54 protein-coding genes (1 of these 54 cut by a window edge) are annotated in these 55,729 nt (G+C 73.3%); 30 read left to right on the top strand and 24 right to left on the bottom strand.

The window, feature by feature from the left end; all coding sequences use genetic code 11:
- The 3 genes from ftsH to ACIGW2_RS10830 all read left to right on the top strand — a co-directional run.
- A protein-coding gene (gene ftsH, locus ACIGW2_RS10840) for an ATP-dependent zinc metalloprotease FtsH (RefSeq protein ID WP_361589501.1) crosses the window boundary here: on the top strand, positions 1–918 show its 3' end. Its footprint begins 1,107 nt before the window's first position; only the last 918 of its 2,025 coding nucleotides appear in the window; the start codon falls outside the window, past its left edge; the stop codon is at positions 916–918.
- Between the two features lie 111 nt (positions 919–1,029).
- On the top strand, positions 1,030–1,635 hold the full coding sequence (gene folE, locus ACIGW2_RS10835; RefSeq protein WP_361589498.1) for a GTP cyclohydrolase I FolE: 606 nt from the start codon (positions 1,030–1,032) through the stop codon (positions 1,633–1,635).
- A gap of 71 nt (positions 1,636–1,706) precedes the next feature.
- Positions 1,707–2,696, top strand: a complete 990-nt coding sequence (locus ACIGW2_RS10830; protein ID WP_399842804.1) for a hypothetical protein — start codon at positions 1,707–1,709, stop codon at positions 2,694–2,696.
- 8 nt (positions 2,697–2,704) lie between these two features.
- Here ACIGW2_RS10830 and ACIGW2_RS10825 read toward each other — a convergent pair whose 3' ends face one another.
- From ACIGW2_RS10825 to ACIGW2_RS10800, 6 genes are all read right to left on the bottom strand, one after another.
- Positions 2,705–3,193 carry a DUF3180 domain-containing protein gene (locus tag ACIGW2_RS10825; protein WP_391654248.1) on the bottom strand — a complete coding sequence of 163 codons (489 nt, stop codon included), beginning with the start codon at positions 3,191–3,193 and terminating at the stop codon, positions 2,705–2,707.
- 55 nt (positions 3,194–3,248) lie between these two features.
- Positions 3,249–3,848 (bottom strand): 2-amino-4-hydroxy-6-hydroxymethyldihydropteridine diphosphokinase, encoded by a 600-nt coding sequence (gene folK / locus ACIGW2_RS10820; protein ID WP_361589490.1) that lies wholly within the window; start codon positions 3,846–3,848, stop codon positions 3,249–3,251.
- Positions 3,845–4,204 carry a dihydroneopterin aldolase gene (gene folB / locus ACIGW2_RS10815; protein WP_265865324.1) on the bottom strand — a complete coding sequence of 120 codons (360 nt, stop codon included), beginning with the start codon at positions 4,202–4,204 and terminating at the stop codon, positions 3,845–3,847. The genes folK and folB overlap by 4 nt, the downstream gene beginning before the upstream one ends.
- 121 nt (positions 4,205–4,325) lie before the next feature.
- A complete protein-coding gene (locus ACIGW2_RS10810) occupies positions 4,326–4,724 on the bottom strand; it encodes a nuclear transport factor 2 family protein (RefSeq protein WP_399843502.1) in 399 nt (132 codons plus the stop codon).
- Between the two features lie 68 nt (positions 4,725–4,792).
- The gene (gene folP, locus ACIGW2_RS10805) at positions 4,793–5,656 is read right to left on the bottom strand and encodes a dihydropteroate synthase (protein WP_391654249.1); all 864 of its coding nucleotides are present in this window, start codon (positions 5,654–5,656) and stop codon (positions 4,793–4,795) included.
- Between the two features lie 41 nt (positions 5,657–5,697).
- Positions 5,698–7,548 carry a phosphatidylglycerol lysyltransferase domain-containing protein gene (locus ACIGW2_RS10800; protein ID WP_399842801.1) on the bottom strand — a complete coding sequence of 617 codons (1,851 nt, stop codon included), beginning with the start codon at positions 7,546–7,548 and terminating at the stop codon, positions 5,698–5,700.
- 177 nt (positions 7,549–7,725) lie between these two features.
- On the opposite strand from ACIGW2_RS10800, the gene ACIGW2_RS10795 reads away from it, so the two are divergent.
- Positions 7,726–8,838, top strand: a complete 1,113-nt coding sequence (locus tag ACIGW2_RS10795; RefSeq protein ID WP_391654251.1) for an alpha/beta hydrolase — start codon at positions 7,726–7,728, stop codon at positions 8,836–8,838.
- Here the strand turns inward: ACIGW2_RS10795 and ACIGW2_RS10790 are convergent.
- Positions 8,825–9,826: an ABC transporter ATP-binding protein gene (locus ACIGW2_RS10790; protein ID WP_391654252.1), complete on the bottom strand. Its 1,002-nt coding sequence runs from the start codon at positions 9,824–9,826 to the stop codon at positions 8,825–8,827. The genes ACIGW2_RS10795 and ACIGW2_RS10790 overlap by 14 nt on opposite strands.
- A gap of 139 nt (positions 9,827–9,965) precedes the next feature.
- Between ACIGW2_RS10790 and ACIGW2_RS10785 the strand changes: the two genes are divergently transcribed.
- The 4 genes from ACIGW2_RS10785 to ACIGW2_RS10770 all read left to right on the top strand — a co-directional run bounded on the left by ACIGW2_RS10785 (position 9,966) and on the right by ACIGW2_RS10770 (position 13,483).
- On the top strand, positions 9,966–10,679 hold the full coding sequence (locus tag ACIGW2_RS10785) for an ABC transporter permease (RefSeq protein WP_399842798.1): 714 nt from the start codon (positions 9,966–9,968) through the stop codon (positions 10,677–10,679).
- Between the two features lies 1 nt (position 10,680).
- Positions 10,681–11,352, top strand: a complete 672-nt coding sequence (locus ACIGW2_RS10780; protein WP_391654254.1) for an ABC transporter permease — start codon at positions 10,681–10,683, stop codon at positions 11,350–11,352.
- A complete protein-coding gene (locus tag ACIGW2_RS10775; protein WP_391654255.1) occupies positions 11,349–12,338 on the top strand; it encodes an ABC transporter substrate-binding protein in 990 nt (329 codons plus the stop codon). The genes ACIGW2_RS10780 and ACIGW2_RS10775 overlap by 4 nt, the downstream gene beginning before the upstream one ends.
- Before the next feature lie 131 nt (positions 12,339–12,469).
- Entirely contained in the window at positions 12,470–13,483 is a 1,014-nt protein-coding gene (locus tag ACIGW2_RS10770; RefSeq protein WP_399842794.1) for a hypothetical protein, read from the top strand.
- A gap of 142 nt (positions 13,484–13,625) precedes the next feature.
- Here ACIGW2_RS10770 and ACIGW2_RS10765 read toward each other — a convergent pair whose 3' ends face one another.
- Both ACIGW2_RS10765 and ACIGW2_RS10760 read right to left on the bottom strand, forming a co-directional pair.
- Positions 13,626–14,768: an NADH-quinone oxidoreductase subunit D gene (locus ACIGW2_RS10765; protein WP_361589463.1), complete on the bottom strand. Its 1,143-nt coding sequence runs from the start codon at positions 14,766–14,768 to the stop codon at positions 13,626–13,628.
- A gap of 33 nt (positions 14,769–14,801) precedes the next feature.
- Complete coding sequence (locus tag ACIGW2_RS10760) at positions 14,802–15,749, bottom strand: SAM-dependent methyltransferase (protein ID WP_391656754.1); 948 nt, start codon at positions 15,747–15,749, stop codon at positions 14,802–14,804.
- A 148-nt stretch (positions 15,750–15,897) separates the two neighbouring features.
- Here ACIGW2_RS10760 and ACIGW2_RS10755 point away from each other — a divergent pair, with 148 nt between their 5' ends.
- Positions 15,898–17,106, top strand: a complete 1,209-nt coding sequence (locus ACIGW2_RS10755) for a sensor histidine kinase (protein ID WP_361589457.1) — start codon at positions 15,898–15,900, stop codon at positions 17,104–17,106.
- A 48-nt stretch (positions 17,107–17,154) separates the two neighbouring features.
- Positions 17,155–17,841, top strand: a complete 687-nt coding sequence (locus ACIGW2_RS10750; RefSeq protein ID WP_356066381.1) for a response regulator transcription factor — start codon at positions 17,155–17,157, stop codon at positions 17,839–17,841.
- Positions 17,842–17,856: 15 nt separating this feature from the next.
- On the opposite strand, the gene ACIGW2_RS10745 is transcribed toward ACIGW2_RS10750, so the two are convergent.
- Positions 17,857–18,951 carry a DUF5937 family protein gene (locus ACIGW2_RS10745; protein ID WP_391656753.1) on the bottom strand — a complete coding sequence of 365 codons (1,095 nt, stop codon included), beginning with the start codon at positions 18,949–18,951 and terminating at the stop codon, positions 17,857–17,859.
- 100 nt (positions 18,952–19,051) lie between these two features.
- Here ACIGW2_RS10745 and ACIGW2_RS10740 point away from each other — a divergent pair, with 100 nt between their 5' ends.
- Positions 19,052–19,207: a hypothetical protein gene (locus ACIGW2_RS10740; RefSeq protein WP_391656752.1), complete on the top strand. Its 156-nt coding sequence runs from the start codon at positions 19,052–19,054 to the stop codon at positions 19,205–19,207.
- 16 nt (positions 19,208–19,223) lie between these two features.
- On the opposite strand, the gene ACIGW2_RS10735 is transcribed toward ACIGW2_RS10740, so the two are convergent.
- The gene (locus tag ACIGW2_RS10735; RefSeq protein WP_391656751.1) at positions 19,224–20,405 is read right to left on the bottom strand and encodes a threonine aldolase family protein; all 1,182 of its coding nucleotides are present in this window, start codon (positions 20,403–20,405) and stop codon (positions 19,224–19,226) included.
- A gap of 127 nt (positions 20,406–20,532) precedes the next feature.
- Here ACIGW2_RS10735 and ACIGW2_RS10730 point away from each other — a divergent pair, with 127 nt between their 5' ends.
- The 10 genes from ACIGW2_RS10730 (at position 20,533) to ACIGW2_RS10685 (ending at position 28,675) form a co-directional block, all read left to right on the top strand.
- A complete protein-coding gene (locus ACIGW2_RS10730; protein WP_391656750.1) occupies positions 20,533–21,522 on the top strand; it encodes a Rossmann-like and DUF2520 domain-containing protein in 990 nt (329 codons plus the stop codon).
- Positions 21,519–22,583 (top strand): pantoate--beta-alanine ligase, encoded by a 1,065-nt coding sequence (gene panC / locus ACIGW2_RS10725; protein ID WP_391656749.1) that lies wholly within the window; start codon positions 21,519–21,521, stop codon positions 22,581–22,583. The genes ACIGW2_RS10730 and panC overlap by 4 nt, the downstream gene beginning before the upstream one ends.
- A gap of 14 nt (positions 22,584–22,597) precedes the next feature.
- The gene (locus ACIGW2_RS10720) at positions 22,598–24,304 is read left to right on the top strand and encodes an L-aspartate oxidase (protein WP_391656748.1); all 1,707 of its coding nucleotides are present in this window, start codon (positions 22,598–22,600) and stop codon (positions 24,302–24,304) included.
- Positions 24,301–25,317 carry a carboxylating nicotinate-nucleotide diphosphorylase gene (gene nadC, locus ACIGW2_RS10715; RefSeq protein ID WP_391656747.1) on the top strand — a complete coding sequence of 339 codons (1,017 nt, stop codon included), beginning with the start codon at positions 24,301–24,303 and terminating at the stop codon, positions 25,315–25,317. Before ACIGW2_RS10720 ends, nadC begins: the two co-directional genes overlap by 4 nt.
- The gene (locus tag ACIGW2_RS10710; RefSeq protein ID WP_391656746.1) at positions 25,317–26,123 is read left to right on the top strand and encodes a type III pantothenate kinase; all 807 of its coding nucleotides are present in this window, start codon (positions 25,317–25,319) and stop codon (positions 26,121–26,123) included. Before nadC ends, ACIGW2_RS10710 begins: the two co-directional genes overlap by 1 nt.
- A gap of 163 nt (positions 26,124–26,286) precedes the next feature.
- Positions 26,287–26,901: a hypothetical protein gene (locus ACIGW2_RS10705; protein WP_361589549.1), complete on the top strand. Its 615-nt coding sequence runs from the start codon at positions 26,287–26,289 to the stop codon at positions 26,899–26,901.
- A 14-nt stretch (positions 26,902–26,915) separates the two neighbouring features.
- On the top strand, positions 26,916–27,095 hold the full coding sequence (locus tag ACIGW2_RS10700) for a hypothetical protein (protein WP_356066355.1): 180 nt from the start codon (positions 26,916–26,918) through the stop codon (positions 27,093–27,095).
- 133 nt (positions 27,096–27,228) lie between these two features.
- Positions 27,229–27,630, top strand: coding sequence for a BlaI/MecI/CopY family transcriptional regulator (locus ACIGW2_RS10695; protein WP_356066352.1), 402 nt, complete (start codon positions 27,229–27,231; stop codon positions 27,628–27,630).
- Between the two features lie 9 nt (positions 27,631–27,639).
- Positions 27,640–28,182 carry an amino-acid N-acetyltransferase gene (locus tag ACIGW2_RS10690; RefSeq protein ID WP_356066350.1) on the top strand — a complete coding sequence of 181 codons (543 nt, stop codon included), beginning with the start codon at positions 27,640–27,642 and terminating at the stop codon, positions 28,180–28,182.
- A 154-nt stretch (positions 28,183–28,336) separates the two neighbouring features.
- A complete protein-coding gene (locus ACIGW2_RS10685; RefSeq protein WP_356066347.1) occupies positions 28,337–28,675 on the top strand; it encodes an Lsr2 family protein in 339 nt (112 codons plus the stop codon).
- Here ACIGW2_RS10685 and ACIGW2_RS10680 read toward each other — a convergent pair.
- On the bottom strand, positions 28,654–29,307 hold the full coding sequence (locus ACIGW2_RS10680) for an SCO3374 family protein (protein WP_391656745.1): 654 nt from the start codon (positions 29,305–29,307) through the stop codon (positions 28,654–28,656). The two genes, ACIGW2_RS10685 and ACIGW2_RS10680, sit on opposite strands and share 22 nt — an antisense overlap.
- 485 nt (positions 29,308–29,792) lie before the next feature.
- On the opposite strand from ACIGW2_RS10680, the gene ACIGW2_RS10675 reads away from it, so the two are divergent.
- On the top strand, positions 29,793–32,315 hold the full coding sequence (locus ACIGW2_RS10675) for an ATP-dependent Clp protease ATP-binding subunit (protein WP_356066342.1): 2,523 nt from the start codon (positions 29,793–29,795) through the stop codon (positions 32,313–32,315).
- 75 nt (positions 32,316–32,390) lie between these two features.
- Here ACIGW2_RS10675 and ACIGW2_RS10670 read toward each other — a convergent pair whose 3' ends face one another.
- Positions 32,391–35,201: an NACHT domain-containing protein gene (locus ACIGW2_RS10670; RefSeq protein WP_399842783.1), complete on the bottom strand. Its 2,811-nt coding sequence runs from the start codon at positions 35,199–35,201 to the stop codon at positions 32,391–32,393.
- Positions 35,198–35,551, bottom strand: coding sequence for a trypco2 family protein (locus ACIGW2_RS10665; RefSeq protein ID WP_399842780.1), 354 nt, complete (start codon positions 35,549–35,551; stop codon positions 35,198–35,200). The genes ACIGW2_RS10670 and ACIGW2_RS10665 overlap by 4 nt, the downstream gene beginning before the upstream one ends.
- A gap of 463 nt (positions 35,552–36,014) precedes the next feature.
- Here ACIGW2_RS10665 and ACIGW2_RS10660 point away from each other — a divergent pair, with 463 nt between their 5' ends.
- Positions 36,015–36,746, top strand: coding sequence for a M23 family metallopeptidase (locus ACIGW2_RS10660; protein ID WP_391656742.1), 732 nt, complete (start codon positions 36,015–36,017; stop codon positions 36,744–36,746).
- 10 nt (positions 36,747–36,756) lie between these two features.
- Here the strand turns inward: ACIGW2_RS10660 and ACIGW2_RS10655 are convergent, their stop codons facing one another.
- Positions 36,757–37,320: a helix-turn-helix domain-containing protein gene (locus ACIGW2_RS10655; protein ID WP_356066330.1), complete on the bottom strand. Its 564-nt coding sequence runs from the start codon at positions 37,318–37,320 to the stop codon at positions 36,757–36,759.
- A gap of 116 nt (positions 37,321–37,436) precedes the next feature.
- Here ACIGW2_RS10655 and ACIGW2_RS10650 point away from each other — a divergent pair, with 116 nt between their 5' ends.
- Positions 37,437–39,041 carry an MDR family MFS transporter gene (locus ACIGW2_RS10650; RefSeq protein ID WP_391656741.1) on the top strand — a complete coding sequence of 535 codons (1,605 nt, stop codon included), beginning with the start codon at positions 37,437–37,439 and terminating at the stop codon, positions 39,039–39,041.
- A 112-nt stretch (positions 39,042–39,153) separates the two neighbouring features.
- Here the strand turns inward: ACIGW2_RS10650 and cseC are convergent, their stop codons facing one another.
- From cseC to ACIGW2_RS10620, 6 genes are all read right to left on the bottom strand, one after another.
- A complete protein-coding gene (gene cseC / locus ACIGW2_RS10645; RefSeq protein WP_399842775.1) occupies positions 39,154–40,485 on the bottom strand; it encodes a two-component system sensor histidine kinase CseC in 1,332 nt (443 codons plus the stop codon).
- Positions 40,482–41,183: a two-component system response regulator CseB gene (cseB, locus tag ACIGW2_RS10640; protein WP_391656739.1), complete on the bottom strand. Its 702-nt coding sequence runs from the start codon at positions 41,181–41,183 to the stop codon at positions 40,482–40,484. Before cseB ends, cseC begins: the two co-directional genes overlap by 4 nt.
- Positions 41,184–41,223: 40 nt before the next feature.
- Complete coding sequence (locus ACIGW2_RS10635; protein WP_361589413.1) at positions 41,224–41,919, bottom strand: hypothetical protein; 696 nt, start codon at positions 41,917–41,919, stop codon at positions 41,224–41,226.
- On the bottom strand, positions 41,907–42,491 hold the full coding sequence (locus ACIGW2_RS10630) for a SigE family RNA polymerase sigma factor (RefSeq protein WP_391656738.1): 585 nt from the start codon (positions 42,489–42,491) through the stop codon (positions 41,907–41,909). Before ACIGW2_RS10630 ends, ACIGW2_RS10635 begins: the two co-directional genes overlap by 13 nt.
- Positions 42,492–42,756: 265 nt before the next feature.
- On the bottom strand, positions 42,757–43,725 hold the full coding sequence (locus ACIGW2_RS10625) for an A/G-specific adenine glycosylase (protein WP_361589408.1): 969 nt from the start codon (positions 43,723–43,725) through the stop codon (positions 42,757–42,759).
- A 33-nt stretch (positions 43,726–43,758) separates the two neighbouring features.
- Positions 43,759–44,421, bottom strand: a complete 663-nt coding sequence (locus tag ACIGW2_RS10620) for a phosphatase PAP2 family protein (RefSeq protein WP_391656737.1) — start codon at positions 44,419–44,421, stop codon at positions 43,759–43,761.
- Positions 44,422–44,606: 185 nt separating this feature from the next.
- On the opposite strand from ACIGW2_RS10620, the gene ACIGW2_RS10615 reads away from it, so the two are divergent.
- Positions 44,607–45,443: a hypothetical protein gene (locus ACIGW2_RS10615; RefSeq protein ID WP_391656736.1), complete on the top strand. Its 837-nt coding sequence runs from the start codon at positions 44,607–44,609 to the stop codon at positions 45,441–45,443.
- A 104-nt stretch (positions 45,444–45,547) separates the two neighbouring features.
- Here the strand turns inward: ACIGW2_RS10615 and disA are convergent, their stop codons facing one another.
- Together disA and radA are read right to left on the bottom strand one after the other, a co-directional pair.
- Positions 45,548–46,606 carry a DNA integrity scanning diadenylate cyclase DisA gene (disA, locus tag ACIGW2_RS10610; protein WP_361589546.1) on the bottom strand — a complete coding sequence of 353 codons (1,059 nt, stop codon included), beginning with the start codon at positions 46,604–46,606 and terminating at the stop codon, positions 45,548–45,550.
- Between the two features lie 180 nt (positions 46,607–46,786).
- Positions 46,787–48,190, bottom strand: coding sequence for a DNA repair protein RadA (gene radA / locus ACIGW2_RS10605; protein WP_361589399.1), 1,404 nt, complete (start codon positions 48,188–48,190; stop codon positions 46,787–46,789).
- 175 nt (positions 48,191–48,365) lie between these two features.
- On the opposite strand from radA, the gene ACIGW2_RS10600 reads away from it, so the two are divergent.
- On the top strand, positions 48,366–50,081 hold the full coding sequence (locus ACIGW2_RS10600) for a hypothetical protein (protein WP_391656735.1): 1,716 nt from the start codon (positions 48,366–48,368) through the stop codon (positions 50,079–50,081).
- A 24-nt stretch (positions 50,082–50,105) separates the two neighbouring features.
- Here ACIGW2_RS10600 and ACIGW2_RS10595 read toward each other — a convergent pair whose 3' ends face one another.
- Positions 50,106–50,903: a hypothetical protein gene (locus ACIGW2_RS10595; protein ID WP_391656755.1), complete on the bottom strand. Its 798-nt coding sequence runs from the start codon at positions 50,901–50,903 to the stop codon at positions 50,106–50,108.
- A 143-nt stretch (positions 50,904–51,046) separates the two neighbouring features.
- Between ACIGW2_RS10595 and ACIGW2_RS10590 the strand changes: the two genes are divergently transcribed.
- The 4 genes from ACIGW2_RS10590 (at position 51,047) to ilvD (ending at position 55,568) form a co-directional block, all read left to right on the top strand.
- A complete protein-coding gene (locus tag ACIGW2_RS10590; RefSeq protein WP_399842769.1) occupies positions 51,047–51,973 on the top strand; it encodes a Ppx/GppA family phosphatase in 927 nt (308 codons plus the stop codon).
- A gap of 138 nt (positions 51,974–52,111) precedes the next feature.
- Positions 52,112–52,936: a sugar phosphate isomerase/epimerase family protein gene (locus ACIGW2_RS10585; protein WP_399842766.1), complete on the top strand. Its 825-nt coding sequence runs from the start codon at positions 52,112–52,114 to the stop codon at positions 52,934–52,936.
- Positions 52,933–53,559, top strand: a complete 627-nt coding sequence (locus tag ACIGW2_RS10580) for a TetR family transcriptional regulator (protein WP_361589388.1) — start codon at positions 52,933–52,935, stop codon at positions 53,557–53,559. The genes ACIGW2_RS10585 and ACIGW2_RS10580 overlap by 4 nt, the downstream gene beginning before the upstream one ends.
- Positions 53,560–53,714: 155 nt before the next feature.
- Positions 53,715–55,568 carry a dihydroxy-acid dehydratase gene (gene ilvD, locus ACIGW2_RS10575; RefSeq protein WP_391656731.1) on the top strand — a complete coding sequence of 618 codons (1,854 nt, stop codon included), beginning with the start codon at positions 53,715–53,717 and terminating at the stop codon, positions 55,566–55,568.
- Positions 55,569–55,729 lie beyond the last annotated feature (161 nt).

Raw genomic sequence — 55,729 nt, 5'->3', positions numbered from 1 at the left:
CGCCGCACCCCCGGCTTCACCGGCGCCGACCTCTCCAACGTCCTCAACGAGGCGGCGCTCCTCACCGCCCGCTCGGACAAGAAGCTGATCGACAACAAGGCGCTCGACGAGGCGATCGACCGCGTGGTCGCGGGCCCGCAGAAGCGGACCCGCATCATGTCGGACAAGGAGAAGAAGATCACCGCGTACCACGAGGGCGGCCACGCCCTCGTCGCGGCGGCCTCGCCGAACTCCGACCCGGTCCACAAGATCACCATCCTGTCCCGCGGCCGGGCCCTGGGCTACACCATGGTCCTCCCGGACGAGGACAAGTACTCGACCACCCGCAACGAGATGCTCGACCAGCTCGCCTACATGCTGGGCGGACGCGCCGCCGAGGAACTGGTCTTCCACGACCCGACCACCGGCGCCGCCAACGACATCGAGAAGGCCACCGCCACGGCCCGCGCGATGGTCACCCAGTACGGCATGACCGAGCGGCTCGGCGCCATCAAGTTCGGCGGCGACAACACCGAGCCCTTCCTCGGACGTGAGATGGCCCACCAGCGCGACTACTCCGAAGAGGTCGCCGCGCTGGTCGACGAAGAGGTCAAGAAGCTCATCGAGACCGCCCACAACGAGGCCTGGGAGATCCTGGTCGAGAACCGCGACGTCCTCGACAACCTGGTCCTGGCGCTCCTTGAGAAGGAGACCCTGGGCAAGGAGGAGATCGCCGAGATCTTCGCCCCCATCGTCAAGCGCCCGGCCCGCCCGGCCTGGACGGGCTCGGCCCGCCGCACCCCGTCCACCCGCCCGCCGGTCCTCTCCCCGAAGGAGCTGGCCCTGACCAACAGCGCCAACGGCTCCTCGTCGGCGACGACGCCGGTCGACACCACCAAGTCGATCGACATCGCCCCGGAGGACACCCCGGAACCCTGAGTTCCGCCGGCCCGGACGATCCCGGAATGGAAGCCGCGCCCCCGCAGGTTTTAGCCTGTGGGGGCGCGGCCCTTTCCGCGCCATGTCAGGGACAGACGGAACGAGGCACAGATGACCGACCCGGTGACGCTGGACGGCGAGGGCCCGATCGGCGAGTTCGACGAGAAGCGCGCCGAGAACGCCGTGCGGGAGCTGCTGATCGCGGTCGGCGAGAATCCCGACCGAGAGGGTTTGCAAGAGACTCCTGCGCGCGTTGCACGTGCATATAGGGAATTGCTTGCCGGGATGAGGCAAGAGCCCGAAGACGTCCTGACCACGACTTTTGACATCGGTCACGATGAAATGGTCCTCGTTAAGGACATCGAGCTCGTTAGCTTCTGCGAACATCATTTGCTCCCGTTCCATGGTGTGGCCCATGTGGGCTACATCCCGGCGGAGAGCGGCAAGATCACGGGCCTGTCGAAGCTGGCGCGGCTGGTCGATGTCTTCGCTCGCCGTCCGCAGGTGCAGGAGCGCCTGACAACCCAGATAGCCGATTCGCTGATGAAGATCCTCGACGCGCGCGGGGCGATCGTCGTGATCGAGGCCGAGCACATGTGCATGTCGCTGCGCGGCATCCGCAAGCCGGGCGCGAAGACGACGACCTCGGCGGTGCGTGGCCAACTTCGTGACGCTACTACACGAGCTGAGGCTATGTCCCTGATATTGGCACGTTAGTAGCGGAGTGTCCGCCCTGCTCCATACCGTCCCCGATCAGTGGGATTGATCGCGGATCAAGGGGGATCGGTATGGGGTACGGCCTTTCCAGCAAGATGCTGGTGAACCTGGTGGACGGCTGTGTCCAGGCGAAGAACGTGGCGCCCGGCGGTGCGATGTGGACGCTGGACGGCGACCGGACGGTGCAGACCACGGTCATGGGTGTGACGGCGGTGAAGGGGCGTGAAGCCGTCGACGTGGTCACGGATCACATGACCTTCACCGCGAGCCCGGACTTGCTGCTCGCCACGCCGGACGGTTGGACGCACGCCCGGGACGCGGCGGGGGCGACGGTGGCCTGGACGCCGGCGCGGAAGCTCCGTCGGGAGCGGTTCGCCATCAGGCCGGGGTACGAGTTCGGGTACTTCGTCGGCGCAACCTGCGCTGACGGGACCGTCGGCAAGAACTATGTGTCGCTGGTCGTGAACGAGGAGGACTTCGCGACCCGGTATGCGGCCGCATTGACGGCCTGCACGGGGCTTCCTGCGCGTCTGGAGGCAGTATCCCGGCCGTCCGGCTATCTCAAGCGAGACCTGGCGGGCTTCAGGGTCCGTGTGGTCTCTTCGTACCTCTCTGACGCGCTGAGGCACTACGTGGGCGGGGACGCCCACCACATGCGGCAGCGCTTCCCGCGGGTGGTCCTGCGGGACATCTCCACTTTCCAGGGCTTCCTCGATGGGTACATCGACGGTGACGGCTGCGACAAGAGCCATGGATATGGGCGCGTCATCGCGAGTGCCAACGTGCCGTTCCTGATCGAGGTGGCAGAGATCATCGGAGCCCGGTTCACGCCCAAGCAGCAGCCTGCATCGCAGCTCTACGTGTCGAACCGCTGGCAGAGCCGCGGCACCTTCACCCCCGAGCACCACCGCCTCGACCCGCCCGAGTCCACCTGGGTCCAGGTCCACGAGGTCCGCCCCCGCCCCGCCCTCGGGGCCAAGCCCTTCACCTTCTACAGCTACCGGCTGGCCCCGCACCCCACCTTCCTGGTGAACGGGCATCTGGTGCGTGAGCCCTGGTAGGGGTGCGGTCAGGAGGCCCGGGCCTTGCCCGGGCCCTGGGGGTTCTCGTCGTCCGGGAGTTTGCAGACGCGTTCCAGGAAGAGGGCCGCGGCGATGACCGCGAAGCCGGTGAGGACCGAGGCGGCGGCGTAGATGGCCTGGTCGCGGCGGGCCGGGATGTCGAGGGAGCCGAGGAGGAAGACGCCCGTGCCGCCGTACATGCCGGCGACCAGGGCGGCGACCAGGGCGCTGGCCTGGCCGAAGACGACGGCGCGGGCGGCCATCAGGGGTTCGACGCCCTTGGCGCCGGGGCGGCGCTCGCGCTGGGCCTTGAGGCGGGCGCGCAGCGAGAGGGCCGTGGCGGTGAGGACGACCGCGATGGCGGCGAGGACGATGGGGGCCGCGAGCGGCACGCTGGGGAGCGTGCCGAGCGAGTCCCACAGGCGGGCGGCGCCCCAGGACAGGATGCCGGCGACGAGGAAGAGTCCGGCGAGCACCTTGAGCCGCAGTTGTTTCACCGGGTGTCCTTCGGGTCGTCCGTGTGCCTGTCCGTGTCTTCCTGGAGCGTAACGACTACTCGGGGAGTCGGAGTTCCAGGTCGGTGCGCGGCACGACGCCTTCGGTGCCGATGGCGGTGAGCAGCTGGGCGACGGGGCCGTGTCCGGGGAGCTGGGCCTCGGGGTCGACGTCGTGCCAGGGGGCGAGGACGAAGGCGCGCTGGTGGGCGCGGGGGTGCGGGAGGGTGAGGTGGGGGTCCTCGGAGAGGACGTCGGCGTAGGTGATGATGTCGACGTCGATGGTGCGGGCGCCCCAGCGTTCTTCGCGGACGCGGTGGAAGGCCTCCTCGACGGCGTGGGCGCGCTCCAGGAGCGAGGCCGGGGGGAGGGTGGTGCGGACGAGGACGACGGCGTTGAAGTACGAGGGCTGGCTGCCGGGCTCGACGCCCCAGGGTTCGGTCTCGTAGACGTGGGAGACGGCCTTCACGCGGAGGCCGGGGGTGTCTTCGAGGGCGTCGACGGCGCCCTGGAGGGTTTCCAGGCGGTTGCCGAGGTTGGCGCCGAGGGCGAGGACGGCCCATTTGGGGTTGGAGAGGGTGGTGTCGGCGGCGTCCACGGCGGCGGTGACGGCGGCGGGGACGGGCTGGACGGTGGGGTCGCTGTGCGGGGGCTTCATGCGCGGCTCCGGGTGATGGTGACGGTGACGTCGTCGAAGGGGACGGTGATGGGCGCGTCCGGCTTGTGGACGACGACCTCGACCTCCTGGACGCCGGCGTGCTTGAGGCACTGCTGGGCGATGCGCTCGGCGAGCGTTTCGATGAGGTCCACGGGCTCGCCCTGGACGACGTCGACGACCTCTTCGGCGACGACGCCGTAGTGGACGGTCTTCGTGAGGTCGTCGTCGGCGGCCGCGGCGCGGGTGTCGATGCCGAGGGTGAGGTCGACGATGAAGGTCTGTCCCTCTTCGCGTTCCTTGGGGAAGACGCCGTGGTGCCCTCGGGCCTTGAGGCCGCGCAGCGCGACACGATCCACGCGAATCACTCCTGCTGTCGTAGTTCCGGTGGCCACGCAGCCGGGTGCGGACGGCCGGGTGTCCACCATCGAATCTACCCGCGGGCACCGACAGCCGGACGGGGGGCTCCTGAACGACGGCTCAGTCGGTTGTGGCGTCGGTCTCGTCGGGTTCGGTCTCGGGGATGACGGGCGAGCCGTGGTGGGACCACACCTTCCACCCGTCCGACGTGCGGCGGAAGACGTTGGTGGCGACGACGAGCTGGCCGACGAGGGGTCCGAGTTCGGCGCCGTCCTCGGCGGGTCCGCCGCTGAGGATGTTCTCGGTGCACGTGACGATGGCCACGTCGTCGGCGAGGGAGATCTCGACGTCGGTGAGGAAGAACTGGATGTAGTCGGTGTTGGCCATGATCAGCGCGTACGAGCGGAGGACCTCGCCGCGGCCGGTGAGGACGGGCCAGCCGGGGTGGACGCAGGAGATGGTGGTGGCGCCGTCGTCGAGCCAGAGGTCGGTGACGGTGTCGAAGTCGCCTTGTTCCATCGCTTCGTAGAAGGCGGTGTTGGCGGCTTCGACGGCGGCCCGGTCGGCTTCGCGGGGGCGGGCGTGGGTCACCGGGCTCCTTCGACGGCTCTGGCGACGCGTACGGCGTCGGCGGTGGCGCGGACCTCGTGGACGCGGACGGCCCAGGCGCCTTCGTGGGCGGCGATGGCGGAGACGGCGGCGGTGGCGGCGTCGCGTTCGCGGGCGGGGGGCGGGGCGGCGCCGGGTTCGCGGGTGAGGACGTGGCCGAGGAAGCGCTTGCGGGAGGCGGCGACGAGGAGGGGGCGGCCGAGGGCGCGCAGCTCGGGGAGGTGGGCGACGAGGGCGAGGTCGTGGGGGGCGAGTTTGGCGAAGCCGAGGCCGGGGTCGAGGACGATGCGTTCGGGGGCGATGCCGCCGTCGACGACGGCTTCCATGCGGGTGCGGAGTTCGTTGACGACCTCGGTGACGACGTCGTCGTAGACGGCGAGGCTGTTCATGTTCTCGCTGAAGCCGCGCCAGTGCATGACGACGAAGGGGACGTCGGTGGCGGCGACGGTGGGGATCATGGCGGGGTCGGCGAGGCCGCCGCTGACGTCGTTGACGAGGCGGGCGCCGGCGTCGACGGCGGCGGCGGCGACGCTGGCGCGCATGGTGTCGACGGAGACGGTGACGCCTTCGGTGGCGAGGCCGCGGACGACGGGTATGACGCGGCGGAGTTCTTCGTCCTCGTCGACGCGGGTGGCGCCGGGGCGGGTGGACTCGCCGCCGACGTCGACGAGGTCGGCGCCCTCGGCGACGAGGTCGAGGCCGTGTTTGACGGCGGCCGTGGTGTCGAACCAGCGGCCGCCGTCGGAGAAGGAGTCGGGGGTCACGTTGACCACGCCCATGACCGCGCAGCGGTCCCACTCCGGCAGGCCGTGTGCCGTGCCCCGGTCGGTCGTCGTACTCATGTCTCCAGCGTAGGGCCCGGCGGTGCGGAGGGGCGGTCCGGTCAGGCGGCGCGGACCTCGTGCTCGGCCTGGGAGGGGACGATGTGGGCGCAGGGCCGGGGGGTGGGGGTGGGTCGGCGGCGGGTGAAGGGGCGGGGGAGGGAGAGGTTCACGAAGCCTTCGGCCTGCATGGCGGCGAAGCCGATGCGGGGGAGGTCGCCGCTTTTGCGGTAGACGACGAAGCGGGGTTCCCAGCGGGGCTGGAACTTGGCGTTGAACTTGTAGAGGGACTCGATCTGGAACCAGCGGGAGAGGAAGACGAGGAGGCCGCGCCAGAGCCGGAGGACGGGGCCGGCGCCGATCTTCTCGCCGCGGGCGAGGGCGGCGCGGAACATGGCGAAGTTGAGGGAGACGCGGGTGATGCCGAGGCGGGGGGCCTGCTGGAGGGCGGCGACGATGAGGAGCTCGTTCATGCCGGGGTCGGCGGCGCGGTCGCGGCGCATGAGTTCCAGGGACATGCCGTCGGGGCCCCAGGGGACGAAGTGGATGATGGCTTTCAGGTCGCCGTGGGGGGAGTGGGCGCCGTCGGTGCCTTCGGGGTCGTCTTTGTGGGCGGTCGCTATGACCGCCTCGCCGTCGCCGGGGCCGCCGATGCGGCCGAGGGCCATGGAGAAGCCGCGTTCGGTGTCGGTGCCGCGCCAGGCTTCGGCGGCGCGGCGGATCTGGTCGAGTTCGGTCTCGGTGAGTTCGGAGACGCGGCGGACCTTGGTGGTGTAGCCGTTGCGTTCGATGCGCTTGACCATTTGGCGGACGTTGCGCATGGCGCGGCCGGAGAGGGAGAAGTCGGCGACGTCGACGACGGCCTCGTCGCCGAGTTCGAGGGCGTCGAGTCCGGTTTCGCGGGTCCAGACCTGGCCGCCGGTCTCGGAGCAGCCCATGACGGCGGGGGTCCAGGAGTGGGCCTTGGCCTCGTCCATGAAGCGTTCGATGGCGCCGGGCCAGGCTTCGACGTCGCCGATGGGGTCGCCGCTGGCGAGCATGACGCCGGAGACGACGCGGTAGCAGACGGCGGCCTTGCCGCTGGGGGAGAAGACGACGCCCTTGTCGCGGCGGAGGGCGAAGTGGCCGAGGGAGTCGCGGGCGCCGTGCTTGTCGAGGAGGGCGCGGAGGCGTGCTTCGTCGTCCTCGGTGAGCCGGGCGGCGGGGTGCTCGGGGCGGAAGGCGAGGTAGATGGTGGTGAGGGCGGTGAGCATGCCGAGGGCGCCGAGGGAGTAGCCGACGGTCCAGCCGGTGTTGCCGGCGTAGTCGACGGGGCCTTCGACGCCGAACAGGCCGTAGAGCACGTGTTCGAGGCGGTCGGTGAGGCTGGGGCTGCCGATGACGCGGCGCGGGTGGGCGCTGACGATCACGAGGCCGAGGGCGAGGGAGCCGGCGCCCATGAGGACGAAGTTGGCCAGGGCGCGCCAGCGGCTGCGCGGGTCGGGCAGGGCGGCGAACTGGTCGCGGTGCACGCCGAGCAGGGTGAGCAGGGCGAGGGAGAGGACGGCGCCGGTGATGGAGTGGCGCCAGACGAGCTGGGCGGCGGCGCCGAGGGGCAGCAGGATGACGGCGGCGCGCCAGGCGCGGCGCTTGTGGCGCTTGAGGCCGTGGGCGAGCAGGAGCAGGAGGACGCCGGCGCTGAGTGAGAGGGCGGCGGAGAGCGGCCCCAGGGTGCCGGGCAGGACCTCGGCGGCGGCGTGCATGCGGCTGGCGCGGAACCGCGGGAGGACTCCCGCGGCGATGTCGATCAGGCCGATGAGCGTGCAGGCCGTGCCGACGAGCGCCGGGACCTTCTCCGGTCGGGGGCCGCGTACGATCCGCCGCACCCGATCCGGAACCGATCCGGATTTGTCCCCATCTACCGTGACAGACATCGCTTCCCGTACTTCCCGTGGTTCCGCGAGAGATCGTTGATGATCCGGCGGGCCGCGGCGCTGGGGCGGGCCGTGCCGGAGGGTTTTGCGCCTTCTAGGACGGAGCAGCGATGGGGCGGGTTCACTCGCTCTACCGGAAATCTCAGGGAAAAATCAGGAAGAAAGCTCGGACGTCACATGGGTCTCACCAGCAACAAAGTCCTCGCGCTGGCGGTCGTGCTGGCCGTGGTGTTCTTCGTCGCCACGGTCTGGCTCTGGCCTCGGCTCGCGCGCGGCGGCTGGAAGGCCGTCGTGGGGCGGATCGGCCTGCTGCTCGCCACCCAGCTGGCCCTGTTCGCCTCGCTCGGGCTGGCGGCGAACAAGTCCTTCCTCTTCTACGGCTCCTGGGCCGACCTGTTCGGCCAGGAGCAGGAGCTCGGGGTGGTCGTGGACCACTCGGCGGGCTCCCGGGACGTGCAGGTGGTCGGCACCCAGGCGCTGGACGTGCCGGGCGGCGGGCGGCCCTCGGTCGGCGGGCAGATACAGAAGGTGGTCATAGCGGGCGCGAAGTCGGGGATCGACTCGCCGGCGTACGTGTACCTGCCGCCGGAGTACTTCCAGAGCCGGTACGCGAAGTCGACGTTCCCGGCCTCGGTGGTGCTCACCGGCTATCCGGGCACGGCGGAGAACCTGATCAAGGGCCTGAAGTACCCCCGGACGGCCTATCAGCAGGCCAAGGAGGGGAAGATGCAGCCGATGATCCTGGTGATGCTGCGTCCGACGGTGGCGCCGCCCCGGGACACCGAGTGCGTGGACGTGCCGGGCGGGCCGCAGACGGAGACCTTCTTCGCCGAGGACCTGCCGCGGGCGATCTCGCAGACCTACCGGGTCGGGACGCACGCCCGGAACTGGGGTTTCATGGGCAACTCGACCGGCGGCTACTGCGCCCTGAAGATCGTGCTGCACCACCCGGACCGGTTCGCGGCGGGCGCCGGCCTCTCCGCGTACTACAAGGCGGCGGACGACGTGACGACCGGCGATCTGTTCCACGGGAACAAGGCCGCGAAGAACCGGGCCGACCTGCTGTGGAGCCTGGACCACACGCCCCGGCGGAACACCTCGTTCCTGGTGACCTCCTCGAAGCGGGGCGAGGGCAACCTGAAGGCGACGAAGGAGTTCATCCGCAAGGTGAAGGCCCCGGCCCGGGTCTCGTCGATCATCCTCGACAGCGGCGGCCACAACTTCAACACCTGGAACCGGGAGATCCCGCCCGGCCTGGTGTGGATGGCCGGCCGGCTCAGCGCGAGCTGACCGCCTCGGCGGTACGGCGCAGGGCGCGGTGGACCCCGGCCGTGGTGAGGGAGCCCAGCACCCGGTCGGGCGCGCCGGGCGCGTGCACGGCGACCCGGCCGGCGTCGTGCTGGAGCAGCACGGCGAGGGCGTCCTTCAGGGAGGCGCCGAGCGGGACGGCGGGGTGCGCGGCCGGGGCCGGGCCGTCGGCCGGGGACTCCGGGCGGGCCTCCGGGGCCTCCAGGTCGGCCTCGGTGAGCGGGGTGACGGCGAGCCGTTTCAGGGCCCGGTCCGCGCCGACGAAGTCGGCGACGTACGGGGTGGCGGGGGCGCCGAGGACGGTGGCGGGGGCGGCGAACTGCTCGATGCGGCCCTGTCCGTAGACGGCGATCCGGTCGCCGAGCCGGACCGCCTCCTCCAGGTCGTGGGTGACCAGCAGCACGGTCTTGCGGACGGTGGCCTGGAGCCGGAGGAACTCGTTCTGCAGGTGCTCGCGCACCACCGGGTCGACCGCGCCGAAGGGCTCGTCCATGAGCAGCACCGGCGGGTCGGCGGCGAGCGCGCGGGCCACGCCGACCCGCTGGCGCTGCCCGCCGGACAGCTGCTCGGGGTAGCGGCCGCCGTAGGTGCCGGGGTCGAGGCCGACCAGGTCGAGGAGTTCGGCGGCCCGTTCGCGGGCCCTGGCCTTCTTCCAGCCGAGCAGGGCGGGGACGGTGGCGGTGTTGTCGAGGACGGTGCGGTGCGGGAAGAGGCCGACCTGCTGGATGACGTAGCCGATGGTGCGGCGCAGGGCGACCGGGTCGACGGCGGCGACGTCCTTCCCGCCGAGCAGGATCCGGCCGGAACTGGGCTCGACGAGCCGGTTGACCATCTTCATGGTGGTGGTCTTGCCGCAGCCGGACGGGCCGACGAGCGTGACCAGTTCACCCTCGGCGACCTCGAAGGACAGGTCGTCGACGGCCGTCGTGCCGTCCTCGTACCGCTTGGTCACGTGCTCGAACCGGATCATGGTTCCCCATTCTGACCCGTCCCGGCCGGAGTTGTGTGAAGGAAGTATTTCCACACTGTGGCGTTCCCCGGTGAGGGTCGGTGGCGGGGGTTAGGGTCGCCAGACGGATGTTCGAGGGCGGGTGAGGGGAGGGGTGCGCATGGCCGGGGCGAACTGCCTGGTGACGAACGACTGGATCTGCGGGGAGTATCTGCGCAGCCGCGCCCGGGAGTTGACGGACGCTACGCTCCAGCATGTGGGAATCACCGTGGCGTCGGTGCTGATCGGCCTCGCCGTCGCCGTCCCGCTCGCCCTCCTGGTGCGCGCCCGGCCCCGCTGGGCCGGCCCGGTCCTCGGCCTCACCACCCTGCTCTACACGGTCCCTTCGCTCGCGATGTTCTCGCTGCTGCTCCCCTTCCTCGGCCTGTCGACCGCGCTCGTCGTCACCGGTCTCGTGCTCTACTCCCTCACCATCCTGGTCCGCGGCGTCCTGGCCGGCCTCGCCGCCGTGCCCGCCGAGACCCGGGAGGCCGCCCGCGGCATGGGGTACGGGCCGGGCCGGCTGCTCTGGGAGGTCGAACTGCCCCTGGCGCTCCCGGCCCTGATGGCCGGCATACGGATGGCGACGGTCTCCACGATCGCGCTCACCACCGTCGGGGCCGTCGTCGGCCGCGGCGGCCTGGGCAATCTGATCGAGGACGCGCTGCCCACCTTCTTCAAGGCCCAGGTGCTCGCCGCCGCCGTGCTGTGCGTGCTCCTCGCGGTCGCCGCCGACCTGCTGCTGCTCGGCCTCCAGCGGCTCCTCACGCCCTGGACGAGGACCGGGACCAGGACCGCGACCCGGGCCGGGGCGCGCCGCGCGGGAGGTGTGTGACGTGGCGGTGGTCGCGGACACCTGGAGCTGGCTCACCACCGGCGCCCACTGGACCGGCGAGAGCGGCGTGGGGCACCGGCTCGCCGAGCACCTGTACGTGAGCGCGACGGCCCTGCTCCTCGCCTGCGCCGTCGCCCTGCCGCTCGGCCTCTGGCTCGGCCACCTCGGCCGGGGCGGCGCGCTCGCGGTCAACGTCTCCAACGCGGGCCGGGCCGTCCCGGTCTTCGCGGTCCTCGCCCTCTTCATGGTCTCGCCGCTGCGCAACGCGGGCTACGTGCCGACGGTCGTCGCGCTCGTCCTCTTCGCGATACCCCCACTGCTCACCCACGCCTACGTGGGCGTGCGGGAGGTGGACCGGGCCGTCGTGGAGGCCGCCCGCGGCATGGGCATGTCCGGCGGGCAGCTCTTCCGCGCGGTGGAGCTGCCGCTCGCCCGGCCCCTGCTGATGACCGGACTGCGCTCCGCCGCCGTCCAGGTGGTCGCCACCGCGACCATCGCCGCCATGGTCGGCCAGGGCGGCCTCGGCCGGGTCATCACCGCCGGGTTCAACACCTACAACACACCGCAGGTGGTCGCGGGCGCCGTGCTCGTGGCCCTGCTCGCCCTTCTCGTCGAGGGGCTGCTCGTGGCAGCGGACCGCTTGCTCGGCCGCGCCGCACGACCGAAGGGATGATCTTTGTGAGCAGGAGCTTGCGCCGCACGGGAGCGGTCCTGGGCGCGACGGCGCTGGCCGTCTCGCTCGCCGCCTGCGGGGGCGGCGACAGCCTGGAGCAGTCCAAGTCCGGTGGCGCGGACGGCGGGAGCGGCGGCGGCAAGGGCGCGGTCGTGGTCGGCGCCGCCGCGTTCACCGAGGCGAAGGTGCTCGCCGCGCTCTACGCCCAGGTGCTGGAGGACGCCGGATACTCCGCGAGCGTCACCACCGTGAAGAATCGCGAGCTGTACGAACCGGCCCTGGAGAAGGGCGAGATCGACGTCGTGCCGGAATACGCGGCCACGCTCGCGGAATTCCTCAACGCGAAGGTGAACGGTGCGGACGCGCCCACGGCGAAGCCGGTCGCCTCCGGTGACCCGGCCGCCACCGCACAGGCCCTGAAGGCGCTCGCCGAGCCGCGCGGACTGAAGGTCCTCCCGTACGGCGGGGCCGTCGACCAGAACGCCTTCGCGGTGAGCAAGGAATTCGCGGAGAAGAACAAGCTGACCACGCTTTCCGATCTCGGCCGCTCCGGGCTCAAGGTGAAGATCGCCGCCGGCGACGAATGCGAGATCCGCCCCTTCTGCGCGCCGGGCCTGAAGAAGACGTACGGCATCGACGTGACCGGCGTCGACCCCAAGGGAGTCGGCACCCCGCAGGCCAAGCAGGCCGTCAAGGACGGGGTGGACCAGCTGGTCCTCACCACCACCACGGACGCCACCCTGGGCTCCTTCGGACTCGTCCTCCTCAAGGACGACAAGAAGCTGCAGAACGCGGACAACGTGCTGCCGGTCGTCAACGCCCGGGACGCCGGAGCACCCGGCATAGCCGCCGCCCTGGAGAAGATCACCAAGGCCCTCACCACGGCGGATCTCGCCGAACTCAACCGCCGGGTCGACGCCGAGCGGCAGAAGCCCGAGGACGTCGCCCGCGCCTATCTGCAGTCGAAGGGGCTGCTCAAGAAGTAGACCCGGGACAAGGGGAGTCGGCCGGGCCTGTCCGGAAAGGCGGACGGGCCCGGCCGGCGACGGCGAGAACTCGCCAAGAGATTGCCGGGGTGGCCCCCCATACCGCGCCTACGCACGGTAAATTTCAGGCCATGCCACGTGGACGCCACCGCCATTCCCCGCCCCTGCACAAGCTCCTGCCGCCCTCGGCGGTCGCCGGGGCTTCGGTCGCCTGTGCCGCGGGCGCCTGGCTGCTCGGCGACCCGGTGGTGCTGCGGCTGCTCGTCGCGGCCGCGGCGGCCGCCGCCGTCACCGGCGCCGTCCTCATGCGCAGTTGGGACCGCGGCGCCGGCCGCCAGGTCGCCGAACTCACCCGGGCCCGCACCGCCGACCAGTGGAAGCACGAGGAGCGGATCGCCGAGCTGGAGTCCGACCTGGAGGAGTCGCGCGAGCTGCGCACCCGCCTGGACGCCAAGCTCCGCGCCAAGCGCGTCGAGCTGGCCGGCCTGCGCACCGAGCACGCCGACCTGCTCCGCCGCTACGCCACGGCGGAGACCGAGCGCGCCAGCGCCCTGGAGGGCCGCCGCGTGCTCGCCCTGGAGTCCTCCGCGGCGACCCCCGCCAAGGAGCTCCCGGTCGCCGGGAGCACGCCGACCCCCGAGGCCTACCGCCGGGCCGCCGAGGCCCTGCGCAGGCTCGCGGGCGAGCCGGAGCAGGCCGCTGAGCCCGAGCCCGAGCCGGAGACGGCACCCGAGGCCGCTCCCGAGCCCGCGAGCGCTTCCGAGGCCCCGGCGCCCGAGGGCCCGGCCGGCGGCGACACCCACACCAAGGCCCCCGCGATGCGCCACGTGCCCGCCGCGGCCGCGATCGTCCCGTACGCCCAGCGCCGCCCCGCCGCCCGCCCCTCCGGCGGCTTCGACTACTTCGGCACCCAGAGCACCCGGCCCGCGATCGGCGCCAAGAAGGCCGCCGCCGCGATCGAGGCCGTCCAGGACACCGACCTGGCCGACGTCGTCGGCGAGGAGGTGCTCGCCGCCGCCGCCGCGCCGCAGACCGCGGAGCCGCGCGCGACGGGCCAGGTCGTCGGCCAGGTCATCGACCTGACCGCGCACGACGAGACCGAGCAGCTCGACGTGGCGGAGCTGCGCGGCGCGGTCAGTTCGTAACGGCGGCACGGACGCGGCGGAACGCAAACGGCAGAAGCGGCGGGCGCCGGTGGGGGAATCCACCGGCGCCCGCCGCTTCGTCGCTGCCGCTGTTCGCCGACGCGCTCTTCGCCGAGGCCGCTACTTGTCGCTTACTTGTCGACTACTTGTCGATGTCGCCGACCACGAAGAACAGCGAGCCGAGGATCGCGACCATGTCAGCGACCAGTGTCCCCGGCAGCAGCTCCACCAGCGCCTGGATGTTGTTGTACGAGGCCGAGCGCAGCTTCAGCCGGTACGGGGTCTTCTCGCCCTTGGAGACGAGGTAGTAGCCGTTGATGCCGAGCGGGTTCTCGGTCCAGGCGTAGGTGTGCCCCTCCGGCGCCTTCAGGACCTTCGGCAGCCGCTGGTTGATCGGCCCCTGCGGCAGCTCGTCGAGCCGGTCCAGGCAGGCGTCGGCGAGTTCCAGCGCGTTGTGCGTCTGGTCCAGCAGGCACTCGAAGCGCGCCAGGCAGTCGCCCTCGGTCCGGGTCACCACCCGCAGCACGTCCCGGAGCTCCCCGTACGCGAGGTAGGGCTCGTCCCGGCGCAGGTCGAAGTCGACGCCCGAGGCCCGCGCGATCGGCCCCGACACCCCGTACGCGTGCACCGTCTCCGGGCTCAGCACCCCGACCCCGCGCGTGCGGCCGCGGAAGATCTCGTTGCCGAGGACCAGCCGGTCGTAGACGTCCATCCGGGAGCGCACGTCCGCGACGGCCTGCCGGGCCCGGCCCAGCCAGCCCGCCGGCAGGTCCTCCTTCAGGCCGCCGACCCGGTTGAACATGTAGTGCATCCGGCCGCCGGAGACCTCCTCCATGACCGTCTGGAGCTCCTCGCGCTCGCGGAAGGCGTGGAAGACGGGCGTGATGCCGCCCAGTTCGAGCGGGTACGAGCCGAGGAACATCAGGTGGTTGAGCACCCGGTTCAGCTCGGCGAGCAGGGTCCGCGTCCACACCGCCCGCTCGGGCACCTCCATGCCGAGCATCCGCTCCACGGCCATGACGACCCCGAGCTCGTTGGAGAAGGCCGACAGCCAGTCGTGACGGTTGGCCAGCATGATGATCTGGCGGTAGTCCCGGGCCTCGAAGAGCTTCTCCGCGCCGCGGTGCATGTAGCCGACCACCGGCTCGGCCTCGCGCACGACCTCGCCGTCGAGCACCAGGCGCAGCCGGAGCACGCCGTGCGTGGAGGGATGCTGCGGGCCGATGTTCAGCACCATGTCGGTGCTCTCCGCCGCGCCGCCGATGCCGACCGTGGTCTCCGTCATGCGGCCAGTATCTCGTGTGCCCGCGGGTCCCGGTCAGGCACCCGCCGGGCCGGGGACCCGCTGGACCAGCCACCGGAAACCGCCGAGCCCGCCGGGCGCCGTCAGCTCGGCGGCCTCGCCCGCCGCGGCGAGCGCGCGCACGTATCCGGCGGGGTCCGCCCCGGCGAGGGCGAGCGGCGGGCGGGTCCCGGTCACGCCCAGCTCGTGCAGCGCCTCGCGCTGGGTGAGCAGCCGGGTCGCGGCGGCGTCCGGCACGGCCGCCGCGCAGGCGTCCAGGGCGACGTGCGCGGTCAGGTCCCGGCTGCCGTCGGGCACCGGCGGCACCTCGCGGCCCTCCCGGAAGCCGGTGAGGGTGCCGAAGGGCGGCCGGGCGGGGGCCAGGTGCGCGTAGTCCACGGCCACCGCGGTGGAGCCCGGGCCGAGCGCGCCGACCGCCGCCGCCCAGGCCTCGTCGCGGCTCCGGCCGATCTCCGCCCGCTCGCCCGGCCCGCGCAGCGGCCACCAGCGCGCCAGCCAGTCCGCGTCCGCGCCGGTCACGGGCGCGCCGAGCCGCTCCGTGCCGGCCGCGTCCACCTCGACGTACCGGGCGGTGCCGTCCTCGTCGGCCTCGGCCACGTCCACCGGCACGTTGTCCAGCCACTCGTTCGCGAACAGCAGCCCGCGCGCGCCCGCGGGGACGCGGTCGGTCCAGGTGATCCGGGGGTCGAGTCCGGCCGGCCGGGCGGCGCGCTCCACTCCGTACGCCCGGATCCGCAGACCGGCCGGGGCGGCGGCGAGCACCCCGGTGAGCAGCTCGCCCCGGCCCGCGCCCACGTCCACGAGGGCCGGCTCGTCGGTGCCCAGCTCGTCGGCCACCCGGGCGAGCAGCCGGGCCACCGCGCCCGCGAAGAGCGGGGAGGCGTGCACCGAGGTGCGGAAGTGCCCGGCCGGGCCCTCGGGCCGCAGGAAGAAGCCTCCGGGGCCGTACAGCGCCCGCTCCATGGCCTCGCGCCACCCTCGCCAATCCGGCCACTGACACGTCTCGTCCGTCACGTGCCCCAGTCTCCACCTTGGGGAGTACGGGCCTCACGGGAAGGATCGCCCCCACGGTTGACCCCTGCACCTATCCGCTTTCCCTACGCTGGGTCACGTGCAGCGCCTCTACGACTTCCTCCGCAGACACCCGACGGGCGTCGACACCTTCTGGGCCGTCGTCCTCTTCGGGTTCTCGCTGCTGTGGGTGGCCTCGAAGCCCACCGGGACCGAGGGGGAGCCGCTCGCGTACGGCGTGGTCGCCGCGCTGTTCTCGCTGGTCGTCGCGGTGCGCCGGCGGATGCCGGAGAGGATGCTGCTGCTCGCGGTGGCGCTCGGCCTCGCGCAGCTCGCGCTGGGCCTGGTGCCCTTCATGGCCGACTTCGCCATGCTCGTGATCATCTACACGGTGGCCGCGCACGACGGGCCGCGCTGGGCCTCCCGGCTCGCGCTCGTCGGCGGGCTGAGCGCGGCGACCCTCTCCCAGCTGCGCTGGCCGCTGGAGGACGGCGTCGGGTCGTCCGCCGCCAAGGTCTTCTTCACGGTCATCATGACCGTGCCCTTCGCCCTCGCCTGGGTCCTCGGCGACTCGCTGCGCACCCGCCGCGCCTACTTCGCGCAGCTGGAGGAACGTGCCTCCCGCCTGGAGAAGGAGCGCGAGGCGCAGGCCAAGGTGGCCGTGGCCGCCGAGCGCGCCCGGATCGCCCGCGAGCTGCACGACGTCGTCGCCCACAACGTGTCCGTGATGGTGGTGCAGGCCGACGGCGCCGCGTACGTCATGGACTCCTCGCCCGAGACCGCCAAGCAGGCCCTGGAGACCATCTCCTCCACCGGCCGGCAGGCGCTCGCCGAGATGCGCCGGCTGCTCGGGATCCTGCGCACCGGCGAGCACCAGGAGGCCGGCGAGTACGTGCCGCAGCCGGACGTGCGGCAGATCGAGGACCTCGTGGAGCAGGTCCGGGGCGCCGGCCTCGCCGTCGACTTCAAGGTCGAGGGCACTCCGCGCCCGCTGCCCAGCGGCGTCGAGCTCACCGCGTACCGGATCGTCCAGGAAGCCCTCACCAACAGCCGCAAGCACGGCGGCCCCGACGTCGGCGCCAGCGTCCGGCTGGTCTACTTCGACGACGGCCTCGGCCTGCTCGTCGAGGACGACGGGCGCGGGGCGCCGCAGGAGATGTACGAGGACGGCGGCGCCGACGGGCGCGGCCACGGCCTGATCGGCATGCGCGAGCGGGTCGGCATGGTCGGCGGCACCCTGGACGCCGGCCCGCGCCCCGGCGGCGGCTTCCGCATCAGCGCCCTGCTGCCCCTCAAGCCCGCCCACTGACCGCCCGCGACCCGCCCCCTGCCCCGCTGACCCCTAAGGACCCCCTTCATGTCCATCCGCGTGATGCTCGTCGACGACCAGGTGCTGCTGCGCACCGGTTTCCGCATGGTGCTCGCCGCCCAGCCGGACATGGAGGTCGTGGCGGAGGCCGGTGACGGCGTCGAGGCGCTGGAGAACCTGCGGACCACCGAGGTCGACGTCGTCCTGATGGACGTGCGCATGCCGAAGCTGGACGGAGTGGAGACGACCCGCCGGATCTGCGCCGAGCCCGGCGCGCCGAAGGTGCTGATCCTCACCACCTTCGACCTCGACGAGTACGCGTTCTCCGGGCTCAAGGCGGGCGCCAGCGGCTTCATGCTGAAGGACGTGCCGCCGGGCGAGCTGCTCGGCGCGATCCGCTCCGTGCACAGCGGCGACGCCGTCGTCGCCCCGTCCACCACCCGCCGGCTGCTCGACCGCTTCTCGCCGATGCTGCCGTCCAGCGGCCGGGACACCGGCCCCGGCCACAAGGAGCTGGAGAAGCTCACCGACCGGGAGCGCGAGGTCATGCTGCTGGTCGCGCAGGGCCTGTCGAACGGCGAGATCGCCGCCCGGCTCGTGCTGTCCGAGGCCACCGTGAAGACCCACGTCGGGCGCATCCTCACCAAGCTCGGCCTGCGCGACCGGGTGCAGGTCGTGGTCCTCGCCTACGAGACGGGCCTGGTACGGGCCGGGGGCGGGGCGGCAGGCCGCTGAGGGCCCCGGCCCCGGTCAGCGGAGCACCGACTCCAGGAAGTCGCTGCCGAGCCGGGCGACCGCCGAGAAGTCCAGCTGGTGCAGCACGTACCGGCCGCGCCGCTGGGTGGTGAGCAGCCCCGCCTTCTTCAGGAGCGAGAGGTGCCGGGACACCTCGGGGGCGCTGATGCCGTACGCGTCGGCCAGCTCGCTCGTCGAGTACGCGCTGCGCGACAGGTTGCGGCACAGGCTCATCCGCATCGGGTGGGCGAGCGCCTCCAGGCGCAGCCGGACCGTCTCCACGGACTCGGTGCCGCCGACCTCCCGGCTGGCCACCGGGTACTGGATCACCGGCTGCCAGCCCGGCGCGTACAGGGCGAACAGGTGCGGCCAGCCGAAGACGCTGGGCAGCAGCGTCAGCGCGCCGCCCCGGGCCTCGGTGCGGCCCATGACCAGCTTGTCCACGACGATCCGGCGGCCGCCGGACTCGTCCTCCTCCAGGCTGAGCGCGGGCGACGCCGCCGTGAGCGCCTCCGCGAGGCCCTTGCGGCGCAGCAGCTCCGTCTTGTGCCGCGCGTCGGCGGCGAGCTGGACGCGGACCCGGCGCCAGGTGTCGCCGAAGAAGGCGTCCTCGCAGTCCTCCAGGAGCCGCCGGAACCACGCGCGCGTGGCGGTGGGGTCCTCGATCATCCGCTCCGCGAACGCCGCCTGGCGCGGCCCGCGCGCCGCCGCCAGGTCCAGCGCCCGGCGCCGCGACCACGGGTCGACCAGCGGGGACGGCAGGCCCTTCGGGTAGTGGCTGGTGCTGCACGAGATCTCCAGGGCCGCGCCCACGAAGGTCTCGTCGTCCATCCGGTCGAGGTCGTCCAGCTCCTCGGCCAGGGTCTCCCGGGGCCGCGCCGGCATCAGGAAGTCGGAGCGCGTCGACCGCCACATGAAGTCGGCCTCCAGGAGCCGGTCGGCCAGCTCCGGCTTCAGCGCGGCGGAGGTCGCCGTGGTCCACGCGTGCAGCCGCGCGTGGTGGGCGGGTTCGGCCAGCGCGTGCAGCGCGTTGGCGAGCTCGGCCAGGGGCGAGGGGGAGAAGGTGATCCGCTCGGGCGGCAGTCCGGTGATGTCGATGGTCACGCTCACCCCCCTATGGTGCGGGGTGCCCCTCGGGTGCTGTCCTCCCGTTTGACGAGGGACGTCAATCGGCGCGCGCGGCCCGGGCGGCCCGGCGCACGGTGGCCGCATGAACGCGATCCACCAGCACGCCCTGGACGCCCACCGCGCCGCCCGGCACGCCGTCCCCGCCCCGCCGTTCCCCGGCGCCCTGGACGCCGAGGTCTGGCGGGCGGTGCTGCGACGCCTGCGCGACCTGGCCCTCGGGCCCCACCTCCGGCCCTAGAGGACGTCCCTCGGGGTCACAGGCGGGACAGGAAGTCGCGGACCGCCTCCCGGACGTCCTGAGGGGTCCACGCGAGGCCGGGCCCCGACACCGTCAGCTCCGTGACCGCCACGCCCGGCGGGCCGCCCACCGGGGCGGGGAACCAGCGGCGGAAGAGGGTGGTGCCGGTCTCCTCCGCCTGCGCGAGGGCCGCGGCGGTCAGCACCTCGGGGTCGTACGGCAGCCACACCCGGAACTGGTGGGTGTGCGGGACCTCCGGGTCGACCCGCGACCAGCCCGGGCCGCCCGGCCCTGCGAGGGCCTCGCGCAGCGCGCCCGCCACCACGCGCGCGTGCGCCACGTACGAGGGCAGGCGCGGCAGCTCCTCGTCGAGGCCGCGCAGCGCGGACAGCGCCGCCGGGTACTGCTGGAAGACCTGGCCCCCGTACCGGTGCCGCCAGATCCGCGCCTCCTCGACCAGCTCCTCGGGGCCCGCGAGCGCCGCGCCCGACAGACCGCCGAGGGACTTGTAGAAGGACACGTACACGCTGTCCGCGAGCCCGGCGATCTCCGGCAGCGGGCGCCCGAAGTGCGTGGTGCAGTCCCACAGCCGCGCCCCGTCGAAGTGCACCACCGCGTCCCGCTCGCGCGCCGCGTCGACGACGTCCACCAGCTCCTCCCAGCCGGGCAGGACGAACCCGGCGTCGCGCAGCGGCAGCTCCAGCATCAGGGTGCCGAAGCGCTCCGGGTGCTCGCGCACCTCATCGGCCGTCGGCAGCCGCGGCTCCCGGGTCGGGTGGACCGTGCGCAGGCCGCTGACCGTGCCGAAGGCGTCGTTCTCGTGCACCTCGGGGTGGGCCAGCGGGTGCAGCGCGACGACCGGGTCGCCGGTGCGGGCGGCCCAGCAGCGCAGGGCGACCTGCTGGGCCATGGTCCCGGTGGGGAAGTAGGCCGCCGCGGGCATGCCGAGCTCCTCCGCGACCCGCCGCTCCAGCTCCTCCACGACCCCGTCGCCGTACATGTCGAGGGCCAGGTCCGCGCGGCCGGAGGCGTCCGCCCAGTCGGCGAGCCCGCGCAGCCGCGCGCCCACCGTGCCGTCCATCGGCGCGTTCCACAGCTTGCGCGCGGCGCCGCCCCACACCCGGGCGCGGTGTCCCGGGCCCGACTCCTCGTCCACCGGGCCGGGCGCGGCCCCGTCCGCCGTTTCGATCTGCTCCATGAGCAGATCATCACACCGCCGCCCACACCCTGTGGACAGCCACGGGCGAGCGCGAAACGCTGGCGTAGCATGACCAGAAATCGTCCGGTACCCCCCGAGGACTGGAACGGAAGGCCGACCCGAAACCGTGAACGCACCACCAGAGCCCCGGCACCCCCAGGCGGACCGCGCCGAGGACCGCCCCGCCCGCCTCACCGTCGGGGTCGTCGGCGCCGGCCGCGTGGGCCCCGCCCTCGCCGCCGCACTCCAGCTCGCCGGACACCGGCCCGTCGCCGTCTCCGCGGTCTCCGACGCCTCCCGCAGGCGCGCCGCGGCCATGCTGCCGGACGTCCCCGTCGTCGAGCCCGCCCGGGTGCTCGCGCTCGCCGACCTGGTCCTGCTCACCGTGCCCGACGACGCCCTGCCCGGCCTCGTCGAGGGCCTGGCCGAAACCGGTGCGGTGCGCCCGGGCCAGCTCCTCGTGCACACCTCCGGGCGGTACGGCGTCCGGGTGCTCGACCCGGCCCGCCGGGCCGGTGCGCTGCCGCTCGCGCTGCACCCCGCCATGACCTTCACCGGCACCTCGGTGGACGTGCAGCGGCTCGCCGGCTGCTCCTTCGGCGTCACCGCGCCCGAGGAGCTGCGGCTCGCCGCCGAGGCGCTGGTCATCGAGATGGGCGGCGAGCCGGAGTGGATCGAGGAGGCGAACCGCCCGCTCTACCACGCGGCCCTCGCCCTCGGCGCGAACCACCTGGTCACCCTGGTCGCCCAGGCGATGGAGCTGCTCCGCTCGGCCGGCGTGGCCGCCCCCGACCGGATGCTCGGCCCGCTGCTCGGCGCGGCCCTCGACAACGCGCTGCGGTCCGGCGACGCCGCCCTGACCGGCCCCGTCGCCCGCGGTGACGCCGGCACCGTCGCCGCGCACGTGGCGGAGCTGCACAAGCACGCCCCCGGCACCGTCGCCGGCTATCTCGCGATGGCCCGCGCGACCGCCGACCGCGCCCTCGCCCACGGCCTGCTCAAGCCCGAGCTGGCCGAGGACCTGCTTGGCGTGCTCGCCACCGACGTCCCGGCCGGCCCGGCCGGAACCACCGGCCCGACCGGACCCGCCGACGGGCCGCAAGGAGACGACCGATGAGCCTGTCCGCCCGCCACAGCACCGACGCGGCCACCCGCCACCGCCCGGGCGCCCTGGTCCCCACGGTCGAGGCCCTGCAGGACGCCCGCGCGCGCTTCGGCGCGCCCGGCCGCAGCGCCGTCGTCATGACGATGGGCGCCCTCCACGAGGGCCACGCCACCCTGGTCCGCGCCGCCCGCGAGCAGGTCGGCCCGGACGGCTTCGTCGTGGTCACCGTCTTCGTCAACCCGCTGCAGTTCGGCGCCGGCGAGGACCTGGACCGCTACCCGCGCACCCTCGACGCCGACCTGGAGCTGGCCTTCGCCGCGGGCGCGAGCGTCGTCTTCGCCCCCTCCGTCGACGAGGTCTACCCGGGCGGCGAGCCGCAGGTGCGGATCACCGCCGGACCCATGGGGGAGCGCCTGGAGGGCGCGTCCCGTCCCGGCCACTTCGACGGCATGCTCACGGTGGTCGCCAAGCTCCTCCACCTCACCTCGCCCGACCTGGCCTTCTTCGGCCAGAAGGACGCCCAGCAGCTGGCCCTGATCCGGCGCATGGTGCGCGACCTGAACTTCCCGGTCCGGATCGTCGGCGTGCCCACCGTCCGCGAGACCGACGGCCTCGCCCTGTCCAGCCGCAACCGCTATCTGTCGCCCGCCGAGCGCCGTACGGCCCTCGCGCTGTCCCGGGCGCTGTTCGCCGCCCGTGACCGGCTCGCCGCCCAGGCGGCGCTGCGCGCCCGCGCCGCCGCCCTGCCCGGCGTCCCGGCCCGGGCCGGGAACCGCGCGGAGGCCCTGTCCCGGCTCGGCGAGGCCCGCGCCGCCGCCGACGCCCACGCGGTCGCCCAGGCCGCCGAGGGCGGGGGCGCCGAGGCCGTGCGGGCCGCCGCCCGTGCCGTACTGGAGGAGGCGGCCAAGGCCCAGCCGCCGCTCGCCCTGGACTATCTGGCCCTGGTCGACCCGGCCGACTTCACCGAGGTCGAGGACGGGCACGACGGAGAGGCGATCCTCGCCGTCGCCGCGCGGGTGGGGACCACGCGGCTCATCGACAACATCCCCCTGACGTTCGGAGTCGTGAAGTGACCGGAAGCCGCGAAGTGACCGGAATACGGCTGCAGGCGCCCGCCCCCGGCTGGTCGATCGACGCCGACGTGGTCGTGGTCGGCTCCGGCGTCGCGGGCCTCACCGCGGCCCTGCGCTGCACCTCCGCCGGACTGCGCACGGTCGTCGTCACCAAGGCCCGGCTCGACGACGGCTCCACCCGCTGGGCGCAGGGCGGCATCGCCGCCGCTCTCGGCGACGGCGACAGCCCCGCCCAGCACCTGGACGACACCCTGGTGGCCGGCGCCGGCCTGTGCGACGAGCCGGCCGTGCGCGCCCTGGTCACCGAGGGCCCGGACGCGGTCCGCCGGCTGATCGAGACCGGCGCCCACTTCGACCGCTCCGCCGACGGCACGATCGCGCTGACCCGCGAGGGCGGCCACCACCGCCGCCGCATCGCGCACGCCGGCGGCGACGCCACCGGCGCCGAGATCTCCCGCGCCTTGGTCGAGGCGATACGGGACCGGGGCGTGCGCTTCATCGAGCACGCCCTGGTGCTCGACCTGCTCACGGACGAGCGGGGCCGCACCGCGGGCGTCACCCTGCACGTGATGGGCGAGGGCCAGCACGACGGCGTCGGCGCCGTCCACGCCCCCGCCGTGGTGCTCGCCACCGGCGGCATGGGCCAGGTCTTCTCCGCCACCACCAACCCCGCCGTCTCCACCGGCGACGGCGTCGCCCTCGCGCTGCGCGCCGGGGCCGAGGTCTCCGACCTGGAGTTCGTCCAGTTCCACCCGACGGTGCTCTTCCTCGGCGCCGGCTCCGAGGGCCAGCAGCCGCTGGTGTCCGAGGCGGTACGGGGCGAGGGCGCCCACCTCGTCGACGCCGACGGCGTCCGCTTCATGCTCGGGCAGCACGAGCTGGCCGAGCTGGCGCCCCGCGACATCGTCGCCAAGGCGATCACCCGGCGGATGCAGGAGCAGGGCACCGAGCACATGTACCTCGACGCCCGCCACTTCGGCGCCGAGATGTGGGAGCAGCGCTTCCCGACCATCCTGGCCGCCTGCCGCGCCCACGGCATCGACCCGGTCACCGAGCCGATCCCGGTCGCCCCGGCCGCCCACTACGCCTCCGGCGGCGTCCGCACCGACCTGCACGGCCGCACCACCGTCCCGGGCCTGTACGCGTGCGGCGAGGTCGCCTGCACCGGCGTGCACGGCGCGAACCGGCTCGCGTCCAACTCGCTCCTGGAGGGCCTGGTCTTCGCCGAGCGGATCGCCGCCGACATCACGGCCAACGGCCCGCACCGCGAGGGCCGGCCCGCCGCCGGCGGCCCGGCCGCCGTGCTCGGCCTGCTCGCCCCCGAGACCCGCCGCGAGATCCAGCGGATCATGACGGCCGGCGCGGGCGTGCTGCGCTCCGCCGAGAGCCTGGCGGCCGCCGCCGACGCGCTGGAGGCGCTGCGGCTCGACGCCGAGGAGGAGCGCAAGGCCGCCGAGCCGGGCGTCGAGGCCTGGGAGACCACCAACCTGCTGTGCGTGGCCCGGGTCCTGGTCGCCGCCGCCCGCGAGCGCGCGGAGACCCGCGGCTGCCACTGGCGCGAGGACTTCCCCGACCGCGACGACGCGGCCTGGCGCCGCCACCTCGTCGTCCGCCTGACGCCCGACCGCCGCCCGCTGGTGCGGCGCACCCCGGGCGCCGACTTTCCGCCCGTAACCCCCGACGCCGTAACCGTCGACGCACCCTGGGAGCCGCAGTCGTGACCACGCCCGAAGAAGCACGTCCGGAGCCCGTGGACGTCCCCCTCATCCAGATCAGCGCCCCGGCCGAGTCCGCGGGCGGCTGCGGCGACGGCTGCGGCTGCGGCGGGGACGACGAGTTCGAGTGCGGTCTCGACCCGGCGCTCGCCCAGCTGCTCGCCGACGCCGGTCTCGACCCGGTGCAGGTCGAGGACATCGCGCACCTCGCGATCGCCGAGGACCTCGACGGCGGCGTCGACGTGACGACCGTGGCGACCGTCCCCGAGGACGCCGTCGCCACCGCCGACTTCACCGCCCGCGAGGCCGGCGTGGTGGCGGGCCTGCGGGTCGCCGAGGCCGTGCTGTCGATCGTCTGCACCGACGAGTTCGAGGTCGAGCGGCACGTCGAGGACGGCGCCCGGGTCGCGGCCGGCGAGAAGCTGCTCAGCGTCACCGCCCGCACCCGCGACCTGCTCACCGGCGAGCGCAGCGCGCTGAACATCCTGTGCCGCCTCTCCGGCATCGCGACCGCCACGCGCGCGTGGGCGGACGCCCTGGAGGGCACCAAGGCCAAGGTCCGCGACACCCGCAAGACCACCCCGGGCCTGCGCGCCCTGGAGAAGTACGCGGTGCGCTGCGGCGGCGGCGTCAACCACCGCATGTCGCTCTCGGACGCGGCCCTGGTGAAGGACAACCACGTGGTGGCGGCCGGCGGCGTCGCCGAGGCCTTCAAGGCCGTGCGCGAGCAGTTCCCCGACCTGCCGATCGAGGTCGAGGTCGACACGATGCACCAGGTCCGCGAGGTCCTGGACGCGGGCGCCGACCTGATCCTGCTCGACAACTTCACGCCGATCGAGACGGAGGAGGCGGTGGCCCTGGTGGCCGGCCGCGCCGCCCTGGAGTCCTCCGGCCGCCTCACCCTCGACAACGCGGCGGCGTACGCGGCGACCGGCGTCGACTACCTCGCGGTGGGCGGACTGACGCACTCCTCGCCGATCCTCGACATCGGCCTGGACCTGCGCGAGGTCGGCGCCTGATGCTGCTCACGATCGACGTCGGCAACACGCAGACGGTCCTCGGTCTCTTCGACGGCGAGGAGATCGTGGAGCACTGGCGCATCTCCACCGACCCGCGCCGGACCGCCGACGAGTGGGCGGTCCTGCTCCAGGGCCTGATGGGCATGCACCCGCTGCTCGGCGTCGAGCTGAGCGACGGCATCGGCGGCATCGCGATCTGCGCGACCGTCCCCTCGGTGCTGCACGAGCTGCGCGAGGTCACCCGCCGCTACTACGGGGACGTCCCGGCGGTCCTGGTGGAGCCGGGCGTCAAGACCGGCGTCCCGGTCCTCACGGACAACCCGAAGGAGGTCGGCGCCGACCGCATCATCAACGCGGTGGCGGCGGTCGACATGTACGGGGGCCCGGCGATCGTGGTCGACTTCGGCACGGCGACGACGTACGACGCGATCACCGCGCGCGGCGAGTACGCGGGCGGCGCCATCGCCCCGGGCATCGAGATCTCGGTCGAGGCGCTCGGCGTGAAGGGCGCGATGCTCCGCAAGATCGAGCTGGCCCGGCCGCGCAGCGTGATCGGCAAGAACACCGTCGAGGCGATGCAGTCCGGCATCGTCTTCGGCTACGCGGGCCAGGTCGACGGGGTCGTCGCCCGCATGAAGCGCGAGCTCGCCGGCCCTGCCGGCGACCCCTCCGCGGTCACGGTGATCGCCACGGGCGGCCTCGCCCCCATGGTGCTCGCCGACTCCCGGGAGATAGACGCCCACGAGCCCTGGCTGACCCTGATCGGCCTCCGGCTCGTCTACGAGCGCAACGCCTCGCGGATGTAGCCCGCCGGGCCGGGCGGCGCCCCCGCCCCGCCCGGCCCGGCGGGGCCGCCCGCGTTGCGCCGTACGGCTTCATCTGCCCGCCGCGAAGATCGAGAAGAGGCAGATTTGTCCGATTAGCGCGTATCGTCGGTCCATGCCCACGCCCTACGGATCCCGCGGCGGCATGGCGTTCAGCGCGGACGAGCTCCGAGTGCTCCGACGCGCCCTCGCCACCGCGCTCAACCCCGCCCCCCTTCAGGACGACGACGTGCAGGACTGCCTGCGGCTGGCCGACTCCGTGGACGAGGCCGTGCGCGAGGCCGGGCGGCTGCGCGCCTTCCTCCTCGACGACCTGGTCCGGTACCGCCAGGCCCTGCCCGGCTCCCTCGCCGGATACCTGGAGCTGCTCCAGGACGCCCTGGCCGCCGGCTACGACCCCGGGGCCGACGACCTCGCCGCGCTCCGGGCGCTCCGCGGCAACCCGGTCGCCGCCGGGCTGCTCGCCCGCTGCCAGACGCTGGCGGAACGATCCGTCCGCAGCCGGCTCGCCCGGGTCACCCAGGCCACCGCGCCCGCCCGCCCCGCCGTGGCGGCGCGCCCCCGCGCCCGGCTGCTCGCGCTGCCCGGCGGACGTGCCGCCGAGGAGGGCCCCAAGCCGCCGGCGCCCTCCGGGCCGGGCCGGCCGGGGCCGAAGCCGCCCGTGCCGGCCGAGCGGCCGGTGCCCAAGCCCTCCGAGGTGTTTCCGCCGCGCCGCCGCCCCGTACCGCCGCCCCCACCCGAGGAGCGCGTCGCCGGATAGCTACGCTGGACGTCATGGACTACGTATCCGCGCTCGTTCCCCCCGTGGTCATGGCCGTCTTCTTCACCGCCCTGATCGTCGTGATCGTGAAGACCCAGGGCGGGCCGAACAAGGCCAAGGAGGACGCCGCCGTGGACGCCGCCCTCGCCCGTGCCGAGGCCGCCCGCCAGCAGGACGGCACCCCCGCCCCGTAGCACCGCGGGGCCCGGCCCCGGCACCCGAGGACGTACGACCGCCACCCGGCAGCCGTACGTCCTTTTTGTCTCTCCCGGGGGGTTTCATCCATAAATGGACGTACATTCGGTGATCTCGCACTAAGGTGGCGCCGTGCCCCGTCAATTGGGAGAGCTCGAAGACGCCGTCATGACCCGCGTCTGGCAATGGAACCGCCCGGTGACCGTCCGGGAAGTCCTGGAGGATCTCCAGCAGGAACGGTCCATCGCCTACACCACCGTCATGACCGTATTGGACAATCTCCATCAGAAGGGCTGGGTGCGCCGGGAAGTCGAAGGCCGCGCCTATCGATATACCGCGGTCTCCACCCGCGCCGCCTACTCGGCCGCACTCATGAACGAGGCCTGGGCGCAGAGCGACAACCCCGCCGCCGCCCTCGTCGCCTTCTTCGGCATGATGTCGCCCGAACAGCGCGAGGCGCTGAACGACGCCATCCGTATCGTCCAGCGGGACAGCCCCGAGGGCGGCGAAGGCACCGTGCCCCCCGGGCGATAACGTCCCCCCATGTCATCCGCGCCATCCGCATCAGCAGCTTCTTCCGCCAATGCCGTCACCGTGCGCCGGGCCCGTACCTCGGATGTCGCCGCGGTGCGCCGGCTCGTCGATCCCTTCGTGCGCCGCGGCATCCTCCTCGACAAGGCGACCGTGACGCTTTACGAGGACATCCAGGAGTTCTGGGTCGCCGAACGCGACGCCGACGCCACCGTCGTCGGCTGCGGCGCCCTGCACGTGATGTGGGAAGACCTCGCCGAAGTCCGCACACTCGCCGTCGACCCCGACTTCAAGGGCGCCGGAGTGGGCCATCAGGTGCTCGACAAGTTGCTGCACACCGCCCGCTGGCTCGGCGTCCGCCGGGTTTTCTGCCTCACCTTCGAAGTGGACTTCTTCGCGAAGCACGGCTTCGTCGAGATCGGCGAGACTCCGGTCGACGGAGATGTCTACAGCGAGCTCCTGCGTTCCTATGACGAGGGCGTCGCGGAGTTCCTCGGTCTCGAACGAGTGAAGCCGAACACCTTGGGCAACAGCCGGATGCTTCTGCACCTGTGAGGCGGCCCCGGACCGGAGCGCTCCGGAGGGTCTATGTCCGAATCGCGCACGTTTCCCGGGTCCCCGGGGTTCTGAACCTCAGCCAGGGGTTTGTGTTTTTCCGGGAAAAGCGGTTTCCTTTCCGCGTACTGCATTTTCGATGAAAGGAAATCCGGTGGCACAGAAGGTTCAGGTCCTTCTTGTCGACGACCTCGACGGCGGCGAGGCGGACGAGACCGTGACGTTCGCGCTGGACGGCAAGTCCTACGAGATCGACCTCACCACCGCCAACGCGGACAAGCTCCGCGGCCTGCTCGAGCCGTACACCAAGAGTGGCCGTCGCACCGGTGGCCGCACCGCGGGCACCCGCGGCAAGACCCGGGTCGCCGCCTCCGGCGGCAGCCAGGACACCGCGAAGATCCGCGCGTGGGCCAAGGAGCAGGGGCTCAACGTGAACGACCGCGGCCGCGTCCCGGCCGACATCAAGGCCGCCTACGAGGACGCGAACCGCTGAGCCGTCAGCTGCTGCTGAGCGCCCGTCCCCGCCGCCGGCCCCGTCCGGCGCGCCCGGGCAGCACTCAGCAGCCGCGCCCGATGGCACTCGGCGGCGGCCACGGCGACCAGCCGGGCCAGACAGGGCGCCGCCCCCTCGGCCCCGGCACGCCCCCGCAGCGGGGGCCGCAGGGCCGGCAGCGAGGACTCCACCTCGCGCCCCGGCTCCGGGGCCCTCAGCCACACCGCGGGCCCGGGCGCACCGCACGCGATCGGGCCGGCCGGCCGACCGGGGGGCAGCGGCGCCGCGGGGGCGGTCATCCGCCCGTCGGCGCCGAGCATCGCCAGATCCAGTGAGATCCCGCCCCACTCCAGCCAGTCGAGCAGCCCCGGCAGCTCCTCGGCGCCGCCCGCCGCGACGAGCATCCGCATCCGCCGCCCCATCAGGGCCACCGGACCGGTCGCCGCGCCCAACCGGCGCAGCACCTCCCGCCCGGCCGTCGCCGGCAGCTCCAGGACGTCGAAGCGCAGCCCCGTGACCAGCTGCACCGGGGGACCCGGCGCCGTCACCCAGCCGAGCTCCTGCTCGTACCACCGCGCCAGCGCGCGGTCGCCGTCGAGTGGCGAGCGGGGGAGCGGGACGGTGAGGGCCATACCCGCAGAACGCCGCCGGGGGCCCGCGGGTTACGCCGACGGCGCGGCGACGGTCACACACGGTTCCTGATCCGCTGCGCGGAGTGTCCGGGATGGGGGCGTACGGGTGCATTCGAGCGCGCGAGGTTGTTCGCCCGTAGCGGAGGGACCCGGGGTGCGCCGCATGGAGTGTCAGTCCCGGCGGGTAAGACATTCCATGTGAGGAGGGGCGTCTCGCGGGCAGAAGTCGGGCCGAAGCGTCTCACGTTCGCCATCGGCGTACTGGAGGCGCGGGTAACAGCTTGGCCTGCGGGAACATCGTCTCGCACCATCGAGTTGGAGCATTTGTCGGCTGTTCGGCAGCAGGTCTCCCCAAGAAGTAAGGGGGTGATCCGGACGGATGTCGGCAGTTGGAATGAGCGGTCCCCGCTTGCGGGACTAAGCTGCGGAAGGACAGGGAGGGGATCGACCCCTAACTGACTGACCGCTCTGAGGAGCGATTAACGATGTTCGAGAGGTTCACCGACCGCGCGCGGCGGGTTGTCGTCCTGGCTCAGGAAGAAGCCCGGATGCTCAACCACAACTACATCGGCACCGAGCACATCCTCCTGGGCCTTATCCACGAGGGTGAGGGTGTCGCCGCTAAGGCCCTGGAGAGCCTCGGGATTTCGCTCGAGGCGGTCCGCCAGCAGGTGGAGGAGATCATCGGCCAGGGCCAGCAGGCCCCGTCCGGGCACATCCCCTTCACCCCTCGTGCCAAGAAGGTCCTGGAGCTGTCGCTCCGGGAGGCCCTCCAGCTCGGCCACAACTACATCGGCACCGAGCACATCCTGCTCGGCCTGATCCGCGAGGGCGAGGGCGTCGCCGCCCAGGTCCTCGTGAAGCTGGGCGCCGATCTCAACCGGGTCCGGCAGCAGGTCATCCAGCTGCTCTCCGGCTACCAGGGCAAGGAAGCCGCCACCGCCGGCGGTCCTGCCGAGGGCACCCCCTCGACGTCCCTGGTCCTCGACCAGTTCGGCCGCAACCTCACCCAGGCGGCCCGCGAGTCCAAGCTCGACCCGGTCATCGGGCGCGAGAAGGAGATCGAGCGGGTCATGCAGGTGCTGTCCCGCCGGACCAAGAACAACCCGGTCCTCATCGGCGAGCCCGGCGTCGGCAAGACGGCGGTCGTCGAGGGCCTGGCGCAGGCCATCGTCAAGGGCGAGGTGCCCGAGACCCTCAAGGACAAGCACCTCTACACCCTGGACCTCGGCGCGCTGGTCGCCGGCTCCCGGTACCGCGGTGACTTCGAGGAGCGCCTGAAGAAGGTCCTCAAGGAGATCCGCACCCGCGGCGACATCATCCTGTTCATCGACGAGCTCCACACCCTGGTGGGTGCGGGTGCCGCCGAGGGCGCGATCGACGCCGCCAGCATCCTCAAGCCGATGCTGGCCCGCGGTGAGCTCCAGACCATCGGTGCCACCACCCTCGACGAGTACCGGAAGTACCTGGAGAAGGACGCCGCCCTCGAGCGCCGCTTCCAGCCCATCCAGGTCGCCGAGCCGTCGCTGCCGCACACGATCGAGATCCTCAAGGGTCTGCGCGACCGTTACGAGGCCCACCACCGGGTCTCCATCACGGACGAGGCCCTGGTCCAGGCCGCCACCCTGGCCGACCGCTACATCTCGGACCGCTTCCTGCCGGACAAGGCGATCGACCTGATCGACGAGGCCGGCTCCCGGATGCGCATCCGCCGGATGACCGCGCCGCCGGACCTCCGCGAGTTCGACGAGAAGATCGCCTCCGTCCGCCGGGACAAGGAGTCCGCGATCGACTCGCAGGACTTCGAGAAGGCCGCGTCGCTCCGCGACAAGGAGAAGCAGCTCCTCGCCGCGAAGACCAAGCGGGAGAAGGAGTGGAAGGCCGGCGACATGGACGTCGTCGCCGAGGTCGACGGCGAGCTGATCGCCGAGGTCCTCGCGACCGCCACCGGCATCCCGGTCTTCAAGCTGACCGAGGAGGAGTCCTCGCGTCTGCTCCGCATGGAGGACGAGCTCCACAAGCGCGTCATCGGCCAGAAGGACGCCGTCATCGGTCTGTCCCGGGCGATCCGCCGCACCCGCGCGGGTCTGAAGGACCCGAAGCGTCCCGGTGGCTCGTTCATCTTCGCCGGCCCGTCCGGCGTCGGTAAGACCGAGCTGTCCAAGGCGCTCGCCGAATTCCTCTTCGGCGACGAGGACGCGATGATCTCCCTCGACATGTCGGAGTTCAGCGAGAAGCACACCGTCTCGCGTCTCTTCGGCTCCCCGCCCGGATACGTGGGCTACGAAGAGGGCGGCCAGCTCACCGAGAAGGTGCGCCGCAAGCCGTTCTCCGTGGTTCTCTTCGACGAGGTCGAGAAGGCCCACCCCGATATCTTCAATTCCCTTCTCCAGATCCTGGAGGACGGTCGTCTGACCGACTCCCAGGGCCGGGTCGTGGACTTCAAGAACACGGTCATCATCATGACGACCAACCTCGGGACCAGGGACATCTCGAAGGGCTTCAACCTGGGCTTCGCGGCCCAGGGCGACACGAAGTCCAACTACGAGCGGATGAAGGCGAAGGTCAGCGACGAGCTGAAGCAGCACTTCCGCCCGGAGTTCCTCAACCGTGTGGACGACATCATCGTCTTCCCGCAGCTGACCCAGGACGACATCCTCCAGATCGTCGACCTCATGATCAGCCGCGTCGACGAGCGCCTCAAGGACCGGGACATGGGCATCGAGCTCTCCCAGACCGCGAAGGAGCTCCTCGCGAAGAAGGGTTACGACCCCGTGCTCGGCGCCCGTCCGCTCCGCCGGACGATCCAGCGCGAGATCGAGGACACCCTCTCGGAAAAGATCCTCTTCGGCGACCTGCGCCCCGGCCACATCGTGGTCGTGGACACGGAGGGCGACGGCGAGGAGCGGAAGTTCACCTTCCGCGGCGAGGAGAAGTCGGCCCTCCCGGACGTCCCTCCGATCGAGGCGGCGGGCGGCGCGGGTCCGAACCTGTCCAAGGAAGCGTGACCTGAGGCCGCTGAGCCGATAGCGCACCAAGGGGCGGCCCCGGAACCGGAAACGGTCCCGGGGCCGCCCCTTTCGCTACGCGACGGTGAGGCGGTCGCCGAAGGCGTCGGCGCCGACGAGCAGGCGGCGGGCGACGCCGTGGACGGTGACCTGGAGCCCGGGCATGGCCCGGAGCGGGGTGAGGTCCAGCCCTCCGCCGTTCGGCGGCATGTCCACCGTGAGGTAACGGAGCGCGGGCAGCTCGGCCAGCGGGCCGAGGCCGATCCCGGGTGACCGGGTCATGATGACCACGTTGACGAGCCGGGAGCAGTCCAGCGCCCGCAGCACCGCGAGGTCGACCGGCGCCCCGCAGAGCCCCAGGTAGGTGAGGGCCCGGCCGCCCAGGTGCCGGACGAGGTCGTCCTCCGTGAAGTCGCCGAGCAGCAGGAAGCCGGTGGCCCCCGGAAGGCTGCCCACGAGCCGCAGCTGCTGCGCCGTCTCGACGACCAGGCTCTGTGCCTCCCCCAGGTGGGCCAGCACGTCCCGGGCGAAGCCCTCCGCAGGGAACGCGCTCCACTGGTTGACGAACCACTCCGAGTGGCCCGCCTCCGCGAAGGCCCGGGCATAGGGCAGGGCCTCGTCGCCGCCGACCGAGGCGATCAGCGCGGTGACCATGTCGAGGGCGTCGGGGGTGATCTGCTCCGGTGCCGGCAGCAGCGGCAGCACCCATCCGCCCAACCGGGCGAGCTGGGCGAGCTGGTCCCGGTTCCGCGGCGGGATCACCGACCGCACCGCCTTCTCCACCCGCCGCCGCAGCCCCTCCTCCAGCCACGGCCTGTGCTGGGCGGCCAGCGCCGCCATCACGTACAGCGTCGTCTTCAGGTCCCGCCGCCGCGTCGCGGAGCCCGCCTCCAGCAGGCCCTCGACCAGGACCGGCAGCTCGCGCCGCTTGCAGTGCCCGGCGGCCAGCAGCAGGACGTCGTGCCACTGCTGGTCGTGGGCGTGGCGCAGCGCCTCGCGCAGCGAGTCGTCCTCGACGAACTCCTTCGCGGCCAGGAAGTCCTGGAAGGTGCGGTGGGCGAACTGGAAGACGTCGTTCGTGCGCTCCTGGAGGAGGCCGCTGCGGTTGATGACGTGGGTGAGGACCTCCTCGGGCGTGCCCTGGTCCCGGACCCGGGGCATGCCGGGCAGGGCCCGCTCCAGGCGCTGGAGGGCCTGGTCCCGGGTGAACTCGGTCTGACCGGCCCGCACCAGCCAGGCCGCCAGGCGCTGGAGCAGCTCCTGGTGCTCCTCCACCGACATGCGGATCCCGTCGGGGGAGCCGACCCGGCGGCGTTCGTCGCGGGTGCCGAGCAGCATGGTGAGGGCGGAGTCGTAGAGCTCCCAGCGGGTCTCGGGCAGGAAGCCCTCCCGTATCCGGTGCAGGGCGCAGATCACGGCGCACAGCAGGGGGGTACGGGCCAGCTCGGCGAGGTTGGGGTTGTGGCGGAACTGCTGGGCGAGGTCCCGTTCGAGCCCGTCGAGGGCGGCCCGCTCCCGGGGGTCCGCGTCGAGGCGGGCGGCGTCGTGCCAGGCGGTGACGAAGGCCTGGATGTCCTCGCCGCGCAGCGGGAGCAGGGTCAGCTCCTCGAAGCGCTCGCCGCCCAGCCAGTCGGGGGCGACGGCGTGCGGGCGCACGGTCGCCACGCAACGGGTCTGCGGGTAGCGGGCGAGCAGGCCGCCGAGCCAGCGGTGGGCCTCGTCGCGGTCGTCCTGGGTCACCTCGTCCAGGCCGTCGACGAGCAGCAGGGCGCGCCCGGCTGCCAGCACCCGGCCGGCCCAGCCCTCGGGGGCGGGGTCGATCATGAGCCCGGCGACGCCGGGCAGCTCGCCGGGGGAGGGGAAGGGGGCGTCCCGGGCCCGCAGGGAGCGCAGCGGGACGACGAAGGGGACGAGCCCGTTGAGCTCGGCGAGCCCGGGCCCGAGCGTCCCGGCGGCGGCGTGCGCGGCCAGCCACCACACCAGGGTGGTCTTCCCGGCGCCGGCGTCGCCGCGCAGCAGAACCCGGGGCCGGGGGCCGAGCAGCTCGTCGATCCGCTGGGGGACGGGCACGCCGTCCCGGCCCGGGGCGGCGGCCTCCAGGGAGATGTAGGCGGTGTCGAGGTCCCACTCGGAGGCGCGCTTGCCGAGCTCGTCCAGGCCGAAGATCCGGGTGCGGCGGTAGGCGGCGCCGACGGCCTCGGCGTACTCCTTCTCGTGCCGCCGGTCGGCCGGGTGTTCGTCGACCGGGGCCAGCAGGGCGCCGGGGAGCCAGGGCCGGACGGATTCCTGGGTCGTGACGGTGGCCAGCGGGACGCACTCCAGGCGGCGGTGGCCGCGCCCGCGGGGGACCGAGCGCACGATGCCGAGGAGGCCGTCGGCGGCGAAGACGGGGGCGCCGGAGAGGCCCGCCAGCGGCGAGGGGCCGTCCGGGTCCTCGGCGGCCACCGGCGGGTGGTCCAGCTCGACGGTGAGGACCCGGCGCACCTGGCCGGCCAAGGGGAGCACGGTGCCGGTCAGCTGGTCGAGGTCCAGTTTGAGGCCCTCGTAGCGCTGGATCCGCGGGTAGCCGAGGATCTCGCAGCCGTGGATCGGGCGGTCGGTGGCGAGCCTGCTGAGGGTGGGGGTGGGGCCGAGCGGCTCGGCGGAGCGCAGCAGGGCGGCGTCGAGGGCGTGGTCCACCCAGACCACCCGTAACTCCGCCGGCGGCAGGCCGGGAGCGGCGGCCCGGGCGCTGAAGGCGTCGCCCACGACATGGGCGCTGGTCAGCACCAGGTCCGGGGCGACGAGGACCCCGCTGCCCTGCTGCCCGCCGAGGACCGCGAGCGCGGAGCGGGCGGACGGGAGGAACCGGCCGGAGCCGGTGGAGCGGGCGTGGCGGAGGCTCACCGGCGCTCGGTCCCGTCGACGGGTGCGCCGAAGCCGGAGAGGTCGGCCCCTTCCTCGTTCCCCACCAGCCACGCCCCGCCGGTCGCCGCGTTCCGCGGCTTCAGGGTGAAGGAGACCCGGTGGGTCTCGCCCCGGGAGCGGCTCGCGTCGGCGCCGGCCTCGACGACCCAGGCCTTCACCTTGCCGCCGGCCTTCGCCTCCTTGCGGAGCTCGACGGTGAACTCCATCTCGATGTCGCCGACCTCGAAGGAGACGGGGTGGCCGGTGGCGCGGTGGGCGGCCGTCAGCAGTTCGTCGCGTACGGAGGCGATGGCGTCGGCCAGTTCGATCACGGGCGTGGTGTCGGTCATGCCTCGGAAGCTAGTGCGGGCGGAGCGGGTGCGGAGGGAGTTCCGGCCGGTCCGTCGCGTGACCCAGGTCGCATTGGCCGGGGGCGCGTGGTGACAAGGCGCACAGGCGTTTTCGACGGTACTAGCCGGAATAGTGGTGGTCTGGCCCGGGACGGGGGCCGTTCAGCGGTCAACCAAGGGGACGAAGGTCCCGGATGGGACGGAAGCGGGCGCGGGCGGGCGTTCCGGGCGGTCCGGGGTGACGGCGACGTGCGGTTAAACGGGTTTCCTCGGGGCGCTTTGTCCGATTTCACCCCCCTGCTCCGGAGGGGTCCCGAGGGGAATTCCCGGGGAGATCGCTACGACGCAATGTCGTAGTTGGGGTGTTTTACCCCGGCTGGGGGTCCGGGTTACCAAGGATGAGCAAGCCCGGCGCCGACCGCTCTGGTGCCGGGTCCCGTTCTGTCCGGAGGTTCTCCCCCGTATGTCGAAGCGCGTCACGAAGCCCAGCATCCGCACCACCGCCGTCGCCCTCGCCGCCGCGGGTCTGGGAGCGTCGCTGGTGGCCGGAGCCGGCTCCGCGTTCGCCGCCGAGGGCAAGGCCGCCGTCGCGGGCACCACGAACGTCGCCGCGTCCGCCGCCGTCGCCCAGCAGGCCGCCACCCAGGCCAAGGTCGCCGCCCAGGTGAAGGCCGCCCAGGTCAAGGCCGCGCAGGCCAAGGCCGCTCAGCTCAAGGCCGCCGCCGCCAAGGCGAAGGCCGCGAAGGTCGTCAAGGCGACCGCCGCCAAGAAGGCCGCTTCCTGGGTGAAGCCGGTCAGCTCCTACACCCTGTCCGCCACCTTCAACCAGGGCGGCGCGATGTGGGCCCACAAGCACTCCGGCCAGGACTTCGCCGTTCCGGTCGGCACCCCGGTCAAGGCCGCCGGCGCCGGCACCGTCGTGAAGGCCGGCCCGTACGGCGGCGGCGACGGCCCCGCGTACGGCAACGCGATCGTCGTGAAGCACGGCAACGGCACGTACTCGCAGTACGCCCACCTGTCGAAGATCAAGGTCCGCATCGGCCAGAAGGTCGCCGCCGGTCAGCAGATCGCCCTCTCGGGCAACACCGGCAACTCCTCCGGCCCGCACCTGCACTTCGAGATCCGCACCACCCCGAACTACGGCTCCGCCGTGAACCCGGCCGCCTTCCTGCGGTCCCACGGCGTCTCCATCTGACGCTGACGAGCTACGCGCCCCGCGCGGCCTGCTCGATGAGATCGAGGGCGACCTCGAGGACGGCATTCTGCTTCTCCTCGGGGTCGCCCTCGACGTTCTGCATGAAGAAGGTGCCCGCGTGCAGCGCGAAGATCGCGCTGACCGCGCGCACCTTGTCCTTGATCGGCGCCTCGGGTTCCTGGACGAACTCGTTGAGCGCGATGAAGCGCTCCTTGAAGGTGAGCCCGATGCTCAGGTCGCGCACGGTCGCCTGGTTCTCGTGCATGAAGCGGAAGAGCGGGGCGGCGGCCAGCAGTGCCTTGTGGTAGCGCCGCAGGATCTCCTGCCGGGTCTCCAGGGTGCGCGGCTGCTCGGCCGCCCAGGCCACCAGCTCGTCGATCGGGCGCGCCAGGTCCTGGAAGATCCCGATGATGATGTCTTCCTTGGTCTTGAAGTGGTAGTAGAGCGCCGCCTTCGTGACGTCCAGCCGTTCCGCGATCTCGCGCAGCGAGGTCTTCTCGTAGCCCTGCTCGGCGAAGAGTTCGAGGGCCACGTCCTGGATGCGCTGGCGGGTGTTGCCTCGTGCCTGGGCCATGTCTCTCGTTTCCCTCGCTGACACACAAAACTTACTTGACGACCGGCTAGTTACGGGTCTACTTTCCCCAGTGTAGTAACTAGCCGGGCGGCAAGTAAGTGAACCAAGGGGACGACATGACGACCACAGTGACACCACCCGAGGCAGCCGAGGGGGAGGCCGCACCCGCGCGCAGTGTTCGGGTGGTCCTCCTCGCCCTCATGATCGCGATGCTGCTCGCGATGCTCGACAACATGATCATCGGCACCGCGATGCCGACCATCGTGGGCGAGCTGGGCGGCCTGGAGCACCTCTCCTGGGTCGTCACCGCCTACACCCTGGCCACCGCCGCCTCGACCCCGATCTGGGGCAAGCTCGGCGACATGTTCGGGCGCAAGAGCGTCTTCCTGACCTCGATCGTGATCTTCCTGATCGGCTCCGCGCTCAGCGGCATGGCCCAGGACATGGGCCAGCTCATCGGCTTCCGCGCCGTGCAGGGCCTGGGCGCCGGCGGACTGATGGTCGGCGTCATGGCGATCATCGGCGACCTGATCCCGCCCCGGGACCGCGGCAAGTACCAGGGCATGATGGCCGGCATCATGGCGCTCGCCATGATCGGCGGACCGCTGGTCGGCGGCACCATCACCGACCACTGGGGCTGGCGCTGGTCCTTCTACATCAACCTGCCGCTGGGCGCCGTCGCGCTCGCGATGCTCGCCACCGTGCTCCACCTGCCGAAGAAGGAGCGCGCCGCCGGCACCCGGATCGACTTCCTCGGCGCCGCGCTGCTGACCCTCGGCATCACCGCGATCGTCCTGGTCACCACCTGGGGCGGCACCGAGTACGCCTGGGGCTCGGCCACCATCGTCGGCCTCGCCGTCGGCGGCGTCCTCGCCCTCGCGGCCTTCCTCTTCGTCGAGACCCGCGCGACCGACCCGATCATGCCGCTGCACATCTTCCGCAGCCGCAACTTCACCCTGATGTCCGTGATCGGCTTCCTCACCGGCTTCGTGATGTTCGGCGCGGTGCTCTTCCTGCCGCTGTTCCAGCAGTCCGTGCAGGGCGCCTCCGCGACCAACTCCGGCCTGCTGCTCCTGCCGATGCTGCTGTCGATGATGGTCGTCTCGATGATCGCCGGCCGGGTCACCACCAGCAGCGGCAAGTACAAGATCTTCCCGATCCTCGGCGGCGCGGCCATGGTCGTCGGCCTGTACCTGCTGTCCACCATGGACACCGGCACCACCCGCCTGGTCTCCGGCGTCTACATGGCCGTGCTCGGCGCCGGCATGGGCTTCCTCATGCAGATCACGATGCTGGTCGCGCAGAACAGCGTCGAGATGAAGGACATGGGCGTGGCCTCGTCCTCGACCACCCTCTTCCGGACCCTGGGCTCCTCCTTCGGCGTCGCGATCATGGGCGCGCTCTTCAACCACCAGGTGCAGAACGAGATGGCCGCCCGCGGCGGCGGCGCCGCGACCGCCCGCTCGGCCCAGCTCGACGCCGCCAGCCTGGCGAAGCTGCCGGCCGCGCTCCGCGAGGCCTACCAGCACGCGGTCGCCGCGGGCACCCACTCGGCCTTCCTGGTCGGCGCGATCGTGTCCGTCGCCGCCTTCGTCCTCGCCTTCTTCGTGAAGGAGGTGGCGCTGCGCGGCACCGGCCTCCCGAAGAAGGACGAGACCGGGACCGGGCAGGACCAGGGCCCGCAGCTCACCAAGGCCGACGAGACGGCGAAGACCGCCTAGCGGCCGCGCCCCGCGGGCGGACCCCCGCCGCGCCGCGTCCGGCAGCCGAACGGCCCCCGGTGTCCTCAGGGACACCGGGGGCCGTCGTCGTACGGGCGAGGGGCCCGGGCGCTCAGTCGGCGAACCGCAGCACCGGGAAGCTGCCCGTGGTCGTCGGCGCGTGCTCCGGGAGCCACAGCACCGCGACCGCGCCGCCGGCCCCGTCCGGGGTGCCCTCGGGGGCGGCGTTGCGGAAGGTGAGGCGGGCGCCGAGGACCCGGGCCTGGCCGGTCGCGATGGTCAGGCCCAGGCCGTGGCCCTGGCCCGCGCGGTCGCTGCTGCCCGTACGGAAGCGGCTCGGGCCCTCCTTCAGGAGCGCCTCGGGGAAGCCGGGACCGTGGTCCCTGACCCGCACCACCCGGCCCTCGACGGTGACCTCCACGGGCCCCGGGCCCTTGCCGTGCTTGGCGGCGTTGGCCAGCAGGTTGCCGAGGATCCGTTCGAGGCGGCGCGGGTCGGTGTTGACCCAGGACTCGTGGACCACCCGGACCACCGCCTCCGGGTCCAGCGCCCGCACCCGGCGCTCGACGAACTCGCCGAGCGCGATCTCCTGGAGCTCGGCCCGCTCCGAGGCGCTGTCGAGCCGGGCCACCTCCAGGACGTCCTCGACCAGCGTCCGCATGGCCTGGGCCCGGTCCCGGACGAGCTCGGTCGGACGGCCGGGCGGCAGCAGCTCGGCCGCGGTGAGCAGCCCGGTCACCGGGGTGCGCAGCTCGTGCGCGATGTCGGCGGTGACCCGCCGCTCGGCCTCGATCCGCTCGTTGAGGGCGTCGGTGAGGGCGTCCACGGCGCGGGCCAGCTCGTCGGTCTCGTCGCGCACCATGCCGCCGATGGCCTCGCGCACCCGCACCTCGGTGTTGCCCTGGGCGACCCGGCCGGCCGCCGCGGCGGCCTTGCGCAGCCGCCTCGACAGCTGCCCGCCGATGAGCACCCCGAGCGCGCAGCCGCCGAAGACCACCGAGACCGAGCCGATGATCAGCGCCCGGTCCAGGTCCTTCATGATCGCGGCGCTGCGGTCGGCGAAGGGCACGTGGAGCGAGAGCACGTCGCCGTTGGCGAGCGGCACGGCCGCCCACACGTCCGGCGGGCCGCTGCCGTGCTCCTGGACGTACGTGCCGCGCCGGCCGTCGCGCATCAGCTGGTCGAGCTGGGGCGGCAGCGCCGGGTCGTTGATCTTGGTGCCGAAGCGCGGCTCCTTCGGCTTGGAGGTCTCGTACACCCGCTGGGCGAAGACCAGCCGCCACATCTGCACGTCACGGGCGTTGTCGAGCATGGAGACCCGGGCCGCGTTGTGCACGACGAGGCTGAGGGTGACCGCGACCAGCGCGCCGACCGCCGCGATGGCGACGGCGATCTTCCAGCGGACCCCGGTGCGGAGGGCTCTCCTCCGGCTGAACCGTCTCATCCCTTGAGCTTGTAGCCGAAACCGCGGACCGTCTCGATCCGGTCCTGGCCGATCTTGGTGCGCAGCCGCTGCACGTGCACGTCCACGACCCGGGTGTCGCCGCCCCAGCCGTAGTCCCAGACCCGCTCCAGGAGCTTGTCGCGGGACAGCACGGTGCCGGGCGCCGAGGAGAACTCCAGCAGGAGCCGCATCTCGGTGGGGGTGAGGGCGACCGGCGCGCCCGCCCGGCGCACCTCCATGCCCTCCGTGTCGACCTCCAGGTCGCCGAAGACGAGCACCCCGCACTCGGCGCCGGCCGCCCCGGAGTCGCCCGCGCCGCTGCCGCCGGCGTGCCCGAAGCGGCGCAGCACGGCACGGATCCGGGCCATCAGGACGGAGCCGTCGAAGGGCTTGGTGACGTAGTCGTCGGCGCCGGCCTCCAGGCCGAGGACGACGTCGATGGAATCGGCCCGCGCCGACAGCATGATCACCGGCACGGTCGACTCGTCGCGGATCCGCCGGCACAGGCTCACGCCGTCCATGCCGGGCAGCATCACGTCCAGGAGCGCGATGTCGGGCCGGTCCGCGCGGAAGGCCTCCAGTCCGGACAGGCCGTCGGGCATGGCGGTCACCGTGAAGCCGTCCCGCTCCAGGGCGAGCTGGGTGGCCTCACGGATGACGTCGTCGTCCTCGACGAACAGGACATGGGTCTCGGCCATGGTGCGCCTTCCTGGCAGGGGTGGTGCCGTGGGGGGTGGGTCAGTTCGACGGGGCCTCGCTGGGGGCGGGCACGCTGCCGCCCACGTCCCCGTCGCCGACGGCCTTGCTGTAGTCGTTGTGCACCCAGTCGTGCTGGACGAAGCCGCTCCCGGCCCAGCGGTACGTGATCACGTCCTCGCCCGAGGGAAAGGCGACCGGGTCGCCCTTCGCGTACACCTGCTTGGTGACGATCAGGTCCCCCCGGTCGATCGTCCCGTACACCGCCGCGTCCTCGGCCATGAAGACGTTGCGGTACGCGTTGTTCTCCTCGCGGTACACGTAGGTGCCGATGCCCACGGCGTCGCCGCAGGTCATCACGTTGACCACGACGTCGGGCGAGGAGGAGTTGGTGAGGTTGCCGTACGAGGTGTCCACCGGGTAGGCGTCGGCGGTGCACGGCTTGAGGTCGGCCTTCAGGCGCCCGCCGATCTTCGGGTCGTTCTTGATCAGCGCGATCGGGTCCACCCGCTTGGCCTTGCGGGCCGCCTCCTCGCTGGACGAGCCGGAGGGCTTGGGGGTGGCCGGGGCCGTCGAGGCCACCTCGTCGGACCGGGCCGCGCCCTCGTCGCGCGAACCGGTGCCGCCGGTGGAGCAGCCGGCCACGAGCAGCCCGAGGGCGGCGAGGCCGGCCATCGCCGTGCCGCTCGCCGCCCGTTCCCTGGTGGCCTTGGAACCAGCCGATCTCAGGCCGCGCACCGCTCCTGCTTCCGCTCGTCGCCTCGTACGGTCGTGCTCCGCTCCAGGACGCCGGCGTCCAGGGCCCGGGGGTCGCCCTCGGCGGCCCGGCTCTCCAGCTCCTGGCGCAGTCGGGCCAGGGCGCGGTGGAGCGTGCTCTTCACCGTACCGGTCGACATGCCGAGCGCGGCGGCCGTTTCCTCGGTGCTCATCTGTTCCCAGTGGCGCAGCACGACCACGCTGCGCTGCTTGGGCGCGAGCACCTTCAGGATGTCCATGAGCAGGGCCCGGTCGGCGTGCTGCTCGGTGGCGTCCTCGACGCGCGCGTCGGGCAGCTGCTCGGTGGGCACCTCCTCCAGCTTGCGGGCCCGCCACCACTCGGTCCGGGTGTTGATCATGACCCGGCGGAGGTAGGCGTCGGCGAGCGACTTGTCGGCGATGCCGTCCCAGCGCCCGTAGGTGCGCACCAGCGCGGTCTGGAGCAGGTCCTGGGCGTCCACCGGGTCGGGCACCAGCCGGCGGGCGCTGCGCAGCAGCGCGTCCTGCCGCGTGCGTACGTACTCCTCGAAATCGAGCACCTCGCCGTGCGCCATCCCGAACCGCCTCCGATCCCCGTGACCAGCCCTGATCGCTGTCCTGATCGCTGTCCCGATCGTGTTCCGATCTCTTACGCCGACGACGCTACGGAGCGGTTGTCACGAGGCTGTGCGGGGCAGCCGTCGGCAAACGCACGGCTACCCATCGGTTGTGTAACAGCGGATGGAAAGGTTCCGCTTCCTTCGGATCGAAGGCCGGGCGGGGAAGCGGGCGAGGGATGTACGGATCGGTCGGGGGTACGGGCCCCGGCGGGCGGCGGCGTCAGCCCAGCGGGAGCCGGTAGCGGCCGCCCTCCAGGGGCTCCACGAGGCCGTCCGCGACCAGGCCGTCCAGGGCCCGGGCCCGCTGCACCGGCTCGTCCCACACCGCGTCGAGCGCGGCCTGCGGCACCGGGTCCACGGCCTCGCGCAGCACGGCGAGCAGCTTGCCCCGCACCTGCCGGTCGGTGCCCGCGTAGGTCTGGCCGCGGCGCGGCGGCCCGTCGTGGGCGGGCTTGCCGGCGGCCAGCCAGGCGCACCGCTCGGCGAGCGGACAGCGCCCGCAGTCCTCGTTCTTCGCCGTGCACACCAGGGCGCCCAGCTCCATGGAGGCCGCCGCCCAGCGGGCCGCCGTCGCCTCGTCCTCGGGCAGCAGCGCCCGGGCCAGCCGGCGCTCGGCGGCCGTGGTCGCGTTCGGCGGGTACTGCACGCCGGTCGCCGCCCGCGCGAACACCCGCCGCACGTTCGTGTCGAGCACCGCGTGCCGCTGCCCGTACGCGAAGGAGGCCACCGCCGCCGCGGTGTACTCGCCGATCCCCGGCAGCGCGAGCAGTTGCGCGTGCTCGCTCGGCACGTCGCCGCCGTGCCGCTCCTTTATCGCCACCGCCGCCGCGTGCAGCCGCAGCGCCCGGCGCGGATAGCCGAGCCGGCCCCAGGCCCGCACCGCCTCGCCCGGCGCCTCGGCCGCCAGGTCGGCCGGGCGCGGCCAGCGCGCCAGCCACTGCTCGTACACCGGGAGCACCCGCACCACCGGGGTCTGCTGGAGCATGAACTCGCTGACCATCACACCCCACGCCCCGGCCTCGGGGCGGCGCCACGGCAGGTCGCGGGCGTGCCGGTCGAACCAGGCGAGGACGGGCCCGTGCAGCGCGGCGGGCGATCCCTCGTACGCGGCGGGCGGGGCGTCGTGCGGAGCGGCGGGCGCGGCGGCGGGCGCGGCGGCGCGGGAGGAGGAGGCGTCGATGGAAGTCATGGCACCTCCGATCCTGGCACGTTCCGCGGGCGATCAGCGCGCGCCGTGGCGCACGCCCTCGGGGCGCGCGGTGGTGCGCGAGCGCACCCCGCGGCCCACGCACCACACCACCGCGCCGTTGCGGCCCGCCCGGGCCGCCTCCACCAGAGCGAGCACCGGGCGCCGGCCCGCCTTCACGACCACGAACGCGACCGCGCCGCCGACCAGCAGGCCGACCGTCACGTCGTGCGGGTAGTGCACGCCGACGAAGACCCGGGAGAAGGCCATCAGGAGCGCCATCGGCGCGGTCAGCCACACCATCCCGCGCCAGGACAGCGCGAGCGCGACCGCGGCGGCCCCAGCGATCGCCGAGTGGTTGCTCGGGAAGGACCAGTCGCCGTGCGGCGGGCAGGTGACGAGCGAGGCCGGCGCCCCGGCCACCGCCCGGCACGGACGCTCCTCGTCCACCAGGGACTTGAGGCCCTCGCTCACCACGTAACCGAAGGCGGTCGCGAGCGGGGCGAGCAGCGCCAGGGCCATGGCGTCCGAGGAGCCGCGCCGGGACCGCCACCAGCCGGCCACGAACAGCACGCCGAAGAGCAGCAGCCCGAGTTCGGTCCACACCTCCGCGATCTTCTGGAACCAGTGCGGGGTGGTGTGGGCGAACTCGCTGACGTCGCGGTACAGCCCGTCGGAGAGGAGGGGGAGGTTGTCCATGGTGGATGACGGTATCCGGCGCCCGGAGCGCACCGCTCCGGCCCATCGGCGAGAGCTCTCCCCGACGAAAGTAGGGGGTGCGGACGGGGGCCGGACCCGGTGCGGATGTGATCATCGGCAAAACTTGGTGCCTGGAGCGGCATGGGGGGCGGGAGTTGGCCCCGATCTCTCGTAAGGTTCGTGACGTGGGATCACTGCGCAATCCGGTCGGGCCGCTTCCCTCCTCCATCTACTGGCGTCGGAGGGCCGTGGCGCTGTGCCTGGTTGCCCTGCTCGCGCTGCTCGCGGTGTGGGCCGTCACCTCCGGTGACGGCGGCGGGGGCAAGAAGAACGACGACGCCGCCAACGGCGCCAAGCCCGCCCCCTCCATCACCCCCGGCCCGTCCGGCACCGGCCCGGCGATCAGCCAACAGCCCGGCGGACGCGACGAGTCGGGAGACTCGGGCGCCTCCGACAGCGCGGGCGGCGACGGTTCGGGCTCCGGTGACGGCGGTACGGACGCGGGCGCGGGCGGCGCGGATTCCGGCGCCGCGGCCGGCGGCAAGAACGGCGACACGGACGGCGCGGGCGGCGACGGCGGCGCCGGCACCGGGGCCGGACAGCAGGTTCCGGCCAATTCCCCGCTGCCGAACTGCGCTCCCGGCGCTCTGCAGTTGACCTTCCGCAGCGCCGAACTCGCCTACGGCCCGGGCGAGAAGCCACGCTTCCTGCTGACCGTCAAGAACACCTCGGCCGCCGACTGCAAGACCGATCTCGGCCCGAAGAACGCGGTGTTGACGGTCCGGGACACCAAGGGCGTGCTGTGGTCCTCCAAGGACTGCCCGGCCGCCCCCGCCCCGCTGCTCCTCAAGGTCCCGGCCCGCGGCACCATCACCCACACCGTGGAGTGGGACCGCCGGCGCAGCGCCCCGCAGTGCGCGAGCGCCCCGGCCGGCGAGGCCGCCCCGGGCAACTACCTGGTGGAGGCCGCGGTGCCGGGCGTGAAGGTGACGCCGGTGGCCTTCCGCCTCGACAAGGACTGAGCGCGCCGGTCGCCGCCCGCACGGTCCGCGCGCACGCGAAGAGGCCCCGGGATTCCTCCCGGGGCCTCTTCGTGCGGGAACGGTGGGGCCGGTGGGGCGGCGGATCAGACGTAGCGCTCCAGGATCGAGGACTCCGCGAGCCGCGACAGGCCCTCGCGGACGCTGCGCGCCCGCGCCTCGCCGACGCCGTCGACGGTCTGGAGGTCGTCCACGCTCGCCGCGAGCAGCTTCTGCAGCCCGCCGAAGTGCTCCACGAGCCGCTCGATGATCGCGCCGGGCAGCCGCGGCACCTTCGCGAGCAGCCGGTAGCCGCGCGGCGAGACCGCCGAGTCCAGGGTCTCCATGGAGCCGCTGTAGCCGAGGGCGCGGGCCACTATGGGCAGCTCCAGGAGCTCGGCGTGGGTCAGCGCGTCCAGCTCGGTCAGCGCCTCCGGGACCGTGCGCGAGCGCTTGGCCGTCGGCTCCGGCACGTAGTCGCGGATGACCAGCTCGCGCTCCGGCTCCACGCCCGCGATCAGCTCGTCCAGCTGGAGCGACAGCAGCCGGCCGTCGGTGCCCAGCTCCACCACGTACTCGGCGATCTCGGTGGCGATCCGGCGCACCATCTCCAGGCGCTGCGCGACCGCGGTCACGTCCCGGACGGTCACCAGGTCCTCGATCTCCAGGGCGGAGAGCGTGCCGGCCACCTCGTCCAGGCGCAGCTTGTACCGCTCCAGCGTGGCCAGGGCCTGGTTGGCGCGGGACAGGATCGCGCCCGACTCCTCCAGGACCCGGCGCTCGCCGTTCACGTACAGGGCGATCAGGCGCATCGACTGCGAGACCGAGACGACGGGGAAGCCGCACTGCTTGGAGACCCGGTCGGCGGTGCGGTGCCGGGTGCCGGTCTCCTCGGTGGGGATCGACGCGTCCGGCACCAGCTGCACGCCGGCCCGCAGGATCTTGGAGATGTCCTTGTCGAGGACGATCGCCCCGTCGAGCTTGCACAGCTCGCGCAGCCGGGTCGCGGTGAAGTCCACGTCGATGACGAAACCGCCGGTGCACATCGACTCGACGGTCTTGTCCATGCCGAGCACGATCAGACCGCCGGTGTTGCCGCGGAGAATGCGTTCGAGCCCGTCGCGGAGGGCGGTGCCGGGGGCGACGGCGCTGAGCGACGCACGCATCAGTGCCTCGTTGTCCTTGGCTGCCACTAGACTCCTCCGGCTCGTACGGATGGGCGAGACCAGGGCAAAGTCTAGCGACACCGCCCCGCCGCCCAGGGCCCCGCGCCGCAAGCCCTTCGCGCCCGCACACCGCGAAGCCCCACCGGAGGGCCCGCCGCAGCCCCCCACACCGGACAGGCCCTAGCCGCGCTCCTCCGCCTCGGCGCGCGGGCGGCGGCCGCGCGGCAGCACCCGCAGGGCGTCGCCCATGTCCGCGACCTCGGTGACCTTCATGCCCGGCGGCACCTTCCCCGGGTCGGCCGGCACGAGCGCGTGGGTGAAGCCGAGCCGGTGCGCCTCCGCGAGGCGCCGCTGCACGCCGGTCACCCGCCGCACCTCGCCCGCCAGGCCCACCTCGCCGATCGCGACCAGGTTCTTCGGCAGCGGGGTGTCGCTCGCCGCCGACGCCAGGGCGAGCGCGATGGCCAGGTCCGCGGCCGGCTCCGACAGCTTCACGCCGCCCACCGTCGCGCTGTAGATGTCCCGCTTGCCCAGCGCGCTGATCCGGCCCCGCTGCTCCAGGACGGCCAGCATCATCGACACCCGGGAGGTCTCCAGACCGGAGGTGGTCCGGCGCGGCGAGGGGATCTGCGAGTCCACCGTCAGCGCCTGCACCTCGGCCACCAGCGGCCGCCGGCCCTCCAGCGTCACCGTCAGACAGGTGCCCGGCACCGCCACGTCCCGCCGGGTCAGGAAGAGCCCGGACGGGTCGGCGAGCCCCGTGATGCCCTCGTCGTGCAGCTCGAAGCAGCCGACCTCGTCCGTCGCCCCGTACCTGTTCTTCACGCCCCGGACCAGGCGCAGCCGCGCGTGCCGGTCGCCCTCGAAGTGCAGCACCACGTCGACCAGGTGCTCCAGGAGCCGCGGGCCCGCGATGGCGCCGTCCTTCGTGACGTGGCCGACGAGCAGCGTGGACATGCCCCGCTCCTTCGACGCCCGGATCAGCGCGCCGGCCACCTCGCGGACCTGCGCCATGCCGCCGGGCGCGCCGTCGATCTCCGGGGAGGCCACGGTCTGCACCGAGTCGAGGATCAGCAGCGAGGGCTTCACCTCGTCCAGGTGGGCGAGGACGGCCGACAGGTCCGTCTCGGCCGCCAGATAGAGGTGGTCGCTGAGCGCGTTGATCCGGTCGGCGCGCAGCCGGACCTGGCTCGCGGACTCCTCGCCCGTCACATAGAGGGTGCGGTGCTCGTCGCTCGCGGCCTTCGCGGCCACGTCGAGCAGCAGCGTCGACTTGCCGACGCCCGGCTCGCCCGCGATCAGCACCACCGCGCCGGGCACCAGACCGCCGCCCAGCACCCGGTCCAGCTCGTCCACGCCCGTGCCGCGCGCGGTCGCCTGCCGCCCGTCGACCTGCCCGATGGGCAGCGCGGCGCTCGACACCCGCCCGGCGGCCGTGGTCCGCACGGCGGGCGCGCCGTACTCCTCGACCGTGCCCCAGGCCTGGCACTCGGGGCAGCGGCCGAGCCATTTGGCGGTCTGCCAGCCGCACTCGGTGCAGCGGTAGGACGGCCTGTCCTTGGCGGTTTTGGTACGAGCAGCCATGGGCGACACCGTATCGGCCGCCACTGACAACGGGCGTCCGGCCGGGGCCCGCCCCGGACCGCACGGCGGGCGCCGGGCCCCCGGGTGTCCCCTTTCGGGCGATAGCTTCACCCGTACGGATTAAAAGTGTGCAAGGGGTGAGAAGTGCCCCCGCGCGCCCGCCTACGGTCGCCCAGTGACGAGCAGCAGGCTGGAACGACCCGACAGGAACACCGGAGGCCCCCGCACCCTCGGCCGGCGACCCCCCGCGCGCTACGAGGAGTACCTGGACGGCCTGTTCACCTACTGCCTCTCGGTGCTCTGCGACCACGACACCGCCACCGCCGTCCTCGGCGACGTCCTCGCCGTCGCCGAGCGGCACCACGGCCGCTGCCCCTCCGACGCGAGCGGCCGCCGGGCCTGGCTCTACGCGCTGGCCCGCTGGGCCTGTCTGCGCAGCCTCGGCGAGCAGCGCCGCCGCCGGCAGGGCGCCCACACCGGGCGCCCCGCGGTCGCCGCGCCCGCCCCGCCCCGGGTCTCCCCGGAGGTCGCCGAGCGCCGCCGCGCCGAGCTCGCCGCCCTCGCCTGGCCGGAGGCCGCCGGCACCACGCCCGAGCAGCGCGAGGCCCTGGAGCTCGCGGTGCGCCACGGCCTCGGGGCCCGCGAGGTCGCCGCCGTCCTCTCGCTCGACCCGGCCGCCGCCCGCGAGCTGCTGTCCTCCGCGGGCTGCGAGGTCGAGCGCACCCGGGCCGCCCTCGCGGTCGTCGAGACCGGCGACTGCCCGACCGTGGCCCGGCTCACCGGCGACCACCAGGTGCTGCTCTCCGCGGCGCTCCGCGCCGAGCTGGTGCGGCACGTGGACGACTGCCCACGCTGCCGCCGGGCCGCCGAGCGGGCCGGCGCCGCCGGACCCTGGCCGGGCGCCGCGGCCCTGCCGGCCGGCCGGCTCCCGATCGTCGAGGCGCCGCGCGCCGCCGCCTACGTGGCGATGCTGCACGTCCCGCGCGCCCGGTCCGGCGCGCCCCGCTTCGGCCCGACCGGCTTCCCGCTGGACCCGAAGGACCACGCCGCCCGCCGCGACCGGATGCGCGCCCGCGCGGTCACCACCACCGTGGTCGCCGCGGTCGTCGCCGCGCCGGTGCTCGCGCTGTGGACCTCCTACCGCGGCACCCCGGCCGGCGGCGAGGGCCAGGACGGGCCCGGGATCAGCGCCCGCGACGCCGACGAGCGCGGCGACACCCAGGGCGGCACCGCCCGGCGCCCGTACGACCGCTACGAGAACACCGGCAACGCCCGCACCACCCCCGACCCGCGCTTCACCCGCGGCAGCCGCTCCCCGGACGTCTCCGTCGAGGTCATCAGCCCCGGCGCGCCCGGCAGCCCGGCCGCGCCCGGTGAGCCCGGTCAGGCCCGGCTCACCGTGACCGCGCGCGGCAGCGGCGGAACGACCCTCCTCACCGTCACCAACGAGGGAGGCGCCCCCGCCGACTGGTCGCTCTGGTCGGACGCGCCCTGGCTGTACGTGAGCCAGGCATCCGGCACCCTGCGCCCGGGCGAGTCGGTGACCGTGCGGATCTTCGTCGACCGCTCCCGCGAACCGGTCGGCGCGTGGAGCGCGCGGGTGGGCGTGAACCCCTCGGGCGCGGTGGTGCGGATCAGCGGGTACGGGGCGGTCCCGCCGCCCACGACGACCCGGCCGACGACCCCGCCGCCGACCCGCACCGACGAGCCGACGACCCCGCCGCCCACCAGCGAGCCGCCGACCGGCCCGCCCACCACCGAGCCGACCACCCCGCCGCCCACCTCCGAGCCCACGACCGAGCCGCCGACCTCCGAGCCCACCCCGCAGCCGACCGACTCCGCCACCGGCGGCCCGGGCGGCGGCACGGACCCGACGCCCTCGTCGGGCTGAGACGTCAGGAGGCCCGGGCCGGCATCAGGAGGGGTCGGCCGGGTGCGGCGCCACCAGCGGGAGCTGCGAGGCCAGCCGCGCCTCGCACAGGCCGACCAGCACGTCGTACGCCGCCTGCCCCATCATCTCGACCAGCTCGGGCCGGTACGAGACGTACACCGGCTCCTTGCCGACGTGCGCCGAGCTCGCCGTCGTGCAGTACCAGTGCAGGTCGTGGCCGCCCGGGCCCCAGCCGCGCCGGTCGTACTCGCCGATCGACACCTGGAGCACCTTGGTGTCGTCGGGCCGCTCGATCCAGTCGTAGGTCCGCCGCACCGGCAGCTGCCAGCACACGTCCGGCTTGGTCTCCAGCGGCTCCCGGCCCTCCCGCATCGCCAGAATGTGCAGCGAGCAGCCCGCGCCGCCCGCGAAGCCGGGCCGGTTCTGGAAGACGCACGAGCCCTGCCAGCGGCGGGTCTGCCGCTCGCCGTCCTCGTCGACCTGCACCCAGCCGCTCTCGGTGCCCACGTCGTGGAACTGCCACAGCTCCGGCGTCAGCCGCGCCACGTGCTCGGCGACCCGCTTCTCGTCGTCCTCGTCGGAGAAGTGCGCGCCCAGCGTGCAGCAGCCGTCGTCCGCCCGGCCCTCCTGGATGCCCTGGCAGCCGTTGCCGAAGATGCAGGTCCAGCGGGAGGTGAGCCAGGTCAGGTCACAGCGGTAGACCTGTTCCTCGTCGTCCGGGTCGGCGAACTCCACCCACGCGCGCGGGAAGTCCAGGCCCTTCTCGTCGGGCTCGGCGTCCTTGCGCTTCTTCCCGGCCTTGCCGGGCTTCACGGCCTGCACGGCCCTGGCCGCGTGCGCGGCGCGCGCGCTCCGCGCGGCACTCTCGTCGGCGCTCACGCCGGAACCGCCTTTGTCCGGCTTCGCCTTTTTCGTCTTTGGCACGACACCAAGCGTATGCGGCGCGCGCAGTAGCGTTTCCGTCCATGAGACTCGGAGTCCTCGACGTCGGTTCGAACACGGTGCACCTGCTGGTGGTCGACGCCCACCCCGGTGCGCGCCCGCTGCCCGCCCACTCGCACAAGGCGGAGCTGCGCCTCGCGGAGCTGCTCGACGAGCGCGGCGCGATCGCGGAGGCGGGCGTGGAGCGGCTCGTCGACACCGTCCGGGAGGCGCTGACCGCCGCCGAGGACAAGGGCTGCGAGGAGGTCCTGCCCTTCGCCACCTCCGCCGTCCGCGAGGCCAGCAACGCCGACGAGGTGCTGGCCCGGGTGCACCGGGAGACCGGCATCGCGCTCCAGGTCCTCACCGGCGCCGAGGAGGCCCGGCTCACCTTCCTGGCCGCCCGCCGCTGGTTCGGCTGGTCGGCGGGGAAGCTGTTCCTCCTCGACATCGGCGGCGGCTCCCTGGAGGTCGCCTTCGGTATCGACGAGGAGCCCGACGCGGCGGTGTCGCTGCCGCTGGGCGCCGGCCGGCTCACCAAGGGCTGGCTGCCCGGCGACCCGCCCGACACGGCCGACGTGAAGGCGCTGCGGCGGCACGTGCGGGCGCAGATCGCCCGGACGGTCGGCGAGTTCAGCCGCTTCGGCCGGCCCGACCACGTGGTGGCCACCTCGAAGACCTTCAAGCAGCTCGCCCGGATCACCGGCGCCCCCGGCTCCGGCGAAGGCCTCTACGTCCAGCGCACCCTGTCCCGGGCCGCCCTGGAGGAGTGGGTGCCGCGCCTCGCCGCCATGTCCTCGCCCGAGCGCGCCCTCCTCCCCGGCGTCTCCGAGGGCCGCGCCGCCCAGCTCCTGGCCGGCGCCCTGGTCGCCGAGGGCGCGATGGACCTCTTCGGCGTGGACCGCCTGGAGATCTGCCCCTGGGCGCTGCGCGAGGGCGTGATCCTGCGGCGCCTGGACCACCTGCCGTAGGCCGTCCCTTCCGATCAGGCCGGGGGCGCGGGCCGGCGACGGGCCCGTACCGTCCCGGCCACCGGCCCGTCCGCGTCCCGGCCCGTGCGTGACCGGAACCACCCCCCGGGCCCCGGGCCCGCCCCGTACCCTGTCTCCGTGGCAGATCCAGCGGTGCGCATCCCGGATGCGAAGGTCGCGCTGTCGACGGCCTCGGTCTATCCGGAGTCGACGGCGACGGCCTTCGAGGTCGCCGCGCGCCTCGGCTACGACGGCGTCGAGGTCATGGTGTGGACCGATCCGGTCAGCCAGGACATCGAGGCGCTGCGCCGGCTCTCGGACTACCACCAGGTGCCGATCCTCGCCGTGCACGCCCCCTGCCTCCTGATCACCCAGCGGGTCTGGTCCACCGACCCGTGGGTCAAGCTGCGGCGCGCCCGGGCGGCGGCCGAGCAGCTCGGCGCGTCGACCGTGGTCGTGCACCCGCCGTTCCGCTGGCAGCGGCAGTACGCCCGGGACTTCGTCACCGGCATCTGGCGGATGGCCGACGAGACGGACGTGCGCTTCGCCGTGGAGAACATGTACCCCTGGCGGTACAAGGACCGCGAGATGCTCGCGTACGCCCCCGAGTGGGACGTCACCAAGGACGACTACCGGCACTTCACGATCGACCTGTCGCACACCGCGACCGCCCGCACCGACACCCTCGCCATGGTGGACCGGATGGGCGACCGCCTCGGGCACGTGCACCTCGCCGACGGCCGCGGTTCGGCCAAGGACGAGCACCTGGTGCCGGGCCGCGGCACCCAGCCCTGCGCCGAGCTGCTCGAACGCCTCGCCCGCAACGGCTACGACGGGCACGTCGTCATCGAGGTCAACACCCGGCGCGCGATGTCCTCCGCCGAACGCGAGGCCGACCTCGCCGAGGCCCTCGCCTTCACCCGGCTCCACCTGGCCGCCGCCTCGCGGGGCACGCGCGCGTGAGCGAGGGCACCACCGGCGCGGCGCCCCGGCGGCGCGGCCGCCCCTCCCGTACGGCCGCGGAGGAGAGCGGACCGGGCGCGCGGGAACGGATCCTGGAGGCGGCGCGCGGGCAGTTCGCCGAGCGGGGGTACGACAAGACCTCGGTGCGCGGGATCGCGAAGGCGGCCGGGGTCGACCCGGCGCTCGTGCACCACTACTTCGGCACCAAGGACGAGGTCTTCGCGGCGGCCATCGAGGTCTCCTTCGAGCCGGCGGCGGTCGTCCCGGCCATCGTCGGCGGCCCGCGCGAGACCATCGGGGAGCGTTTGGCCCGCTTCTTCATCGGCGTCTGGGAGAACCCGGCGACCCGGGCCCCGCTGCTCGCGATCATCCGCTCGGCGCTGACCCACGAGGCGGCGGCCACGGTGCTGCGCGGCTTCGTGCTGCGCCGGCTGCTCGAACGGATCGCCGCCGAGCTGGACGTGCCGGACCCGAAGTTCCGGGCGGAGCTGGCGGCCTCGCACATGATCGGGATCGCGATCCTGCGGTACGTGATCCGGGTGGAGCCGCTGGCCTCGGCGGACCCGGAGGCGATCGTGGCGCAGGTGGCGCCGACGCTGCAGCGCTATCTGACGGAGCGCTGAGCGGGCGGGCACCGCGGTCCCGGGGCCGGGCCGGCGGCCCGGCCCCGGGACCGAGGAGCGAGCCGGGCGTCCGCGATGCGGACACCCGTGTCCAGATCTTGGAGCGGGAGCGTACGCTCGACTCCAGACACACCCATCACGAGGAGCGAGCGACGATGCCCGAGCTGAGGTCCCGCACAGTCACCCACGGCCGCAACATGGCGGGCGCCCGCGCCCTTATGCGCGCCTCCGGTGTACCGGGCGCGGACATCGGACGGAAGCCGATCATCGCGGTGGCGAACTCCTTCACCGAGTTCGTCCCCGGCCACACCCACCTCCAGCCGGTCGGCCGGATCGTCTCCGAGGCCATCACCGCGGCCGGCGGCATCGCCCGCGAGTTCAACACGATCGCCGTCGACGACGGCATCGCCATGGGCCACGGCGGCATGCTCTACTCGCTGCCCTCCCGCGACCTGATCGCGGACAGCGTGGAGTACATGGTCGAGGCGCACTGCGCCGACGCCCTGATCTGCATCTCCAACTGCGACAAGATCACCCCCGGCATGCTGATGGCCGCGCTGCGCCTCAACATCCCGACGGTCTTCGTCTCCGGCGGCCCGATGGAGTCCGGTCGCGCCACGCTCGTCGACGGCACGGTCCGCACGCTCGACCTGGTCGACGCGATCTCCGAGGCCGTCAACGACAAGGTCTCGGACGAGGACATCCTCCGCATCGAGGAGAACGCCTGTCCGACCTGCGGGTCCTGTTCCGGCATGTTCACCGCCAACTCGATGAACTGCCTGACCGAGGCCATCGGCCTCTCCCTGCCGGGCAACGGCTCGACGCTGGCCACCCACACCGCCCGCCGCGCCCTCTACGAGAACGCCGCCCGCACGGTCGTGGACATCACCCGGCGCTACTACGACGAGGACGACGCCTCCGTCCTGCCGCGCAGCATCGCGACGAAGGCCGCCTTCGAGAACGCCATGGCGCTGGACATCGCCATGGGCGGCTCCACCAACACGATCCTGCACCTGCTGGCCGCGGCGCAGGAGGCCGAGCTCGACTACGGTCTGAGCGACATGGACGAGGTCTCGCGCCGGGTGCCGTGCCTGGCCAAGGTCGCCCCGAACGTCGCCCCGCGCGGCACGTACTACATGGAGGACGTGCACCGGGCCGGCGGCATCCCCGCCATCCTCGGCGAGCTGCACCGCGCGGGCCTGCTCAACGAGGACGTGCACGCCGTGCACAGCCCGTCCCTGGCGGACTGGCTGAAGAACTGGGACGTCCGCGGCGGCTCGCCCGCCGAGGAGGCCGTCGAGCTGTGGCACGCGGCCCCCGGCTGCGTCCGCTCCGCCGAGGCCTTCTCCCAGTCCGAGCGCTGGGAGACCCTCGACACCGACGCGGCGGCCGGCTGCATCCGCGACGCGGCCCACGCGTACTCCAAGGACGGCGGCCTCGCCGTGCTGCGCGGCAACATCGCGGTCGACGGCTGCGTGGTGAAGACCGCCGGCGTCGACGAGTCGATCTGGACCTTCGAGGGTCCGGCCGTCGTCTGCGAGTCGCAGGAGGAGGCCGTCGAGAAGATCCTGAACAAGCAGGTCAAGGACGGTGACGTGGTCGTCATCCGCTACGAGGGCCCCAAGGGCGGCCCCGGCATGCAGGAGATGCTCTACCCCACCTCCTTCCTCAAGGGCCGCGGCCTCGGCAAGACCTGCGCCCTGGTCACCGACGGGCGCTTCTCCGGCGGCACCTCGGGCCTCTCCATCGGCCACGCCTCCCCGGAGGCCGCGTCGGGCGGCACCATCGCGCTCGTCGAGGACGGCGACCGCATCCGCATCGACATCCCGAACCGCTCGATCGACCTCCTCGTCGACGAGGCCACCCTCGCCGCCCGCCGCGCGGCCCTCGGCGGCGTCTACGCCCCGAAGAACCGCGACCGCAAGGTCTCGGCGGCCCTGCGCGCCTACGCGGCGATGGCGACGAGCGCGGACAAGGGCGCGGTGCGCGACGTCTCGAAGCTCGGCTGACGCCCCTCGGAGGCCGTACGGCCGCGTACCCACGGCGGTGGGGCGGGGCCCCCCGGGGCCCGCCCCCCCCCCGGGCCCGGCGGGCGCCCCCCCCCCCCCCCCCCGGGGGCCCGGGCGGGGGGGGGGGGGGGGGCGGCGGGGGGGGGGGGGGGGGCCGGCGG

Source organism: Streptomyces sp. NPDC053541 (genome assembly GCF_044544705.1).
Taxonomy (GTDB): domain Bacteria; phylum Actinomycetota; class Actinomycetes; order Streptomycetales; family Streptomycetaceae; genus Streptomyces.
Note: the sequence above shows the minus strand (reverse complement) of the source record. Positions and strands in the feature narration are given on the sequence as shown.

Coding starts and splice junctions, on each gene's coding strand:
- ACIGW2_RS10675 (WP_356066342.1), top strand. CDS start 29,793: ATGTTCGAGAGGTTCACCGACCGCGCGCGGCGGGTTGTCGTCCTGGCT.
- ACIGW2_RS10625 (WP_361589408.1), bottom strand. CDS start 43,725: ATGACTTCCATCGACGCCTCCTCCTCCCGCGCCGCCGCGCCCGCCGCC.
- ilvD (WP_391656731.1), top strand. CDS start 53,715: ATGCCCGAGCTGAGGTCCCGCACAGTCACCCACGGCCGCAACATGGCG.
- ACIGW2_RS10760 (WP_391656754.1), bottom strand. CDS start 15,749: ATGGAGCGGGCGCTGTACGGCCCCGGAGGCTTCTTCCTGCGGCCCGAG.
- ACIGW2_RS10790 (WP_391654252.1), bottom strand. CDS start 9,826: ATGATCCGGTTCGAGCACGTGACCAAGCGGTACGAGGACGGCACGACG.
- disA (WP_361589546.1), bottom strand. CDS start 46,606: ATGCGTGCGTCGCTCAGCGCCGTCGCCCCCGGCACCGCCCTCCGCGAC.
- folP (WP_391654249.1), bottom strand. CDS start 5,656: ATGAGTACGACGACCGACCGGGGCACGGCACACGGCCTGCCGGAGTGG.
- ACIGW2_RS10810 (WP_399843502.1), bottom strand. CDS start 4,724: ATGGAACAAGGCGACTTCGACACCGTCACCGACCTCTGGCTCGACGAC.
- ACIGW2_RS10620 (WP_391656737.1), bottom strand. CDS start 44,421: ATGGACAACCTCCCCCTCCTCTCCGACGGGCTGTACCGCGACGTCAGC.
- ACIGW2_RS10630 (WP_391656738.1), bottom strand. CDS start 42,491: ATGGCGCACGGCGAGGTGCTCGATTTCGAGGAGTACGTACGCACGCGG.
- ACIGW2_RS10705 (WP_361589549.1), top strand. CDS start 26,287: ATGGCGTTCAGCGCGGACGAGCTCCGAGTGCTCCGACGCGCCCTCGCC.
- ACIGW2_RS10680 (WP_391656745.1), bottom strand. CDS start 29,307: ATGGCCCTCACCGTCCCGCTCCCCCGCTCGCCACTCGACGGCGACCGC.
- ACIGW2_RS10650 (WP_391656741.1), top strand. CDS start 37,437: ATGACGACCACAGTGACACCACCCGAGGCAGCCGAGGGGGAGGCCGCA.
- ACIGW2_RS10700 (WP_356066355.1), top strand. CDS start 26,916: ATGGACTACGTATCCGCGCTCGTTCCCCCCGTGGTCATGGCCGTCTTC.
- ACIGW2_RS10795 (WP_391654251.1), top strand. CDS start 7,726: ATGGGTCTCACCAGCAACAAAGTCCTCGCGCTGGCGGTCGTGCTGGCC.
- cseC (WP_399842775.1), bottom strand. CDS start 40,485: ATGAGACGGTTCAGCCGGAGGAGAGCCCTCCGCACCGGGGTCCGCTGG.
- folK (WP_361589490.1), bottom strand. CDS start 3,848: ATGAAGCCCCCGCACAGCGACCCCACCGTCCAGCCCGTCCCCGCCGCC.
- ACIGW2_RS10590 (WP_399842769.1), top strand. CDS start 51,047: ATGAGACTCGGAGTCCTCGACGTCGGTTCGAACACGGTGCACCTGCTG.
- ACIGW2_RS10775 (WP_391654255.1), top strand. CDS start 11,349: ATGATCTTTGTGAGCAGGAGCTTGCGCCGCACGGGAGCGGTCCTGGGC.
- ACIGW2_RS10655 (WP_356066330.1), bottom strand. CDS start 37,320: ATGGCCCAGGCACGAGGCAACACCCGCCAGCGCATCCAGGACGTGGCC.
- ACIGW2_RS10740 (WP_391656752.1), top strand. CDS start 19,052: ATGAACGCGATCCACCAGCACGCCCTGGACGCCCACCGCGCCGCCCGG.
- ACIGW2_RS10800 (WP_399842801.1), bottom strand. CDS start 7,548: ATGTCTGTCACGGTAGATGGGGACAAATCCGGATCGGTTCCGGATCGG.
- ACIGW2_RS10660 (WP_391656742.1), top strand. CDS start 36,015: ATGTCGAAGCGCGTCACGAAGCCCAGCATCCGCACCACCGCCGTCGCC.
- cseB (WP_391656739.1), bottom strand. CDS start 41,183: ATGGCCGAGACCCATGTCCTGTTCGTCGAGGACGACGACGTCATCCGT.
- ACIGW2_RS10830 (WP_399842804.1), top strand. CDS start 1,707: ATGGGGTACGGCCTTTCCAGCAAGATGCTGGTGAACCTGGTGGACGGC.
- ACIGW2_RS10665 (WP_399842780.1), bottom strand. CDS start 35,551: ATGACCGACACCACGCCCGTGATCGAACTGGCCGACGCCATCGCCTCC.
- ACIGW2_RS10750 (WP_356066381.1), top strand. CDS start 17,155: ATGTCCATCCGCGTGATGCTCGTCGACGACCAGGTGCTGCTGCGCACC.
- ACIGW2_RS10690 (WP_356066350.1), top strand. CDS start 27,640: ATGTCATCCGCGCCATCCGCATCAGCAGCTTCTTCCGCCAATGCCGTC.
- ACIGW2_RS10710 (WP_391656746.1), top strand. CDS start 25,317: ATGCTGCTCACGATCGACGTCGGCAACACGCAGACGGTCCTCGGTCTC.
- panC (WP_391656749.1), top strand. CDS start 21,519: ATGAGCCTGTCCGCCCGCCACAGCACCGACGCGGCCACCCGCCACCGC.
- ACIGW2_RS10770 (WP_399842794.1), top strand. CDS start 12,470: ATGCCACGTGGACGCCACCGCCATTCCCCGCCCCTGCACAAGCTCCTG.
- ACIGW2_RS10735 (WP_391656751.1), bottom strand. CDS start 20,405: ATGGAGCAGATCGAAACGGCGGACGGGGCCGCGCCCGGCCCGGTGGAC.
- ACIGW2_RS10765 (WP_361589463.1), bottom strand. CDS start 14,768: ATGACGGAGACCACGGTCGGCATCGGCGGCGCGGCGGAGAGCACCGAC.
- radA (WP_361589399.1), bottom strand. CDS start 48,190: ATGGCTGCTCGTACCAAAACCGCCAAGGACAGGCCGTCCTACCGCTGC.
- ACIGW2_RS10785 (WP_399842798.1), top strand. CDS start 9,966: ATGGCCGGGGCGAACTGCCTGGTGACGAACGACTGGATCTGCGGGGAG.
- folE (WP_361589498.1), top strand. CDS start 1,030: ATGACCGACCCGGTGACGCTGGACGGCGAGGGCCCGATCGGCGAGTTC.